This window comes from Pseudomonas sp. B28(2017), assembly GCF_002113025.1.
GTDB lineage: Bacteria > Pseudomonadota > Gammaproteobacteria > Pseudomonadales > Pseudomonadaceae > Aquipseudomonas.
In genome coordinates this window covers 230,685-287,493 of the sequence record NZ_NEJH01000006.1, presented here as the reverse complement: position 1 = coordinate 287,493, position 56,809 = coordinate 230,685, and the positions used below count along the sequence as shown (strand labels likewise).

The 56,809-nt window shown below is 61.4% G+C and carries 56 protein-coding genes and 1 pseudogene (1 of these 57 running past the window's edge); 45 read left to right on the top strand and 12 right to left on the bottom strand.

Features of this window, described 5'->3' with window-relative positions:
• The 12 genes from CAF65_RS18035 to CAF65_RS17980 all read left to right on the top strand — a co-directional run.
• Nucleotides 1-713 carry the end of a protein-disulfide reductase DsbD gene (locus tag CAF65_RS18035; protein WP_085717494.1) on the top strand. Its footprint begins 1,033 nt before the window's first position, so the window shows 713 of its 1,746 coding nt (coding positions 1,034-1,746); the start codon falls outside the window, past its left edge; it ends in the stop codon at nt 711-713.
• A gap of 132 nt (nt 714-845) precedes the next feature.
• Nucleotides 846-1,298 carry a type II 3-dehydroquinate dehydratase gene (gene aroQ, locus CAF65_RS18030; protein WP_085717493.1) on the top strand — a complete coding sequence of 151 codons (453 nt, stop codon included), beginning with the start codon at nt 846-848 and terminating at the stop codon, nt 1,296-1,298.
• Between the two features lie 47 nt (nt 1,299-1,345).
• Nucleotides 1,346-1,813 (top strand): acetyl-CoA carboxylase biotin carboxyl carrier protein, encoded by a 468-nt coding sequence (gene accB / locus CAF65_RS18025; RefSeq protein WP_085717492.1) that lies wholly within the window; start codon nt 1,346-1,348, stop codon nt 1,811-1,813.
• A 17-nt stretch (nt 1,814-1,830) separates the two neighbouring features.
• The gene (gene accC / locus CAF65_RS18020; RefSeq protein ID WP_085717491.1) at nt 1,831-3,189 is read left to right on the top strand and encodes an acetyl-CoA carboxylase biotin carboxylase subunit; all 1,359 of its coding nucleotides are present in this window, start codon (nt 1,831-1,833) and stop codon (nt 3,187-3,189) included.
• A gap of 193 nt (nt 3,190-3,382) precedes the next feature.
• Nucleotides 3,383-4,261: a 50S ribosomal protein L11 methyltransferase gene (gene prmA, locus CAF65_RS18015; RefSeq protein WP_085717490.1), complete on the top strand. Its 879-nt coding sequence runs from the start codon at nt 3,383-3,385 to the stop codon at nt 4,259-4,261.
• Between the two features lie 30 nt (nt 4,262-4,291).
• Nucleotides 4,292-5,545: a DUF3426 domain-containing protein gene (locus tag CAF65_RS18010; protein ID WP_085717489.1), complete on the top strand. Its 1,254-nt coding sequence runs from the start codon at nt 4,292-4,294 to the stop codon at nt 5,543-5,545.
• 184 nt (nt 5,546-5,729) lie between these two features.
• Entirely contained in the window at nt 5,730-6,740 is a 1,011-nt protein-coding gene (gene dusB, locus CAF65_RS18005; RefSeq protein ID WP_085717488.1) for a tRNA dihydrouridine synthase DusB, read from the top strand.
• Nucleotides 6,737-7,057, top strand: coding sequence for a DNA-binding transcriptional regulator Fis (gene fis / locus CAF65_RS18000; protein WP_007907419.1), 321 nt, complete (start codon nt 6,737-6,739; stop codon nt 7,055-7,057). Before dusB ends, fis begins: the two co-directional genes overlap by 4 nt.
• 82 nt (nt 7,058-7,139) lie before the next feature.
• Nucleotides 7,140-8,747 (top strand): bifunctional phosphoribosylaminoimidazolecarboxamide formyltransferase/IMP cyclohydrolase, encoded by a 1,608-nt coding sequence (gene purH, locus CAF65_RS17995; RefSeq protein ID WP_085717487.1) that lies wholly within the window; start codon nt 7,140-7,142, stop codon nt 8,745-8,747.
• Nucleotides 8,748-8,902: 155 nt separating this feature from the next.
• Complete coding sequence (gene purD / locus CAF65_RS17990) at nt 8,903-10,198, top strand: phosphoribosylamine--glycine ligase (RefSeq protein ID WP_085717486.1); 1,296 nt, start codon at nt 8,903-8,905, stop codon at nt 10,196-10,198.
• 100 nt (nt 10,199-10,298) lie between these two features.
• Entirely contained in the window at nt 10,299-13,085 is a 2,787-nt protein-coding gene (locus CAF65_RS17985; RefSeq protein WP_085717485.1) for a hybrid sensor histidine kinase/response regulator, read from the top strand.
• A gap of 65 nt (nt 13,086-13,150) precedes the next feature.
• Nucleotides 13,151-13,747: a MarC family protein gene (locus CAF65_RS17980; protein WP_008016797.1), complete on the top strand. Its 597-nt coding sequence runs from the start codon at nt 13,151-13,153 to the stop codon at nt 13,745-13,747.
• Nucleotides 13,748-13,798: 51 nt separating this feature from the next.
• On the opposite strand, the gene cobJ is transcribed toward CAF65_RS17980, so the two are convergent.
• The 4 genes from cobJ to cobG are packed head-to-tail and all read right to left on the bottom strand — an operon-like array spanning nt 13,799 to nt 18,174.
• Nucleotides 13,799-15,502, bottom strand: coding sequence for a precorrin-3B C(17)-methyltransferase (gene cobJ, locus CAF65_RS17975; RefSeq protein ID WP_085717484.1), 1,704 nt, complete (start codon nt 15,500-15,502; stop codon nt 13,799-13,801).
• Nucleotides 15,502-16,233, bottom strand: a complete 732-nt coding sequence (locus tag CAF65_RS17970) for a precorrin-2 C(20)-methyltransferase (protein ID WP_043302239.1) — start codon at nt 16,231-16,233, stop codon at nt 15,502-15,504. Before CAF65_RS17970 ends, cobJ begins: the two co-directional genes overlap by 1 nt.
• The gene (locus tag CAF65_RS17965) at nt 16,233-16,859 is read right to left on the bottom strand and encodes a precorrin-8X methylmutase (protein ID WP_085717483.1); all 627 of its coding nucleotides are present in this window, start codon (nt 16,857-16,859) and stop codon (nt 16,233-16,235) included. Before CAF65_RS17965 ends, CAF65_RS17970 begins: the two co-directional genes overlap by 1 nt.
• The gene (gene cobG, locus CAF65_RS17960) at nt 16,852-18,174 is read right to left on the bottom strand and encodes a precorrin-3B synthase (RefSeq protein ID WP_085717482.1); all 1,323 of its coding nucleotides are present in this window, start codon (nt 18,172-18,174) and stop codon (nt 16,852-16,854) included. Before cobG ends, CAF65_RS17965 begins: the two co-directional genes overlap by 8 nt.
• Before the next feature lie 168 nt (nt 18,175-18,342).
• Here cobG and cbiE point away from each other — a divergent pair, with 168 nt between their 5' ends.
• The 24 genes and pseudogenes from cbiE (at nt 18,343) to ureC (ending at nt 40,991) form a co-directional block, all read left to right on the top strand.
• Nucleotides 18,343-19,554 carry a precorrin-6y C5,15-methyltransferase (decarboxylating) subunit CbiE gene (gene cbiE / locus CAF65_RS17955; protein ID WP_085717481.1) on the top strand — a complete coding sequence of 404 codons (1,212 nt, stop codon included), beginning with the start codon at nt 18,343-18,345 and terminating at the stop codon, nt 19,552-19,554.
• Nucleotides 19,547-20,644 carry a cobalt-precorrin-5B (C(1))-methyltransferase gene (locus CAF65_RS17950; RefSeq protein ID WP_085717480.1) on the top strand — a complete coding sequence of 366 codons (1,098 nt, stop codon included), beginning with the start codon at nt 19,547-19,549 and terminating at the stop codon, nt 20,642-20,644. Before cbiE ends, CAF65_RS17950 begins: the two co-directional genes overlap by 8 nt.
• A complete protein-coding gene (locus CAF65_RS17945) occupies nt 20,641-21,366 on the top strand; it encodes a cobalt-precorrin-6A reductase (protein ID WP_085717479.1) in 726 nt (241 codons plus the stop codon). The genes CAF65_RS17950 and CAF65_RS17945 overlap by 4 nt, the downstream gene beginning before the upstream one ends.
• A gap of 56 nt (nt 21,367-21,422) precedes the next feature.
• A pseudogene (locus tag CAF65_RS28780) lies at nt 21,423-21,757 on the top strand (type II toxin-antitoxin system RelE/ParE family toxin).
• Between the two features lie 4 nt (nt 21,758-21,761).
• On the top strand, nt 21,762-22,085 hold the full coding sequence (locus CAF65_RS17935; protein WP_008016808.1) for a DNA-binding protein: 324 nt from the start codon (nt 21,762-21,764) through the stop codon (nt 22,083-22,085).
• 109 nt (nt 22,086-22,194) lie between these two features.
• A complete protein-coding gene (locus CAF65_RS17930) occupies nt 22,195-22,593 on the top strand; it encodes a DUF2946 domain-containing protein (protein WP_085717478.1) in 399 nt (132 codons plus the stop codon).
• Between the two features lie 47 nt (nt 22,594-22,640).
• Entirely contained in the window at nt 22,641-23,120 is a 480-nt protein-coding gene (locus CAF65_RS17925; RefSeq protein WP_085717477.1) for a copper chaperone PCu(A)C, read from the top strand.
• A gap of 21 nt (nt 23,121-23,141) precedes the next feature.
• A complete protein-coding gene (locus tag CAF65_RS17920; protein WP_085717476.1) occupies nt 23,142-23,585 on the top strand; it encodes a DUF2946 domain-containing protein in 444 nt (147 codons plus the stop codon).
• A 191-nt stretch (nt 23,586-23,776) separates the two neighbouring features.
• A complete protein-coding gene (locus tag CAF65_RS17915) occupies nt 23,777-25,894 on the top strand; it encodes a TonB-dependent copper receptor (protein WP_085717475.1) in 2,118 nt (705 codons plus the stop codon).
• Between the two features lie 111 nt (nt 25,895-26,005).
• Nucleotides 26,006-27,385, top strand: coding sequence for a PepSY domain-containing protein (locus tag CAF65_RS17910; RefSeq protein ID WP_085717474.1), 1,380 nt, complete (start codon nt 26,006-26,008; stop codon nt 27,383-27,385).
• 180 nt (nt 27,386-27,565) lie between these two features.
• Nucleotides 27,566-28,339 (top strand): ABC transporter ATP-binding protein, encoded by a 774-nt coding sequence (locus CAF65_RS17905; protein WP_085717473.1) that lies wholly within the window; start codon nt 27,566-27,568, stop codon nt 28,337-28,339.
• Nucleotides 28,340-28,350: 11 nt separating this feature from the next.
• Nucleotides 28,351-29,310 carry an ABC transporter substrate-binding protein gene (locus CAF65_RS17900; RefSeq protein WP_085717472.1) on the top strand — a complete coding sequence of 320 codons (960 nt, stop codon included), beginning with the start codon at nt 28,351-28,353 and terminating at the stop codon, nt 29,308-29,310.
• Complete coding sequence (locus CAF65_RS17895; RefSeq protein WP_085717471.1) at nt 29,307-30,317, top strand: iron ABC transporter permease; 1,011 nt, start codon at nt 29,307-29,309, stop codon at nt 30,315-30,317. Before CAF65_RS17900 ends, CAF65_RS17895 begins: the two co-directional genes overlap by 4 nt.
• 313 nt (nt 30,318-30,630) lie before the next feature.
• Entirely contained in the window at nt 30,631-31,896 is a 1,266-nt protein-coding gene (urtA, locus tag CAF65_RS17890; protein ID WP_085717470.1) for an urea ABC transporter substrate-binding protein, read from the top strand.
• Nucleotides 31,897-32,054: 158 nt separating this feature from the next.
• Nucleotides 32,055-33,557: an urea ABC transporter permease subunit UrtB gene (gene urtB / locus CAF65_RS17885; protein WP_085717469.1), complete on the top strand. Its 1,503-nt coding sequence runs from the start codon at nt 32,055-32,057 to the stop codon at nt 33,555-33,557.
• Nucleotides 33,557-34,636 (top strand): urea ABC transporter permease subunit UrtC, encoded by a 1,080-nt coding sequence (urtC, locus tag CAF65_RS17880; protein WP_085717468.1) that lies wholly within the window; start codon nt 33,557-33,559, stop codon nt 34,634-34,636. The genes urtB and urtC overlap by 1 nt, the downstream gene beginning before the upstream one ends.
• Entirely contained in the window at nt 34,633-35,502 is an 870-nt protein-coding gene (gene urtD, locus CAF65_RS17875) for an urea ABC transporter ATP-binding protein UrtD (RefSeq protein ID WP_085717467.1), read from the top strand. Before urtC ends, urtD begins: the two co-directional genes overlap by 4 nt.
• 129 nt (nt 35,503-35,631) lie before the next feature.
• Nucleotides 35,632-36,330: an urea ABC transporter ATP-binding subunit UrtE gene (gene urtE, locus CAF65_RS17870; protein ID WP_085717466.1), complete on the top strand. Its 699-nt coding sequence runs from the start codon at nt 35,632-35,634 to the stop codon at nt 36,328-36,330.
• 198 nt (nt 36,331-36,528) lie between these two features.
• Nucleotides 36,529-37,368, top strand: a complete 840-nt coding sequence (locus CAF65_RS17865) for an urease accessory protein UreD (RefSeq protein WP_085717465.1) — start codon at nt 36,529-36,531, stop codon at nt 37,366-37,368.
• 92 nt (nt 37,369-37,460) lie between these two features.
• A complete protein-coding gene (gene ureA / locus CAF65_RS17860; RefSeq protein ID WP_085717464.1) occupies nt 37,461-37,763 on the top strand; it encodes an urease subunit gamma in 303 nt (100 codons plus the stop codon).
• 9 nt (nt 37,764-37,772) lie between these two features.
• A complete protein-coding gene (locus CAF65_RS17855) occupies nt 37,773-38,306 on the top strand; it encodes a GNAT family N-acetyltransferase (RefSeq protein ID WP_085717463.1) in 534 nt (177 codons plus the stop codon).
• A 6-nt stretch (nt 38,307-38,312) separates the two neighbouring features.
• Nucleotides 38,313-38,846, top strand: coding sequence for a GNAT family N-acetyltransferase (locus CAF65_RS17850; RefSeq protein ID WP_085717462.1), 534 nt, complete (start codon nt 38,313-38,315; stop codon nt 38,844-38,846).
• Entirely contained in the window at nt 38,846-39,151 is a 306-nt protein-coding gene (locus CAF65_RS17845) for an urease subunit beta (protein ID WP_085717461.1), read from the top strand. Before CAF65_RS17850 ends, CAF65_RS17845 begins: the two co-directional genes overlap by 1 nt.
• 139 nt (nt 39,152-39,290) lie before the next feature.
• A complete protein-coding gene (ureC, locus tag CAF65_RS17840) occupies nt 39,291-40,991 on the top strand; it encodes an urease subunit alpha (protein WP_085717460.1) in 1,701 nt (566 codons plus the stop codon).
• A 257-nt stretch (nt 40,992-41,248) separates the two neighbouring features.
• Here the strand turns inward: ureC and CAF65_RS17835 are convergent, their stop codons facing one another.
• Nucleotides 41,249-42,190, bottom strand: a complete 942-nt coding sequence (locus CAF65_RS17835) for a DnaJ C-terminal domain-containing protein (RefSeq protein ID WP_085717497.1) — start codon at nt 42,188-42,190, stop codon at nt 41,249-41,251.
• 298 nt (nt 42,191-42,488) lie between these two features.
• On the opposite strand from CAF65_RS17835, the gene CAF65_RS17830 reads away from it, so the two are divergent.
• Nucleotides 42,489-43,763, top strand: coding sequence for an Hsp70 family protein (locus tag CAF65_RS17830; protein ID WP_085717459.1), 1,275 nt, complete (start codon nt 42,489-42,491; stop codon nt 43,761-43,763).
• 123 nt (nt 43,764-43,886) lie between these two features.
• Here the strand turns inward: CAF65_RS17830 and CAF65_RS17825 are convergent, their stop codons facing one another.
• The 3 genes from CAF65_RS17825 to CAF65_RS17815 form a co-directional block, all read right to left on the bottom strand.
• Entirely contained in the window at nt 43,887-44,900 is a 1,014-nt protein-coding gene (locus CAF65_RS17825) for an AI-2E family transporter (RefSeq protein ID WP_008016836.1), read from the bottom strand.
• Nucleotides 44,901-45,070: 170 nt separating this feature from the next.
• The gene (locus CAF65_RS17820) at nt 45,071-45,379 is read right to left on the bottom strand and encodes a PsiF family protein (protein WP_085717458.1); all 309 of its coding nucleotides are present in this window, start codon (nt 45,377-45,379) and stop codon (nt 45,071-45,073) included.
• Between the two features lie 64 nt (nt 45,380-45,443).
• Complete coding sequence (locus CAF65_RS17815; RefSeq protein ID WP_085717457.1) at nt 45,444-46,238, bottom strand: helix-turn-helix transcriptional regulator; 795 nt, start codon at nt 46,236-46,238, stop codon at nt 45,444-45,446.
• A 97-nt stretch (nt 46,239-46,335) separates the two neighbouring features.
• On the opposite strand from CAF65_RS17815, the gene CAF65_RS17810 reads away from it, so the two are divergent.
• Nucleotides 46,336-47,223 (top strand): DMT family transporter, encoded by an 888-nt coding sequence (locus CAF65_RS17810; RefSeq protein WP_085717456.1) that lies wholly within the window; start codon nt 46,336-46,338, stop codon nt 47,221-47,223.
• A 34-nt stretch (nt 47,224-47,257) separates the two neighbouring features.
• On the opposite strand, the gene CAF65_RS17805 is transcribed toward CAF65_RS17810, so the two are convergent.
• The 3 genes from CAF65_RS17805 to CAF65_RS17795 all read right to left on the bottom strand — a co-directional run bounded on the left by CAF65_RS17805 (nt 47,258) and on the right by CAF65_RS17795 (nt 49,200).
• Entirely contained in the window at nt 47,258-48,148 is an 891-nt protein-coding gene (locus tag CAF65_RS17805; RefSeq protein WP_085717455.1) for a triacylglycerol lipase, read from the bottom strand.
• Between the two features lie 107 nt (nt 48,149-48,255).
• The gene (locus tag CAF65_RS17800; RefSeq protein ID WP_085717454.1) at nt 48,256-48,561 is read right to left on the bottom strand and encodes a multidrug efflux SMR transporter; all 306 of its coding nucleotides are present in this window, start codon (nt 48,559-48,561) and stop codon (nt 48,256-48,258) included.
• Entirely contained in the window at nt 48,562-49,200 is a 639-nt protein-coding gene (locus tag CAF65_RS17795) for an FMN-dependent NADH-azoreductase (protein ID WP_085717453.1), read from the bottom strand. It abuts the gene before it with no gap.
• 122 nt (nt 49,201-49,322) lie between these two features.
• Between CAF65_RS17795 and CAF65_RS17790 the strand changes: the two genes are divergently transcribed.
• The gene (locus CAF65_RS17790; RefSeq protein ID WP_085717452.1) at nt 49,323-50,243 is read left to right on the top strand and encodes a LysR substrate-binding domain-containing protein; all 921 of its coding nucleotides are present in this window, start codon (nt 49,323-49,325) and stop codon (nt 50,241-50,243) included.
• Here the strand turns inward: CAF65_RS17790 and CAF65_RS17785 are convergent.
• Nucleotides 50,233-52,302, bottom strand: coding sequence for an AsmA family protein (locus tag CAF65_RS17785; protein WP_085717451.1), 2,070 nt, complete (start codon nt 52,300-52,302; stop codon nt 50,233-50,235). The genes CAF65_RS17790 and CAF65_RS17785 overlap by 11 nt on opposite strands.
• Before the next feature lie 380 nt (nt 52,303-52,682).
• Here CAF65_RS17785 and CAF65_RS17780 point away from each other — a divergent pair, with 380 nt between their 5' ends.
• The 6 genes from CAF65_RS17780 to CAF65_RS17755 all read left to right on the top strand — a co-directional run bounded on the left by CAF65_RS17780 (nt 52,683) and on the right by CAF65_RS17755 (nt 56,697).
• Entirely contained in the window at nt 52,683-53,195 is a 513-nt protein-coding gene (locus tag CAF65_RS17780) for a hypothetical protein (protein ID WP_085717450.1), read from the top strand.
• Between the two features lie 172 nt (nt 53,196-53,367).
• A complete protein-coding gene (locus tag CAF65_RS17775; RefSeq protein ID WP_008016847.1) occupies nt 53,368-54,000 on the top strand; it encodes a TetR family transcriptional regulator in 633 nt (210 codons plus the stop codon).
• A gap of 299 nt (nt 54,001-54,299) precedes the next feature.
• Nucleotides 54,300-54,800: an urease accessory protein UreE gene (gene ureE, locus CAF65_RS17770; RefSeq protein WP_085717449.1), complete on the top strand. Its 501-nt coding sequence runs from the start codon at nt 54,300-54,302 to the stop codon at nt 54,798-54,800.
• Nucleotides 54,797-55,471 carry an urease accessory protein UreF gene (locus tag CAF65_RS17765; RefSeq protein WP_085717448.1) on the top strand — a complete coding sequence of 225 codons (675 nt, stop codon included), beginning with the start codon at nt 54,797-54,799 and terminating at the stop codon, nt 55,469-55,471. Before ureE ends, CAF65_RS17765 begins: the two co-directional genes overlap by 4 nt.
• A 9-nt stretch (nt 55,472-55,480) precedes the next feature.
• Nucleotides 55,481-56,095 carry an urease accessory protein UreG gene (gene ureG, locus CAF65_RS17760; RefSeq protein WP_046039876.1) on the top strand — a complete coding sequence of 205 codons (615 nt, stop codon included), beginning with the start codon at nt 55,481-55,483 and terminating at the stop codon, nt 56,093-56,095.
• A gap of 29 nt (nt 56,096-56,124) precedes the next feature.
• Nucleotides 56,125-56,697, top strand: coding sequence for a HupE/UreJ family protein (locus CAF65_RS17755; RefSeq protein ID WP_085717447.1), 573 nt, complete (start codon nt 56,125-56,127; stop codon nt 56,695-56,697).
• Nucleotides 56,698-56,809 lie beyond the last annotated feature (112 nt).

Here is a 56,809-nt window from a genome sequence, read left to right as displayed (position 1 = left end):
GCGGCGCAGCCTGGTTGCCGAAAAGCGGCCCGTGGCTGGTCTACGTGAAAAACGCAATTGGTGTGTTGTTGCTCGGGTTGGCCGTCGGCCTGCTCAGCCGCGTCCTGCCGGGTCAGGTCACCTTGTTGCTGATCGGTTTGCTGGCGGGCGGCGTCGGCCTGTTCATGGGCGCGCTGGAGTTCGTCTATAAACCACCACGCAAACGCCTGGGCCAATTGCTCGGCATGTTCCTGCTATTTTACGCATTGGCCTGCTGGTATGGCGCCTTCAGCGGCCAGACCGACCCGCTCAACCCGATTGGCCAGCCCCGTATCGCTGACAGCAACGGACCTGTACAAAACACCAGCAGCTGGCAAACCGTCAGCACACCGGCCGATCTGGATCGCGCACTCGCCGACGCACGGTCATCCGGCACACCGCTGCTGCTCGACTGGTACGCCGACTGGTGCATCAGCTGCAAAGTCATCGAACATGAGGTGCTGAACGACCCGATCGTCGTCGAACGCCTCAAGGGTTACCGGCTGATCCGCTTCGACATCACCGCCAGCAACGCCGAACAACGCGCCCTGCTCGACCGTTACCAGTTGTTCGGTCCACCGGCCCTGATGTTTTTCGGCAAGGACGGCGTCGAACGCGCCGATGTGCGGGTGATTGGCGAGATCAGCGCCAAAGACTTCGCCGAACGTGTTACCAGGGCCAATGACCAAATTTAATCAAGCAGTCATATATTTCGCGCAAACATCGGTCATCGTGCTGGCTATTGCAGAGAACTGGACAGTCACAAAGGCTTTGCGGCATAGTCGCCGGGTTCTGACAATTGCTCACGGATAACAAAGGAACCGCCGATGGCGACACTACTCGTATTGCACGGACCCAACCTGAACCTGCTCGGCACTCGCGAACCGGGTACCTACGGCGCCACGACGCTGGCGCAGATCAACCAGGACCTGGAACGCCGTGCCCGCGAAGCCGGTCACCATTTGCTGCACCTGCAAAGCAATGCCGAGTACGAATTGATCGACCGTATTCACGCTGCCCGCAGCGAAGGCGTGGACTTCATTTTGATCAATCCGGCAGCTTTTACACATACAAGTGTCGCATTACGTGACGCGCTGCTGGCGGTGAGCATCCCATTCATCGAAGTGCATTTGTCTAACGTGCACAAACGCGAACCTTTCCGCCATCACTCTTACTTCTCCGACGTAGCGGTGGGAGTGATCTGCGGCCTTGGCGCCAGCGGTTATCGACTGGCCCTGGAGGCCGCCCTAGAGCAGCTTGAAAGACAGGCAACAGCTTGAACAACAAGCTTAAACGCCCCTGACCGACCCTTGGGAGTTGATGATTCATGGATATCCGTAAAGTTAAGAAACTGATCGAACTGCTGGAAGAGTCCGGCATCGACGAGCTCGAGATCAAGGAAGGCGAAGAGTCCGTACGCATCAGCCGTCATAGCAAGACCCCGGCCCAGCAGTACTACGCGCCGGCTCCAATGCCTGCTCCGGCTGCCGCACCTGCCGCTGCCGCCGCTCCGGCTGTCGCTGCCGCTGCTGCACCTGCTGCTGCCGCCCCGGCACTGAACGGTGCCGTTGCCCGTTCGCCGATGGTCGGTACTTTCTATCGCAAGTCTTCGCCAACCTCGCCGTCCTTCGTGGAAGTCGGCCAGACTGTGAAGAAAGGCGACACCCTGTGCATCGTTGAAGCCATGAAGATGATGAACCACATCGAAGCTGAAACCAGCGGTGTGATCGAGTCCATCCTCGTCGAAGACGGCCAGCCGGTTGAGTACGACCAACCGCTGTTCACCATCGTTTGAACCGCGGAGAGCCTTTGATGACTGCGAAGTTGGAAAAAGTTCTGATCGCCAACCGCGGTGAGATCGCCCTGCGGATCCTGCGCGCCTGCAAAGAGATGGGCATCAAGACCGTCGCCGTTTACTCCAAGGCTGACAAGGAACTGATGCACCTGGGCCTGGCAGACGAATCCGTCTGCATCGGTCCGGCATCGGCCGCCCACTCCTACCTGCACATTCCGGCAATCATTGCTGCAGCCGAAGTGACTGGCGCCACCGCCATTCACCCGGGCTACGGTTTCCTTGCGGAAAACGCCGATTTCGCCGAGCAGGTCGAGAAATCCGGCTTCGCGTTCATTGGCCCGAAAGCCGAAACCATTCGCCTGATGGGCGACAAGGTATCGGCCAAGCACGCCATGATCGCCGCTGGCGTACCGACTGTTCCGGGCTCTGACGGCCCGCTGCCGGAAGACGAAGAAACCGCTCTGCGCATCGGTCGCGAAGTCGGTTACCCGGTGATCATCAAGGCCGCTGGCGGCGGTGGTGGTCGCGGCATGCGCGTTGTGCACAAAGAAGAAGACCTGATTGCCTCGGCCAAACTGACCCGCTCCGAAGCCGGCGCGGCGTTCGGCAACCCGATGGTCTATCTGGAAAAGTTCCTGACCAACCCACGCCACGTGGAAGTCCAGGTTCTTTCCGATGGCCAGGGTCATGCTATCCATCTGGGCGACCGCGACTGCTCGTTGCAACGTCGTCACCAGAAAGTTCTCGAAGAAGCGCCGGCACCGGGCATCGACGAGAACGCGCGCGAGGAAGTCCTGGCTCGCTGCGTCCAGGCGTGCATCGACATCGGTTACCGTGGCGCAGGCACTTTCGAGTTCCTGTACGAGAACGGTCGTTTCTACTTCATCGAGATGAACACTCGTGTTCAGGTAGAGCACCCGGTATCGGAAATGGTCACCGGCATCGACATCGTCAAGGAGATGCTCAGCATCGCCGCCGGCAACAAGCTGTCGTTCACCCAGGATGACGTCGTCATCCGCGGTCACGCACTGGAATGCCGGATCAACGCCGAAGACCCGAAAACCTTCATGCCGAGCCCAGGCACGGTCAAGCATTTCCACGCTCCAGGCGGCAACGGCGTTCGCGTCGATTCGCACCTGTACAGCGGCTATGCCGTTCCGCCGAACTACGATTCGTTGATCGGCAAGCTGATCACCTACGGCGCAACCCGTGACGAAGCCATGGCGCGCATGCGCAATGCGCTGGACGAAATCGTGGTCGACGGGATCAAGACCAACATCCCGCTGCACCGCGACCTGACTCGTGACGAAGGCTTCTGCAAAGGGGGCGTGAACATTCACTACCTCGAGCACAAGCTGGCTGGCGAGAAGCACTAAGCTTCGACCCCATCGACAAAGCCGCCCTTGGGCGGCTTTGTTGTTTCTGGACGTATCATCTACCCCTTGTGGGAGCGAGCCTGCTCGCTCCCACAAGTACAGTGGACTCCCACAAAAGCCCCGCGCTCGCGTAAACTTGCGCGCTTCTCGCAGCCCGCTAGGCTGCAATCAACATTTTTCAAAGGTGCCCGCCATGCCTTGGCTGCAAGTACGCCTCGCCATCAGCCCAGAACAAGCCGAAACCTATGAAGACGCTTTCCTTGAAGTGGGCGCCGTGTCGGTGACCTTCATGGACGCCGAAGATCAGCCGATCTTCGAGCCGGAACTCAACACCACGCCGCTGTGGTCGCATACGCACCTGCTGGCCCTGTTCGAAGGCGGTACCGAGCCCGGCCCGGTACTCGCCCATCTGGAGCTATTGACCGGCAGCCCGCTGCCTGAACACCACAGCGAAGTGATCGAAGACCAGGACTGGGAACGCAGCTGGATGGACAATTTCCAGCCAATGCGTTTCGGCCAGCGCCTGTGGATCGTGCCGAGCTGGCACGCCGCGCCGGAGCCTGATGCAGTGAATCTGCTGCTGGACCCGGGTCTGGCATTCGGCACCGGCACCCACCCGACCACCGCACTGTGCCTGGAATGGCTCGACGGTCAGGATCTGAAGGACTGCAACGTGCTGGACTTCGGCTGCGGCTCAGGGATTCTGGCGATTGCCGCCCTGCTGCTGGGCGCCAAACAGGCCGTCGGCACCGATATCGATGTTCAGGCTCTCGAAGCCTCCCGCGACAACGCCGGACGCAACAATATTGCCGAAGAGCTGTTTCCACTGTACCTGCCGCAAGACCTTCCGCAGGTCCAAGCCGACGTACTGGTGGCCAACATTCTCGCTGGCCCACTGGTTTCCCTGGCACCGCAGTTGTCCGGCCTGGTCAAGCCGGGTGGTCGCCTGGCACTGTCGGGCATCCTCGCTGAACAAGGCGACGAAGTCGCTGCCGCCTACGCCAGGGACTTCGATCTGGACCCGATCGCCAATCGCGATGGCTGGGTGCGCATCACTGGCCGTCGGCGCTAGAATGACCGCCTGCATAATCCGGATCGCCGCATGACCGATAGCTTCGTCACCCAGTGCCCGCATTGCCAAACCAGCTTCCGCGTCAGCCATGCCCAGTTGAGCGTGGCGCGTGGCGTGGTTCGTTGCGGCGCCTGCCTGCAGGTGTTCAATGCCGCCAAACAGTTGCTTGAACAGGCCGGCAAGGAACCACCGGTAGCGACACCGATCCCGCCTGTGCAGCCTGCGGAGCCCCTCGAACCATCGCCGCCGCGCGCCATCAGCCAAAAGCAATGGAGCGCGACCGAACTGGATCTGGACAGTCTCGACCTCGACGAAGAGCTTGCCCGGCTCGAACAGCGGGAGATCCAGCCGGCCACCGAACTCGGTCGCCATCGCGACGACTCGCTGAGCGCCCGTCGCGACAGCACCGGGCAGGATGACGATCAGCCGTGGTCCGACAGCCTGTTCAGTGACTCGGCCGCCGATCGTGCGCAAGTCGACGAACCGCTCGGCAGCCTTGAAACGCCAGAGCCCACGGCCGAACCGGGCAAAGCCTCACGTACCGAACCTTCACTGTCCCTGGAACCGGTTGATCTGGACGACGAGCCGCAGCCACCCCAACTGCGATTGCACGACCCTCTCGATGCGCCGCTGAACCACGAACACCTATCGGCCACCGACGAAAAAGAAATCGACGACAACCTGCCCTCGATCGAACCGCTGCGCAAACGACGCGAACGCAGTGAGCCGGGCGTGCGCGCCGAAGTGCTGCAAGACCTGACCGACGATCCGCTGCAACTGGATTGGCAAAAACGCCGCTCGCCCTGGGGCCGACGGCTGTTGTGGTCGCTGCTGGTGCTGATTGCCGCTGGCGCCCTCGCCGGCCAGTACATCGCCTATCATTTCGACGAACTGGCACGACAGGATCAATATCGTCCATGGTTCCAGCAACTCTGCCCGCAAGTCGGCTGCACCGTGCCCTCCAAAGTCGACATCGCGAAAATCAAAAGCAGCAACCTGGTGGTACGTAGCCATCCCGAGTTCAATGGCGCCCTGGTGGTCGATGCGATCATCTATAACCGCGCGCCCTTCTCACAGCCCTTCCCGCTGCTGGAACTGCGCTTCGCCGACCTCAATGGCCACCTGATCGCCAGCCGCCGCTTCAAACCCGGTGAGTACCTCAATGGCGATCTTGAAGGCATGGCGGAAATGCCACCGCAAACGCCGATCCACATCGCCCTGGACATTCTCGACCCCGGCGCCAAAGCCGTGAACTACAGTTTGAGCTTTCACTCCCCAGAGTGAAACGCCTCATCGACCCCGGATTGATGTCGGCTTTTTGACTCCACCCGGCAAACCAAACCACGGGTAATAACAGAATAACTGTTCAGATTTTGTTCAATTCAGCCTTTATCCAGTCATCGAGAGCGGGTATCATGCCAACCCTTTTTCGAACTCTCATGATCCGGCCCCACAACAGGGAAGTCCTATGTCGGCGGTACGCATCGGCCCATACACATTACATAACAGCTTGATTCTCGCCCCCATGGCGGGCGTCACCGACCAGCCCTTTCGTCAGCTGTGCAAACGCTTGGGCGCGGGACTGGTTGTCTCGGAAATGGTCACCAGCGACATGAGTTTGTGGAACACCCGCAAGTCGCGCATGCGCATGATCCACGAAGGTGATCCCGAGCCACGCTCGGTACAGATCGCCGGTGGGGACGCGCAGATGCTGGCGGACGCCGCCCGTGCCAACGTTGAAATGGGCGCGCAGATTATTGATATCAACATGGGCTGTCCGGCAAAAAAAGTCTGCAACAAGGCTGCCGGTTCCGCCCTGTTGAAGGATGAACCCCTGGTAACCGAGATCCTGCAGGCTGTCGTGGCCGCGGTCGATGTGCCGGTCACCCTGAAGATCCGGACCGGTTGGGACCGGGACAACAAGAACGGCCTGACGGTGGCGAAAATCGCCGAACAGGCAGGCATTACGGCGCTGGCAGTGCATGGCCGCACCCGTGCCGACCTGTACACCGGTGAAGCCGAGTACGACACCATTGCCGCGATCAAGCAGGCAGTGTCGATTCCGGTCTTCGCCAACGGCGATATCGACTCGCCGGAAAAAGCCCGGTACGTGCTCGACGCGACCGGAGCCGATGGCCTGCTGATTGGCCGGGCCGCCCAAGGGCGGCCGTGGATTTTTCGCGAGATCGACCATTTCCTGCGTACCGGCGAGAAACTCCCGGCGCTGGAACTGATCGAGGTGGAACGCATTCTGCTAGAGCATCTGGCCGCCCTGCACGTCTTCTATGGCGATGTCATGGGAGTGCGCATTGCTCGAAAGCATGTGGGCTGGTATCTCGCAACCCTGCCGGGCGCCAGGGAGTTTCGCGCCCACTTCAATCGTTTGGATGGTACGGATACACAATGCGCCAACGTTCAGGCGTTTTTCGCCGAACGTTACAAGAGCCTGACAGGGGACGGAGAGTGGGTGGCCGCATGACGATGATGACCGAGACTTTAGTGAGTGGAACAACACCCGTGAGCGACAACGTGAATTTGAAACAGCACCTCAATACACCGAGCGAAGAGGGCCAGACCCTTCGCGGGAGTGTCGAGAAGGCGCTGCACAATTATTTCGCCCACCTTGAGGGCGCTGCCGTCACGGATGTGTATAACCTGGTGCTCTCCGAAGTCGAGGCTCCCCTGCTCGAGTGCGTGATGAACTACGTCAAGGGCAACCAGACCAAGGCCAGCGAGCTGCTCGGGCTGAACCGGGGCACGCTGCGCAAGAAACTCAAGCAGTACGATTTGCTGTAAGCATTCAATCAAACCAGAAAGGCGCCCGCGTAAAACCGGCCGCCTTTTTTGCTGACTTCCTTTGCTTTTGATGGACATTGAGATGACCGACCAGACTACCCGCCTGCCGATCCGCCGCGCCCTGATCAGCGTTTCCGACAAGACCGGGATCCTCGAATTCGCCAAGGAGCTTGAAGCCCTGGGCGTCGAGATCCTCTCCACCGGCGGAACGTTCAAGCTACTGCAGGACAACGGCGTTGCTGCAGTGGAAGTCGCTGATTACACCGGTTTTGCCGAGATGATGGACGGCCGGGTGAAGACCCTGCACCCGAAAATCCACGGCGGGATCCTCGGTCGTCGCGGTATCGACGACGCCATCATGAACGAGCACGGCATCAAGCCGATCGACCTGGTAGCGGTCAACCTGTACCCGTTCGAAGCCACCATCAACAAGCCTGGCTGCGACCTGCCGACCGCCATCGAGAACATCGACATCGGCGGCCCGACCATGGTCCGTTCCGCGGCCAAGAACCACAAGGACGTAGCCATCGTGGTCAACGCCAGCGATTACGCCAGCGTCCTGGAAAACCTCAAGGCCGGCGGCCTGACCTACGCTCAACGTTTTGACCTGATGCTCAAGGCCTTCGAGCACACCGCCGCCTACGACGGCATGATCGCCAACTACATGGGCACCGTGAACCAGGCTGCTGACACTCTCAGTACAGAAGGTCGCAGCGAGTTCCCGCGCACCTTCAACAGCCAGTTCATCAAGGCCCAGGAAATGCGCTACGGCGAGAACCCGCACCAGAGCGCGGCGTTCTATGTTGAAGCCAAGCCTGCCGAAGTCGGCATCGCCACCGCGACCCAACTGCAAGGCAAGGAGCTGTCGTACAACAACGTCGCCGACACCGACGCCGCGCTGGAATGCGTGAAGAGCTTCGTCAAGCCGGCTTGCGTGATCGTCAAGCACGCCAACCCGTGCGGCGTGGCTGTCAGCCCTGATGCCGAAGGCGGCATCCGCAAGGCCTACGACCTGGCCTACGCCACCGACACCGAATCCGCCTTCGGCGGCATCATCGCCTTCAACCGTGAACTGGACGCCGAGACCGCCAAGGCTATCGTCGAGCGTCAGTTCGTCGAAGTGATCATCGCCCCGAGCGTCAGCGCAGAAGCCCGCGCCATCGTGGCGGCCAAGGCCAACGTGCGCCTGCTGGCCTGCGGCGAGTGGTCGGCCGACCGTGCGGCGGCCTGGGACTACAAGCGCGTCAACGGCGGCCTGCTGGTACAGAGCCGTGACATCGGCATGATCGGCGCCGATGATCTCAAGGTCGTGACCAAACGCGCACCGACCGAACAGGAAGTCCACGACCTGATCTTCGCCTGGAAAGTCGCCAAGTACGTAAAGTCCAACGCCATTGTCTACGCCAAGAACCGCCAGACCATCGGTGTCGGCGCCGGCCAGATGAGCCGCGTGAACTCCGCGCGTATCGCTGCAATCAAGGCAGAACATGCTGGCCTTCAGGTACAAGGTGCGGTCATGGCGTCCGACGCATTCTTCCCGTTCCGCGACGGCATCGACAATGCAGCCAAGGCTGGTATCACAGCGGTAATCCAGCCAGGCGGCTCGATGCGTGACAATGAAGTAATTGCAGCCGCAGACGAAGCTGGCATTGCGATGGTATTTACCGGCATGCGCCACTTCCGTCACTGATACACCGACTCCCTGTGGGAGCGAGCCTGCTCGCGAATGCAATCTGTCAGTAACAACCAAGGTGACTGACACACCGCCTTCGCGAGCAGGCTCGCTCCCACAGAAAAGCAGCTTTAGTGCTGCCTCCAGAATTAGCGTCATCCGAGGTTTTTGAAATGAATGTTTTGATCATTGGCAGCGGTGGCCGTGAACACGCCCTGGCCTGGAAAGTGGCTCAGGATCCGCGCGTGCAGAAGGTGTTCGTGGCTCCGGGCAACGCCGGTACCGCCATCGAAGCCAAGTGCGAGAACGTCGCCATCGACGTACTGGCGCTTGAGCAACTGGCAGACTTTGCCGAGAAAAACGTTTCCCTGACCATCGTCGGCCCTGAAGTGCCGCTGGTTGCCGGTGTCGTGGATCTGTTCCGCAGCCGTGGCCTCGACTGCTTCGGCCCGACGGCTGGCGCTGCGCAGCTGGAAGGTTCGAAAGCCTTCACCAAGGATTTCCTGGCTCGCCACAAGATCCCGACAGCCGACTACCAGAACTTCACCGAAATCGAGCCTGCCCTCGCTTACCTGCGTGAAAAAGGCGCTCCGATCGTGATCAAGGCCGACGGCCTGGCCGCCGGTAAAGGCGTGATCGTCGCCATGACCCTGGCCGAAGCCGAAGACGCCGTGCGCGACATGCTGGCGGGCAATGCCTTTGGCGATGCAGGTTCGCGCGTGGTCATCGAAGAGTTCCTGGACGGCGAAGAAGCCAGCTTCATCGTCATGGTCGACGGCAAGAACGTACTGCCGATGGCCACCAGCCAGGACCACAAACGCGTCGGCGACGGCGACACCGGTCCAAACACTGGCGGCATGGGGGCCTACTCCCCGGCGCCAGTGGTCACCGCCGACGTGCACAAGCGCGTCATGGACCTGGTGATCTGGCCGACCGTGCGTGGCATGGCCGAGGAAGGCAACGTCTATACTGGCTTCCTGTACGCCGGTCTGATGATCGACAAGGCTGGCAACCCAAAAGTCATCGAATTCAACTGCCGTTTCGGCGACCCTGAGACCCAGCCGGTGATGCTGCGCCTGCAGTCGAGCCTGGTGCTGCTGGTCGAGGCCGCCCTGGCCCAGGCACTGGATAAAGTTGAAGCGCAATGGGATCCACGCCCGAGCGTCGGCATCGTCCTGGCCGCTGGCGGCTATCCTGGTGACTATGCCAAAGGCGCTGCCATCAAGGGGCTGGATGCAGCCTCCGCACTGGAAGGCAAGGTTTTCCACGCCGGCACTGCGCTCAAGGATGGTCAGGTAGTGACGGCCGGTGGTCGTGTGTTGTGCGCCACTGCCATGGGTGCCAGCGTCGACGCCGCACAGCAGCAGGCCTACAAGCTGGCGGCAACGATTGACTGGGAAGGCTGTTTCTATCGCAAGGACATTGGCTACCGCGCCATTGCCCGCGAGCGTGGCGAAAGCCAGGAATAAGGTAAACACCGCGCCAGGCAATGAACACGGTTTATTGCCTGGCTATTCCGGCGCCGCGCATCGTTATATTCTGGCATCAACCTAACGAAGGGATTTCGCCGTGCGCTGGCTCAGGATTGCCATAAGCTTGACCGTCACTTTGCTGACCTTGCTCTGCATGCTACCGGCCCAGGCCGCGCAAGGCAGTGGCTGGGCGGTATTGCTCGACGAACAGGGCGACCTGCAACTGAGCGACATCCGTTCCGCACGCTACACCAATCAATTCAGCCCTATCGAACCCGACCGCATAACCGCGGCTGAACCCGATGGCGCGCTATGGTTGCGATTCAGGCTGACACCGGGCAAACACGAACAGTTGCTGCGGGTGTTCGCGCCTGACCTGCACCAGTTCAACATGTACGTACTGGACGGCGACAAGCTGATCGATCAATCCAGCACGGGCAACGAACAGCCCCAATCCGAGCGGCCATTGCCCAGCAGCGACTTCATGCTGGCCCTGCCGCAAAGCGACAACCCCCTCGATGTATACGTGCGACTGGCCTCTGACCACCAGTTACGGCCCTATATCACCCTGCAATCGGCGATCATCGCAGCTGCCGACCAGAACCAGACGCTGATCTATGGCCTGCTGTTCGGTTGCATCGCCATGTTGATCCTGCACAATCTCATCCGCTACGCCTATACCCGCTCGCACAGCGCTCTCTGGCTGGCGGCGTGCGAAGGGCTGTTGATGCTCAGCCTGCTGCTGTTGCTGAACCTCGCCAGCCCCTGGCTACCGGACTGGCATGCGCTGCAAACGCCGGGGGCTTACCTGGCACTGCTACTGACTGCGCCCTGCGGCCTGATGCTTGCCCATCGCTTTTTCTCCCCGCTCGGGCCACACCCGCTGAATCGGTTGCTGCTCGGCGAGGTCCTGCTCATCACCGCCTGCGGCCTGATGCTGCTGTTCGTCAATACCTTGCCGCTGAACTTCATTACCTATGGCCTGGTAGCCCTGGCAGGCCTGAGCATGCTGTTCATCAGCGCCTATCACTGGCAAAAAGGTTATCGCCCGGCTCGCCTCTTCGTTGCCGCCATGCTGGTGTTCAACCTCGGGACACTGGTCATCCTGCCTGCCCTGCTGGGGCTGACCCTGATCGAACCCCATGGCCTGATCACCACGTTGCTGGTGTTCATCTGTATCAGTGGCCTGCTGATGAGCATCGCGCTGAGCGAGCGTCAGCGCCGCATCACCGAAGACCGTTTCAGCATCAGTCGCGACCTGGCGGCCAGCAACGCCGAGATCAACGCCAAGGCCGAGTTCCTGGCGAAGATCAGCCATGAGATCCGCACCCCGATGAACGGCGTCCTCGGCATGACCGAACTACTGCTGGGCACACCGCTTTCGGTCAAGCAACGCGACTATGTGCAGACTATCCACAGCGCCGGCAACGAGCTGCTGACACTGATCAACGAAATTCTCGACATATCCAAACTCGAGTCCGGGCAGATCGAGCTGGACGATGTGCAGTTCGACCTCAACGCACTGATCGAAGACTGCCTGAGCATCTTCCGCGCCAAGGCCGAGCAGCAAAACGTCGAGTTGATCAGCTTCATCCAGCCGCAAGTACCGAGGGTGATCAGCGGTGACCCGACACGCCTGCGCCAGACCCTGTTGAGTCTGCTGGAAAACGCCCTGAAAAAAACCGATGAAGGCGAAATCCTGATCGTCGTGGCGCTCGACGAACGCAGTGAGCGCAGCACCAAACCGCGCCTGCGTATTGCCGTGCAGGACAGCGGCGAGCCCATGGACGCCGAAGAGCGCGACGCCCTGATGCACGCCGAACTGCACAGCCGGCATTTCCTTTCGGCCACCCACCTGGGGGGCAACCTGGGTCTGGTGATTGCCCGGCAGCTGATTCGCTTGATGCAAGGGGAATTCGGAATCAAGAGTGGCAGCAACCAGGGCAGCACCCTGTGGCTGACCTTGCCGCTGGACCCGGATCGCCTCGAACACCCGACCTCAGACCTCGACGGCCCGCTGCAAGGTGCGCGGGTATTGGTGGTGGACGACAACGATACCTGTCGCAAGGTGCTGGTGCAGCAATGCAGCGCCTGGGGCCTGAATGTCAGCGCCGCACCTTCCGGCAAGGAAGCGCTGGCGCTGCTGCGCACCAAGGCTCATTTGCGTGATTACTTCGATGTGGTCCTGCTGGACCAGAACATGCCCGGCATGACCGGCATGCAACTGGCGGCCAAGATCAAGGAAGACCCGAGCCTGAACCATGACATTCTGCTGATCATGCTCACCGGTATCAGCAATGCGCCGAGCAAGATCATTGCGCGCAACTCCGGAATCAAGCGCATCCTCGCCAAACCGGTGGCAGGCTACACCCTCAAGACCACCCTGGCCGACGAACTGACCCAACGCAACAAAGGTCTGGTCGTCTCGCAACCACTGCCGAGCGGCCCCGCCCTGCCGATCAAGGTCCCCTGCGACTTCCGCATTCTGGTGGCTGAAGACAACAGCATCTCGACCAAGGTGATCCGTGGCATGCTGAGCAAGCTCAATCTGCAACCGGATACCGCCTGCAACGGCGAAGAAGCCTTGCAGGCGATGAAAGCCCAGCGTTACGACCTGGTCCTGATGGACTGCGAAATGCCGATCCTCGACGGTTTCTCGGCCACCCAGCAATTGCGTGCCTGGGAGGTCGGCAATCAGCGGGTCCGCACCCCCGTGGTGGCATTGACCGCTCATATCCTGGCCGAACACAAAGAGCGTGCGCGGCAGGCCGGCATGGACGGACACATGGCCAAACCGGTCGAACTGTCGCAGCTGCGCGAACTGATCGAGCACTGGGTCGCCCAGCGTGACCAGCAGAATCGCGCAACGACCCAAACGTCCTGAGCCGACAGACTGCGCAACCCCTGATAGACTCCCCCTCGACTTCCCTCGCCAGTGAGCCCGGCACCATGCTCCATGTGTTGTTCAGCGTTTACCTGAAGATGCTCGTGCTCTACAGCCCATTCTTCGTGTTGTCCTGCTTCATCAGCCTGACCCGTGGTTACTCGCGCAAGGAGCAGCGTCGGCTGGCCTGGAAAGTGGCGGTCGCCACACTGGTCTCCAGCGTGTTGCTGTACTTGTTCGGCCGAGTGATTTTCAGTGTTTTCGGCATTACCGTGGATGCATTCCGCATCGGCGCAGGCAGCGTTCTGTTCATTTCGGCACTCGGGATGGCACAAGGTAAATCCGCGGTGCAGACCGACAACGTGCAGCAGGATGTGACCATCGTCCCCCTGACCATTCCGCTGACCGTCGGTCCCGGCACCATCGGTGCCTTGCTGGTGATGGGCGTGAGTCAGCCGCACTGGGACGACAAGCTCACCGCCATTGTCAGTATTGCCCTGGCCAGCTTCACAGTGGGGGTGGTGCTTTATCTGTCGAGCCGTATCGAACGTATTCTTGGCGATCAGGGGCTGCAGATTGTCAGCCGCTTGATGGGGTTGTTTGTTTGCGCGCTTGCGGCACAGATCATCTTTACCGGCGTGAAAGGCTATCTGGCGCCCTGACACTTGATCGCGGTGGAGCACGGCTGAAAAGCCCATACTCCACCTGAAAAATCAGGTCAATGGTTTCTCGCCGTACCAGCGTGGTGTGTAGACCCATTCCCCTCCTTCAGCACGTGGAAAAACGCAGGTCAGGGATGAACCGATCAACACCATGGTGCGCATGTCGACCTGATCCGGGGTCAATTGGCCAAGGGTGGTGATCCGTAGTGTTTGCCCTGGACGCCCGATGTCCCGGCCCAACACCACGGGAGTCTCAGGCACACGGTGCCGGGCGACGATTTCCAGCGCCTGGCCCAGTTGCCATGGCCGCGAACGCGAGATCGGGTTGTAGAACGCCAGGGCCAGATCGGCTTGAGCGGCCAGGTCCAGCCGTTTCTCGATGATTGCCCATGGCTTGAGGTTATCCGACAGCGACAGCACACAGAAGTCATGGCCCAGTGGTGCACCGGCCTGGGCGGCTGTCGCCAGTGAGGCGGAAACCCCCGGCAGAATCTCGAGATCAACGTTATGCCAATGGGCGTCGTCGGACTCATGCAGCGCTTCCAGCACCGCAGCAGCCATGGCAAAAACCCCCGGATCCCCTGAAGAAACCACAACTACCGAACGCCCATGGGCGGCCAGTTCGAAAGCGTGACGGGCGCGTTGCATCTCTTCGCGGTTGTCGGTGCAATGTAGCACCTGATCGGCGCGAAACGGCCCGGCCATGCGCACGTAGGTTTCGTAACCCAGTACGTCAGTTGCGCGGGCCAGTTCCGCCTTCACGGCCGGCACCATCAGTTCCGCGGCACCCGGCCCCAAACCGATCACGGCCAGGCGTCCACGAGGCCGGCCAACCTGCAACGGATCCAGCGGTTGAACGGCAACCGCGATGGTCAGCGTATCGTCGCCATGGAGGCTGACAGGTTCACCAATCGCCAAGCGCAGGCACTCGCCGAGATCACCCCTGGCACTGGCGAAACGCAGCGGCACGCCCAATTCAAGCGCCGCTTCGCGCAACCCGGGACTGGCCATTTCGGTGTCGGCGGCCAACAGGCAAGCCAACGACTGCACGGCGATTCTGGCCCGATGCAATGCCTCGCGCACAGCCCCCGCGACGTTCACCAGGCCAGCATCCACCGCGACCACCACATTGCGCGGATAGATCAACAGCTCATTGGCCGCGGGTGTCCGTTCGGCATGACTGACATGCACAGCCAATCGGGCCTGGGCATCTTCGGGCAACTGCGCCTGCGCCAGCCACGGGGCCTCACCCTCAATGCGCACCGTTTCGCCGGCTAACAAATCGGAAACGAAACGCTTGCCCAGCTCCAGATCGCCAAGGGCATAACCGCTGGGCGGGTTGAGCAGGCACGTGCCGAAACGCAACTCGCCGCTGGTGGTGATCGCCGCAGCGACTTCAAGCCTGGCGGCAATCTCACGTGCCATCACGTTCACCCCACCGAGACCTCCCAGCAGTGGAACCACGGCGCTGCCGTCTTCGGCCACCGCCAATACCGGTGGCTCGGCGCCCTTTTCCAGCAACAGGGGCGCCAGCGTGCGGATCACGATCCCGGCCGCGCACAGGGCAATGACCGGTGTGCCCTGTTGATAGAGCTCGCGCAGGGTCGCGCCAAATTCGTGATAGACCCGATCCGCGCCGTCAACCCGTTCGGCCAGGCCGTGGATCAGAGCTTCGGGGTACACCTGCTGAATGCTGCGCGCGGTAGCGAGGCTGCCATTGCCAAGAATGACAATCGCCGGAACTGGACGGGTCATCAGCCTTGCCACCTTTCACCGGGAACGATGATCAACGAGAAATACGGCGAGGACATCGGCTCGACCTGATCCAGCGGCACGATCTTCTGGTTGGCCATGGTCGCGCGTTCGACGTACAGCGCACGCTCGGCCAGGCCGAGTTCTTCCAATACCTGGCGGACCTTGGGAAAGTTGCGTCCCAGTTTCATGATCACCGCCGCATCGGCATCGGCCAGGCGACGCTTGAGTTCGTCGTGCGGCAACACACCGGACAACACCGACAGGCTCTGATTGCGATACACCAGTGGTGCACCGAGCACCGAGGCACCGCCGAGCATCGAGCACACACCGGGCACGACTTCAGCCTGATAACGTTGCGCGAGCCGGTCGTGCAAGTACATATAGGAGCCGTAGAAGAACGGATCACCCTCGCAGATCACCGCCACGTCACGGCCCGCGTCGAGATGCGTAGCCAGTTCTGCGGCAGCGTCATCGTAGAAGTCACTGATCACTTGCTCGTAGGACAACGGAGCCGGCAAGGCTTCGGTGGTCACCGGGTACACCAGTGGCAACAGGTTCTGCGCATCTTGCAGGTGCGCTTCGATGATGCCGAAAGCATTGCCCTTCTTGCCCTTCGCGACGAAGTACGCCACTACCGGCGACTCGCGCAGCAAACGCAGAGCCTTGACGGTAATCAGTTCCGGATCACCGGGACCGACGCCGAGGCCGATCAAACGTCCAGGTTGCTGCATCATTCGATCTCCGTGGCGAGGGCATTGACGGCGGCGGCGGCCATGGCACTACCGCCCAGGCGACCCTGCATGATGACAAAAGGCACGCCACGGCTGTCGGCCGCCAGCGCTGCCTTGGATTCGGCTGCGCCGACAAAGCCCACTGGAAAACCGAGGATCAGCGCCGGTTTCGGCGCACCGGCGTCGAGCATTTCCAACAAGTAAAACAGTGCCGTCGGAGCGTTGCCGATGACCACCACGCTGCCTTCGAGGTGCGGACGCCACAATTCCAGCGCAGCGGCTGAACGGGTATTGCCCAATTCACGGGCCAGTTCCGGAACGCTCTCATCGCGCAAGGTGCAGATCACCGGATTGTTCGCCGGCAACCGCGCGCGGGTCACGCCCTCGGAGACCATCCGCGCATCGCACAAGATCGGCGCGCCGGCTGCCAGTGCATCACGCCCGGCCTTGCCCGCCCCTTCGGAAAACTGCAAACCGTCGATGGCCTCGACCATGCCGCAGGCGTGAATCACACGGACCGCGAGTTTCTCCAGATCGGTCGGGATTCGGTCGAGGTTGGCCTCGGCGCGAATGATCGCGAAGGAATTGCGATAGATCTCCTGACCGTCGCGGATGTAATCAAGCATCAAGGGGGCTCCGTGAGCGGGCGTCGAGCAGGGCCGCGACCGCTTCAATAGTAAGATTGCGTGCGTGCAGTGCGCCAAAACCCGGCTGCGCTGCATCACGGAAATAGAGATCGTAGTGACCGGGGGCGACGGCCAGCAAGGTGACGGGTGCCGTATGTGCGGCGGCGCAGGAGCGCGCGCACCCGCTCAAATGCACGCTCGGCGCTTGACCGTGACGCTGCAGCGATGTGGCCAGTTGCAGGGCATCGCCCTTGGTCTCGGCCAGGCCTTTACCACAGCCGTTTGAACCGGTGCAGGCGATCAACCGGGACAAGGACTGATCGGCTTCGCACTGCAAGCCCAGACATTGCAATTGCCGAATGACCTCAGCGGCGTTTTCCGCGCGGACATTGGGTAGCAACAGGCTTTGCCAGGGTGTGAAGCGCAGACTGGAATCACCGAATTCCCGTGCCAGTCGTGCCACGCCCCGCAGCATCGTCGGATCGAGCCGCCCCAATGGCGGGACAGCCCCAACATAGACATCACCGAGCTCGGCCTGGGGATGGGCGCCGATGTGCAAATTACTGGCGCCCGAAACCCGCTGCCAGTCGACAACGGCTTGTATCGGTACTCGCTCAGCCAGCCGGAGCAGTAAGGCCTCGACCGAATTCTCGGTCAGCAAATGGCGCATCCGCGTCTGCTCAGGGCGTGCCAGTTCCAGGAACAACTCAAGGACCGCGACCACCAGCGCGTGCCCGTCATCGAGTGCAACCGAACCGGCAGGGCTGTCCGTCGGACATCCCGCCAGACCGAACGCCAGCCGTTGCTCACCGTCTCGCACAAACGCCGAGAGCCACAAGTCATGGGGATGTTCGAGCATCGCCAGGTCTTCACCGCCATCAAGCAGCACGGCGAACTTGGCACTGAGGTCGTGAAAAACCTCGTGGCTTTGCTGTGTGGCAAGGATCTGCCCGGCCAGCGGGCGAGTGTCGAACAGCATATGCCGGTCGATCCCGGCACCGGGGCTGAGCATCAGGTTGCGCACATCGTCGCCAGCCGCCGTGCGCGGCCCCAGGTCAGCGGCCAGCAGGCTGTCGATCAACGCCTTTTGCTCGTTGCCAATTCCGCGTATCTGCAGGTTGGCCCGGTTGGTCGCCTCGATCGCTCCGCTGGCGTAACGCTCGGCTGCAGCCGCCACGGCCTCGGCCTGGAGGCTGCTGATCGAGCCGCCGTTCAACTTGATCCGGCAGATGCCGCCATCCAGCGCGGGCACGATACGCAGCAACCCCGGGCAAGCCGAGGGGCGTAAGGCAGTGGACAGCGGACGTTCGTTCAAGGCGGATCCATTCAGGTGGAGAGGCGATTCATGGCAAAAGTGCGCGGTATTATGCCTGCTTTACTTCGCTGCATGAAAAGACTCCGGTCGGGAAGAGAAGGCAGTCAGCTCAAGGAACCCGCGCTATCATGCCGCCCAACAACGTTGAACGCGTGATTGAGGAACAGCATGACACCCTGGCTGACGGTAGTAGGCATCGGCGAAGACGGTTTCAAGGGCCTGGGCAAGAACGCCCGGCACGCGCTGTTGCGCGCCTCGAAAATCTTCGGCGGCCAGCGGCACCTGGATTTGCTCCCGCCGTGCATACGCGGCGAGCGTCAGCCGTGGCCGAGCCCCTTCAGCCTTGGACCGGTGCTGGCGCACCGTGGCGACCCTGTTTGCGTCCTGGCCAGTGGCGATCCGATGTTCTTTGGCGTCGGCGCCAGCCTTGCCCGGCAACTTCCCGCAGCCGAGATGCTGACGCTGCCTGCGCCTTCCTCCTGCTCACTGGCCGCAGCACGAATGGGGTGGCCGCTGCAGGAGGTGGTGACTCTTTCGGTAGTGGCCCGGCCTGTTGCCGCACTCAACGCCCACCTGTCCAGCGGCGTGCGCTTGCTGGTATTGAGCAACGACGGCCGCAGCCCCGCCGCCATCGCTGCACTGTTGCGCGAACGCGGCTTCGGCCCAAGCCGTCTCACCGTGCTCGAACATCTGGGCGGCGACGCCGAACGACGCATCGACGGTATCGCCAGCGACTGGAACGATTTGCCGATCGCCGACCTGAACCTGATCGCCATCGAGTGCATCGCCGAGCCGAACACGTTGCGGCTATCGCGACTGGCCGGCCTGCCGGACTCGGCGTTCCGGCACGACGGCCAACTGACCAAACGCGATGTGCGCGCCATCACCCTCGCGCGCCTGGCTCCAACTCCAGGCGATCTGTTGTGGGACGTCGGCGCCGGCAGCGGCTCGATCGGCATCGAATGGATGCGCGCTCACCCCAGCTGCCGCGCGCTGGCCATCGAGGCAGATGCGGGCCGACAAACGTTGATCGAACACAACCGCGATGCCCTCGGCGTTCCCGGCCTGCAGCTGGTTCGCGGCAGCGCGCCCCAGGCCTTGGCCGGGCTCGAGCGACCCGATGCGATTTTCATCGGCGGCGGTGTCACCCGCGAAGGCGTGCTTGATACCTGCTGGGCCGGACTCAAACCCGGGGGCCGGCTGATTGCCAACGCGGTAACCCTGCAAAGTGAAATGACCCTGATGGCCTGGCGCGAGCAGCACGGCGGTGAACTGACCCGCATTCATATCGCACAAGCACAACCGCTGGGCGACTTCGACACCTGGCGCCAGGCCTTGCCGATAACCTTGCTGGACGTGACGAAACCCTTCGATGCGTGATGAAACCGCCGAACAACCCGCCCCCCTGCGCAGCGGCCTGACCACCGGCAGTTGCGCCACGGCTACCAGCCTCGCCGCCGCGCGTCTGCTGCTGGATGGCACATCGACCGATGCGGTGGAAATCGTGTTGCCCAAGGGCAAACAGGTACAGATGCGCCTGGAGTTCTGTCGCCTCACCGAGGACGGTGCCGAAGCGGGAACCCTCAAGGATGCCGGTGACGATCCAGACGTGACCCATGGAGCCCTGCTCTACTCTCAGGTGCGCCTGAGCGCTGAACCGGGGACTCGTTTCAAGGCCGGCCGTGGCGTCGGCACCGTGACCCGGCCCGGGCTGGTACTGGGTGTCGGCGAGCCCGCGATCAATCCGGTGCCACGCAAAATGATCAGCGAGCACTTGGCCCGACTGGCCGACGAACTCGGCTACAGCGGTGGTTTCGACGTTACGGTCAATGTCGAGAACGGCGAGGCACTGGCACTGAAAACCATGAACCCGCGCCTGGGCATTCTTGGCGGTCTGTCGATACTCGGTACCAGTGGCATCGTCCGGCCGTTTTCCTGCGCGGCCTACATCGCCTCGATCCACCAGGGCATCGACGTCGCGAAAACCAACGGTTACCTGCACATCGCCGCCTGCACCGGCAACGCCAGCGAAGACACCATGCGCCGGGTCTACAACCTGCCGGAAATTGCCCTGATCGAAATGGGCGACTTCGTTGGCGCCGTGCTCAAGCACTTGCGCAAAGTGCCTGTGGATAAACTCAGCCTGTGCGGTGGTTTCGGCAAGATCAGCAAACTGGCGGCCGGGCATATGGACCTGCACAGTCGCCATTCGAGCATTGACCTGCCGCAACTGGCGTCATGGGCGGCGCAGGTCGGCGCCGATGCGGCCTTGCAACAGAGCATCCGCGAGGCCAACACCAGCCAGCAGGCACTGGCCATGGCCGCCGCAGCCGGGGTCGCCCTGGGTGATGCAGTCTGTCAGCACGCCCTGGATTTTGCCCGCAGCGTGGTGCCGGCGCAGGTTCAGGTGGAAGTCTTTGCCATCGATCGCCAGGGCGGGATTGTTGGCCATGCGGGAGCCTTTCAATGAAACGCATCCTGTTGCTCGGCGGCGTGACCGAAGCCATGGCCATTGCTCGCACACTGGGACCGCAGCACATCTACAGCCTGGCCGGAGTCGGTCGGATACCGACGGATCTGCAATGCCGGGTTCGCGTAGGTGGCTACGGCGGTGCCGAGGGGCTGGCGCAATTCATTCGCGATGAAGGTATCGATCTGCTGCTCGATGCCACTCACCCCTACGCCGCCCAAATCAGCCAGAACGCCGCGACCGCCGCGCGCTCGAACGGCATTCCCTGCTGGGCGCTGCGGCGTCCCGCCTGGCAAGCCCAGGCGGGTGATGACTGGCGGGAAGTCGGCGATTGGGCCGAACTGATCGAAGCCCTCAAGCCCTTCCGTCGCCCCTTGTTCACCCTCGGTCGCGAGCCCCTGCAACACCTCGATGAAATTCCTGTGCAGCAATTCTGGACCCTGCGCGCACTGGACCGGTATCCGGGCAATGAACGCTGCGAAGTGATCGGCGCCCGTGGGCCATTCCTGATCGACGATGAACGTGAGTTGTTCGAGCGGCGAAACATCGACGTGCTGATCAGCAAGAACAGCGGCAGCACGGCGACCGAGCCGAAACTGGAAGTCGCGCGTGAGCGGGGGGTGCCGGTGATTGTCTTGAAGCGGCCGGTGTTGCCGGGGGTTGATCGAGAGTTCCTGACGCCTGAGGAAACACTTGGCGCGCTGTCGGTCTTCGCTCATTAGGTCAGGATCATTGGCTTGCATGATAAGTAACCTATTAGTTACCATCAGGGCCGCCTGTGATCACACTCGAAGAATACATACAGGACAACGAAACCAGCCCTTTTGGTCGCTGGTTTTCCAACTTGAATGCGCAGGCAGCGCTTAAGGTATCAACCGCGCTGCTGCGCCTTGAGTTAGGAAACACATCAAACATCAAGTGGTTCGACGGGCTCGGCGAGTACCGGATAAATTGGGCCCGGGCTATAGAATCTATCTCGTTCAAGAAGGGAAACACCTGATCATTCTTTTTGGTGGCGGTGACAAGTCCACACAAAAAACTGACATCAAACAAGCGAAAGTACTGATAGCCGAGTTTCGATCCCGAAAAAAGACTGAACGGCACCGGAGATAACGTCATGGCGCTCACCCGAAGCTACAAACACACCATTGCCGAGCGTGCCCAACGTGATCCCGAGTTCGCCCAGGCACTGCTGGATGAGGCTGCTACTCTGTTTCTTAACGGCGAACCTGAAATGGCCCGGATTATCCTGCGCGACCTCATCAACGCCACCGTTGGTTTTGAAGAGTTGGCAAAGGAAACGGCAAAGCCCAGCAAAAGCCTCCATCGAATGTTGTCCGCCAAAGGCAACCCAAGCATGGACAACCTGGCTGCAATATTCGCCGTAATTCGCGCTACGCTTGGAGTGGAAATACAGGTACATGCAGTACGTGCGCACTGAGCTAATGTCTTTTTGCTGCGACACCACACCGCACGCCGCCTTTTTACTTATCGGCCCTGATCAGGCTAAATAGCCCGCGCCTGATCGCCCACCCAAACGGATTTGTCCCATGTCCCGACAACGGCTCGCAATTGCCTGGATAGCCTGCTTCGCAGTGCTGTTCAACATGCTCGCCATGCCGATGTCCGGAGCGATGGCGCAAACGGTGAAGTCGCCGGCCGAACAGTTGTTGTGGGGCAGTTTCTGCAGCTCCAGCGGCACCAGGATGGTGGCGATTGCCATCGGTGACCTGGAACAGAAAGCCCCGCAAGGCGACAATCATTCCAACATGCAGCATTGCTGGTGCTGCTCGGGTTCTGCGCCGTTGGTGGCATTGCCGGGGCACACGCCACAGCTGTATTTCGCGCACTTCGAGTCCAACCGAAGCCTGCCTGCGACCTCTCTCGAAAGCCCGTCACCGCGCCAGCAATGGCCGAGTCTCAACCCCCGCGCATCCCCTCTGGTGTGATTTTTTTCGCAATTGACCTGCGTCTCAAATCGTTCCGGAGAACTGCCATGTTGAACAAACTCATCGTTCTGGCCGCGTTGCTGCTGCCAGCCTGCTTTGCCAATGCCCACGAATACAAGGTCGGCGAACTGGAAATCGCTCATCCGTGGTCCCAGGAGTTGCCGCCCAATGCGCCCACCGTTGCGGCGTATTTCGTGATCAACAATGAAGGCAAGAGCGCCGACCGACTGCTCAGCGTCGACACGCCCATTGCGGGCGAAGCGCAATTGCACGAACACGTGATGCAAGGCGACGTGATGAAAATGCAGCACGTACCGAGCGTGGAAGTGCCCGCCGGCGGCGAGGTCACTTTCGCACCGATGGCCTATCACGTGATGTTGCTGGGCCTCAAGGACCGCAGCCTGCTGGTTGACGGCAAGCGCTTCCCCATGACGCTGCACTTCGAGAAGTCCGGTGACGTGACGGTCGAAGTTGCGGTACAGAAACAGGCGCCGGACAGCCTGCAGGCGCACGTGCACACGCCGTAATCGCCTGAGCTGAAAACGCCCATGCGCTCGCTTAGCGCCAGGTCATCCAGGTCGCAAAATCAGGCTATGAACCTGACACGCGGCAGCTGGATCAGCCTGTTCGCCATGCTAATGATCTTTATCGGTCCGCTGATTTCTCAGTCGATGCCGATGGATTCGCGCGCCATGTCGATGAGCATGCCTGCGGGTATGAGCATGGACATGTCGGCGATGGAGCACGCCGACCATGGCGCGCAAGCCACCGCCGAGCACTGCCCGCCTGCCTCGGGGCACCATGTGCTGTGGGAAAAGTGCGGCTATTGCAGCCTGCTGTTCAATTGCCCGGCGCTGACCGGTGGCGTGTCCTTCGCCAACTTCGTCATTCCCCCCGTCAACACCTTCACTACACCCTCTGCGCGCCAGGGCCATGCCCGGCAAACCTACTTTCCCGGCGCCCGCACCCGCGCCCCGCCCGTCGTCACGTAAACACTCACTTCTGATTTCACACGGTCCGCAAGACAGCCAAAGCAACCTGTGGGAGCGAGCCTGCTCGCGAAGAGGGAGTGTCAGTCAACGAGATGTCGTCTGGCACACCGCTTTCGCGAGCAGGCTCGTTCCCACAGGGACAGCTTCAGGCTGCCGGCCGTGTCGTTTACGACTGTTCGATGGAAATTTTCATGTCCAGGTTTTCTGCTGTCCCGTGCTTGAGCCCTGCCCAAGCCTCTTTTGCCGTGAACGAATCCGCCGTTCGTTTCAGGCACGCCACCGCCATCCTGTGCGGTGCTTTGCTGGCACCTTCTGCGCTGGCCGATGAGCATGCCGGTCAAAGTGAAGAACTGAGCCCGACGGTGATTACCGCCGTGGCGCCCAGTTCACCATTGACCATCGTCACCAACCCCAAGGACCCGCGCCAACCGGTGCCGGCCAGCGACGGCGCCGACTACCTGAAAACCATCCCGGGCTTCGCCCTGGTGCGCAATGGCGGTACCAATGGCGACCCGGTGCTGCGTGGCATGTTCGGTTCGCGGCTGAACATTCTCACCAACGGCAGCATGATGCTCGGAGCTTGCCCGGGCCGGATGGACGCTCCGACCTCCTACATCTCGCCGGAAACCTACGACAAACTCACCGTAATCAAAGGCCCGCAAACCGTGCTATGGGGTCCGGGTTCTTCGGCCGGCACTATCCTGTTCGACCGCGAACCGGAGCACTTCGGCGAACTCGGCACACGGGTCAATGCCAGTGTGCTGGCCGGCTCCTACGGCCGCTTCGACAAACTGGTGGACGCCGCAGCCGGTGGTCAGTCGGGTTACGTGCGGGTCATCGGCAACACCGCACACTCCGACGACTACCAGGACGGCAACAACGACACAGTGGCGTCGCGCTATGAAAAATGGAACGGTGATGTGGCGCTAGGCTGGACGCCGACCGCCGACACCCTGCTGGAACTGACCGCCGGCCGTGGTGATGGTGAAGCCCGATACGCCGGGCGCGGCATGGACGGTTCGCAGTTCCTGCGCGAAAGCCTCGGCCTGCGTTTTGAGCAGTCCAATATCGGCGAGGTGCTGGATAAGGTCGAAGCGCAGGTCTACTACAACTACGCCGACCACGTGATGGACAACTACACCCTGCGCACGCCATCCGGCACCGGGATGATGGCCGGCCCCATGGCCTCCAACGTCGACCGTCGCACCCTCGGCGCACGGCTCAAGGCCACCTGGAGCTGGGCCGATGTACAACTGATCAGCGGCATCGACGCGCAGACCAACGAGCATCGCCAGCGCAGCGCCATGGGCGTCGACACCTACAAAGACCTGCCGTACACCAAGGATGCCGACTTCCACAACTACGGCGTTTTCGGCGAACTGACCTGGTACGCCGCCGACCGTGACCGCCTGATCAGCGGCGCACGCCTGGACCGTGCTTCGGCCAAGGACTATCGGCAGACCATCGGATCGGGAATGATGACTCGCCCGAATCCGACCGCCGACGACACCCGCGCCGATACCCTGCCGAGCGGTTTCATCCGCTATGAGCACGACCTGGCCGACAGCCCGACCACCGTGTATGCCGGCCTCGGTCACACCCAGCGGTTCCCGGATTATTGGGAGCTGTTTTCACCCAAGTTCGGCCCCGCCGGTTCGGTAAATGCCTTCGACTCGATCAAACCGGAAAAAACCACCCAGCTCGATTTCGGCCTGCAGTACAAGACCGAAGTACTTGAGGCCTGGGCCTCCGGCTACGTCGGGCAGGTGCGCGACTACATCCTGTTCAACTACACGCCCGGGATGATGGGCATGACCTCGCAAGCCGAGAACATCGACGCGCGAATCATGGGCGGCGAACTGGGTGCCGCTTACAACTTCACCGAAAACTGGAAAGCCGACGCGACCCTGGCCTACGCCTGGGGCAAGAACAGCAGCGATGACACTGCGTTGCCGCAAATGCCGCCGCTGGATGCCCGTTTCGGCCTGACCTACAGCGAAGACAACTGGAGCGCCGGGGCACTCTGGAGAGTGGTTGCCGCGCAAAACCGCATCGACCTGAACAAAGGCAACGTGGTCGGCAAGGACTTCGACAAGACGCCAGGGTTCGGCGTGTTTTCCCTCAACGGTGCCTATCGGATCAACAGCAACTGGAAAGTCAGTAGCGGCGTCGACAACCTGTTCGGCAAGGCTTACGCCGAGCACTTGAACCTGGCCGGCAACGCCGGTTTCGGCTTCCCCGCCAATGACCCGCAAGCCATCAAGGAACCAGGGCGCACGCTCTGGACCAAGGTGGACATGAGCTTTTAAGAGCATCGCGGGCAAGCCCGCTCCTCTGCAGGAGCGAGCTTGCTCGCGATCGGTTGCGCAGCAACCGCAAACAAACAACCAAAAAGATCCAAGCCAAGCGGAGCACACGTGATGAAACAGCCCAAAGTGAATTTCTACAACCTGGCCTGGCGCTGGCATTTCTATGCCGGATTGTTCGTGGCGCCCTTCATGGTGATGCTGGCCCTGACCGGCACCATTTACCTGTTCAAACCGCAACTCGACTCGCTGATGTACAGCAGCTGGCTCAACGTCCCCGCCGGTCATCACACCCTGGCGGCCGACGACCTGCTCAACCGGGTGAAGGACGCTTATCCACAAGGCACGATCAAGCAATACCTGCCACCGGTGAATGCCGAACGCAGCGCTCAGTTTGTCGTGATCGACAGCGGCAAGGAGCTGAATGTATTCGTCGACCCGTACCACGGCGACATCCTTGGTGAGCAAGACGCCAAGAAGAACCTGCAAGCCATCGCGCGGGCGATTCACGGCGAATTGATGATCGGCACCGTTGGCGATCGGCTGATCGAACTGGCCGCCGGTTGGGGCGTGGTACTGGTGGTGTCCGGCATTTTCCTGTGGTGGCCGCGCGGTCAGGCGGCGGGCATTTTGTGGCCGCGCCTGAACAGCCGTGGTCGCGTATTGTGGCGTGACCTGCACGCGGTCACCGGGTTCTGGGGCGCGTCCCTGCTGTTGGTGATGCTGCTCAGCGGCATGACCTGGACCGGGTTCTGGGGCGAAAAATTTGCAGGTGTGTGGAACGTGTTCCCTGCCGCGATGTGGGATGACGTGCCGAAGTCCGACGTCGAGGCACGCAGCCTCAACAGCGTCACGCGCCAGACCGTGCCATGGGCCATGGAAAACACGCCGATGCCGATGTCCGGCGACCACGCCGAACACATGGCCCACGACGGTGCACACGCCGGTCCGGCGGCGCCGACCATCAGCCTGCAAGACGTACAAGACATCGCCACGCAGAGCAAGGTCGAGCCGGGTTACAGCATCACCTTGCCGAAATCCACAACCGGCGTGTTCACCATCTCGGTGTTCGCCGATGACCCGCGCAACGACGCCACCCTGCATGTCGATCAGTACAGCGGCAAGGTCCTGGCTGATGTTCGTTTCGAGCACTACGGCACTGTCGCCCGCGCCACGGAAATCGGCGTGATGCTGCACGAAGGCAAGATGTTCGGCGTGTTCAATCAGATCATCGTGCTGCTGATCTGCCTGATGATTTTTCTCAGTGCCGTCAGCGGTGTGGTGATCTGGTGGAAACGTCGCCCACAAGGAAAACTCGGCGTTCCGCCGCTGCGTCACGATCTGCCGAAATGGAAAACCGCGATGGTGATCATGTTCGCCCTGGCGGCGGCCTTCCCGTTGGTGGGTGCTTCGCTGGTGGCTGTGTGGGTGCTGGATCGCCTGCTGCTGTCGCGTTTTACCCGACCGACTGAAAGCGCCTCATCTTCATCATGAAACAGGCGAGATGCGTGGGGCTCAATGGGCTGTAAACTCCCCCGCGCGTCTCCCTCTCGCATTCAGGGTGTCCTTTCGGGCCCCTTCGCGGGCAAGCCCACTCACACAGGATTTGCGCAATTGCTGTGGGAGCGGGCAAGCCCGCGAAGGGGCCATCAGCATCACCTCAAGAGTTACTGCATGACCTCGCTGAATCTGACAAACCTCACCTGGTCCCCACTGGGTCACAGCCATTGCCATCACCAATTCCAGCTGCGTGATGCCTCTCTGCACGTGGCCGCCGGTGAGTTCGTCGGGCTGATCGGCCCTAACGGCAGCGGCAAGACCAGCCTGTTGCGTTGTGCCTGGCGCTTCAGCAAACCGGAGCACGGCGAGGTCAGGCTCGATCACCAGAATGTCTGGAAGCAATCCTCGCGTTGGTGCGCGCAACGCATCGCCGTGGTGTTGCAGGAGTTCCCTGATGCCTTCGGCCTGACCGCCCTGGAGGTGGTTGCCATGGGCCGCACGCCGCACAAAGGCTTGTTCGATGGCGACACGCTTGAAGACTCGAACCTCATCAACCAGGCCTTGGTGTCGGTCGGTCTCAAAGGCTTCGAAGACCACAGGTTCGCCTCCCTCTCCGGTGGCGAAAAACAGCGGGTCATCCTCGCTCGCGCCCTGGCCCAGCAACCACAGTTGCTGATCCTCGACGAGCCGACCAACCACCTCGACCCGCGATATCAGCTTGAGCTTTTGCAGTTGGTCAAGCGCTTGAACATCGGCACCCTGGCGAGCATTCACGACCTCAACCTGGCTGCGGCTTTCTGTGATCGGCTGTACGTGATCAACCATGGTCGTATCGTTGCCAGCGGCACGCCGAAAGAAGTCCTGACGGCAGCGCTGCTACGCAATGTGTTTGGCGTCGAAGCGCTGATCGATGAACATCCGCTGCACGGCTACCCACGAATCACCTAGATAACCCAACCATGACTTTGCGTCCCCTGCTGCGCTCCGGCCTCTCTCTCGCAATGCTGCTGGGCAGCGTCCAGGCATTGGCCGAAGCCACCCATTACCCGCTGACGATCAAAAGCTGCAACCGCGAAGTGACCTTCAAGCAGGCCCCGCAACACGCCCTTAGCCACGACATCAACATGACCCAGATGATGCTCGCCCTCGACCTCAAGCCACGGATGGCCGGTTACAGCGGCATCAGTGGCTGGAAGGCCGTGACGCCCCAAATGCAGACCATTCTCGAAGGCCTGCCGGAGCTGGCGGCCAAGTACCCGTCGGTGGAAACCCTGCTCGATGCCAACGTCGATTTCCTCTTCGCCGGTTGGGACTACGGCATGCGCGTCGGTGGCGATCTCACGCCGCAAACCCTGCAACCGCTGGGCATCAATGTGTATGAACTGACCGAGTCCTGCGCCTTCGTGATGAAGCGCCCTGCCGCGACCCTGGAAGACACTTACAACGACCTGCGCAACCTCGGCAAAATCTTCGACGTGCAGGATCGCGCCAACGCGCTCATCACCGACATGCAGAATCAGGTCGCTGAGATCGGCAAAGACCTGCCGGCGGAAAAACCCCGGGTTTTCCTCTACGACAGCGGCGAAGACCGCGCCATGACGTCCGGTCGCCTCGGCATGCCGCAAGCGCTGATCGACGCCGCTGGCGGGCGCAACATCCTCGATGACGTCGACGCGAGCTGGACCCGGGTCAATTGGGAGACCGTGGTCGAGCGCAATCCGCAGGTGATCGTGATCGTCGACTACAGCGAAATCACCGCCGAACAGAAGATCCGGTTCCTGCTGAAAAACAGGGCGCTGCAATCGGTGGACGCGATCAGGAACCAGCGCTTCATCGTCATCCCTTACGTGCAGGCCACGCCGGGTATCGACAATGTGCTGGCCGTGGCAACCCTCGCCAAAGGTTTCCACGGCGAATGATCAATCGTCGTTTTACGCTGCTGCTGATCGCCCTGGGCGCCGTGCTGCTGGTGTCGTGCGTGGTGTCGCTGGGCTTCGGCCCGGCCCGGGTCCCGGTGGACGTGGTCTGGCGGATCCTGTTGCACAAACTGTTCGGCATCGGCGTGCAGGACTGGAGCGCCGGCCAGGAACACATCGTCTGGCTGATCCGCGTGCCGCGCATGTTGCTCGGCGCGCTGGTGGGCGCCGGGCTGGCACTGATCGGCGCGGTGCTGCAAGCGGTGACACGCAACCCGTTGGCGGATCCGCACCTGCTCGGCGTCACCTCCGGCGCCACCCTCGGTGCGGTGATTGTGGTGTTGCATGTCGGCGAAATCGTCGGCCTGCTGACGTTGCCGATTGCCGCGTTCATCGGTGCGTTGCTGAGCATGCTGGTGGTGCTGATGATCGCCAGCCGCCACGGTCGCCTGGACAGTGACCGGTTGCTGCTGTGCGGCGTGGCGGTCTCGTTCGTGATGATGGCGATCGCCAATCTGCTGCTGTTCATGGGCGACCATCGCGCCAGTTCCGCCGTGATGTTCTGGATGCTCGGCGGGCTCGGCCTGGCGCGCTGGGAGCTGCTCGCGGTGCCGGCACTGAGTGTGTTGCTCGGCCTGGTTCTGTTGCTTGGCATGGCACGACAGCTGAACGCATTGATGGCCGGTGAACAGACCGCCGTCACCCTGGGCCTGAATGCCCGTGCGGTGCGCCTGCGCGTATTCGTGATCGCTTCGCTGATGACCGGAGTGCTGGTGTCGATCAGCGGCTCCATCGGGTTTGTCGGGCTGATGGTGCCGCACATTGCACGCCGTCTGGTCGGGGCCGAACACCGGCGATTGCTGCCGGTGTGCGTATTGCTCGGCAGCGTATTCCTGGTCTGGGTCGATGTCGCCGCCCGAACGATGATCGCGCCTGAAGACTTGCCCATCGGCGTCGCCACCGCAGCCATCGGCGGCCTGTTCTTCGTCGGCCTGATGCGCCGTCGCTGATTCATACAAATCAAAACGGTGGGAGCGAGCCTGCTTGCGAAGATGGTCTGTCGGACGACATGGATGGCGGCTGACACGCATTCTTCGCGAGCCGGCTCGCTCCCACAGGTGATCACTATTACTCGCCCCAATGTGACGCACCTCAGCGCACCAGACCACTGACATTGTCCTTTCATGGTGCGTTGAAGAGCCACGCAACCGCTCTAAATCGACATTCCCCGCCTTTTCAAAACCGGGCACAGCCCTTGCTAAAGACCCTTCAGTCGTCCGCATCTGCCAACCATAAAAACTCAATGTTCATGGAGATCGCACAATGAAGCGTCGCAGTTTGATCAAGGCTTTCACACTCTCGGCATCCATTGCCGCAATGGGCATGACCTGGACTGTCCAGGCCGCCGAGACCATCAAGGTCGGTATTCTGCATTCGTTGTCCGGGACCATGGCGATTTCCGAAACGTCGTTGAAAGACATGGCGTTGATGACCATCGACGAGATCAATGCCAAGGGCGGCGTGAACGGCAAGATGCTCGAGCCTGTAGTGGTCGACCCGGCGTCGAACTGGCCACTGTTCGCCGAGAAGGGGCGTCAGTTGCTGACCCAGGACAAGGTTGCCGTGGTGTTTGGCTGCTGGACCTCGGTGTCACGCAAATCGGTATTGCCGGTGTTCGAAGAACTCAACGGCCTGTTGTTCTACCCGGTGCAATACGAAGGCGAAGAGATGTCGCCGAATGTCTTTTACACCGGCGCCGCGCCGAACCAGCAAGCGATCCCCGCCGTTGAATACCTGATGAGCGAAGAAGGTGGCAGCGCCAAGCGCTATTTCCTGCTCGGCACCGACTACGTCTACCCGCGCACCACCAACAAGATCCTGCGTTCGTTCCTGCACGCCAAAGGCGTGGCCGACAAGGACATCGAAGAGGTCTACACCCCGTTCGGTCACAGCGACTACCAGACCATCGTCGCCAACATCAAAAAGTTCTCGGCGGGCGGCAAGACGGCCGTTATCTCCACCGTCAACGGCGACTCCAACGTGCCGTTCTACAAAGAACTGGCGAACCAGGGCCTGAAAGCCACCGACGTTCCGGTCGTGGCGTTCTCGGTCGGCGAAGAAGAACTGCGCGGCATCGACACCAAGCCACTGGTGGGCAACCTCGCGGCGTGGAACTACTTCGAATCGGTGGAGAACCCGGTGAACAAGAAGTTCGTCGATGACTGGAAGGCCTACGCGAAGAAACACAACCTGCCGGGCGCCGACAAGGCCGTGACCAACGACCCGATGGAAGCCACTTACGTCGGCATCCACATGTGGGCGCAAGCGGCGGAAAAAGCCAAGTCCACCGACGTCGACAAAGTCCGTGAAGCCCTGGCCGGCCAGACCTTTGCCGCGCCGTCCGGGTACACCCTGACCATGGACAAGACCAATCACCACCTGCACAAGCCGGTGATGATTGGCGAGATCCAGTCTGATGGTCAGTTCAACGTGGTGTGGCAGACCGAAGGGCCAATCCGCGCCCAGCCGTGGAGCCCGTTCATCCCGGGTAACGACAAGAAGCCGGAGTATGCGGTGAAGAGCAACTGAGCCATTGGATGTCGGGCCAAGGCATTCGGGCCCGACACAAATCCCTGTAGGAGCGAGCCTGCTCGCGATGACGGCGGCACATTCAACACTTCTGTGACTGAACAACCGCTATCGCGAGCAGGCTCGCTCCTACAATGTCCGCGTCAAGGCGACTATCTATGCCCACCGCCCTTTATCGTCTCATCTTGGCCATCGCATTTTTACTGCCGATGGCCACTCACGCTGGCGATGCCGAAGACTTCGTCGCCGCCAATCCCGTGCAGCAAGCCAGGCTGCTGGAAACCTGGGCTGCGCAGCCTGATCCGGCCCGTATCGAGTTGATCAACGCCCTGCAACAAGGCGAGTTGACCGTCGACGGGCAGCCGAAAACCCTGCGCCTGAATAACCGCCTGCGGGGTCTGATCGACACCGCCCTGGCCAGCCACCAATTGCTCGCCGCCGATGTCAGAATCCGTCTGGCCGCCGCGCAGCAATTGCAGAAAAGCGCCAAACCCGCGCAACTTGCATTCCTCGACCGGCAACTGACGGGCGAGAAGGACGAGAGCGTTCACGCCGCCCTCAGCCTGGCCCTGGCCAATCTGCAACTGGTCGACGCCGATCCGGCCGTGCGCCTCGCCGCCGTGCGTCTGCTCGGCGAAACCGGTGATCCATTGGCCCGCACCCGCCTCGAAGGCCTGCTCGATCCCGGCGTCGAGACTGACGCCAACGTGCGCACCGCCGCCGAGACCAGCCTCGCCCAGGTCAAACGCAAACTGCTGGTCGGCGAGATGCTCGGCCAGGCATTCAGCGGTATGTCGCTGGGCTCGATATTGCTGCTCGCCGCCCTCGGTCTGGCGATCACCTTCGGCCTGCTCGGCGTGATCAACATGGCCCACGGCGAGATGCTGATGCTCGGCGCCTACTCAACCTACGTGGTGCAACTGATGTTCCAGCGCTTAGCCCCGCAGGCCATCGAGTTCTATCCGCTGATCGCGCTGCCCGTGGCGTTTGTCGTCACCGCGGCCATCGGCATGGCGCTGGAGCGCACGGTGATTCGCCACCTCTATGGCCGTCCACTGGAAACCCTGCTCGCCACCTGGGGCATCAGCCTCATGCTGATCCAGCTGGTGCGCCTGGTGTTCGGGGCACAGAACGTCGAAGTCGCCAACCCCGCGTGGCTGTCGGGCGGGATTCAGGTGCTGCCCAATCTCGTGCTGCCGTACAACCGCATCGTCATCATTGTCTTTGCGCTGTCCGTGGTGGTGCTCACATGGCTGCTATTGAACAAGACACGCCTGGGTCTCAACGTGCGCGCCGTTACCCAGAACCGCAACATGGCCGCCTGTTGTGGCGTGCCCACCGGGCGCGTGGACATGCTCGCCTTCGGCCTCGGCTCGGGTATCGCCGGCCTCGGCGGCGTAGCCCTGAGCCAGATCGGCAACGTCGGCCCGGACCTCGGCCAGAGCTACATCATCGACTCGTTCCTGGTGGTGGTGCTCGGCGGTGTCGGCCAGTTGGCCGGCAGCGTGCTGGCCGCCTTCGGCTTGGGGGTAGCCAACAAGATTCTCGAACCGCAGATCGGTGCCGTGCTCGGCAAGATCCTCATCCTCGCGCTGATCATTCTGTTCATCCAGAAACGTCCGCAAGGCCTCTTCGCACTCAAAGGACGGGTGATCGACTGATGAACCAGCCCCTGATGCTCAAGGCCACACAAAAGGCCGGCCCGAAAATCACGATTGCCGTCGGCGCGGTGATCCTCGTTCTGCTGCTGGCGTTACCGCTGCTGTCGCTGTTATCGCCGGACAACACGCTGCACGTTTCCGCTTACACGCTGACACTGGTGGGCAAGATTCTTTGCTACGCCATCGTCGCACTGGCACTCGATCTGGTGTGGGGTTACGCCGGCCTGTTGTCCCTCGGTCACGGCCTGTTCTTCGCCCTCGGCGGCTATGCCATGGGCATGTACCTGATGCGCCAGGCCTCGGGCGATGGTTTGCCGGCGTTCATGACGTTCCTGTCGTGGACCGAAATGCCGTGGTTCTGGGCCGGCACCAGCAGTTTCCTCTGGACCTTGTGCCTGGTGGTGCTGGCACCGGGGTTGCTGGCGTTGGTGTTCGGTTTCTTCGCCTTCCGTTCGCGGATCAAGGGCGTTTACTTCTCGATCATGACCCAGGCCCTGACCTTCGCCGGCATGTTGTTGTTCTTCCGCAATGAAACCGGTTTTGGCGGCAACAACGGCTTCACCAACTTCCGTACGATTCTTGGTTTCGGCATCACCGAACCGGGCACCCGCGCGGTGCTGTTTTTCGCCACGGTGCTGTTGCTGGTGGCGAGCCTGTACATCGGCTGGCGCCTGGCACAGAGCAAGTTCGGCCGGGTGCTGACCGCGCTGCGCGATGCGGAGAACCGCCTGATGTTCTGTGGCTATGATCCGCGCGGATTCAAGTTGTTCGTCTGGGTGTTGAGCGCAGTGTTGTGTGGCCTGGCCGGGGCACTGTACGTGCCGCAAGTGGGGATCATCAACCCGAGTGAAATGTCGCCGACCAACTCCATCGAAGCCGCGGTGTGGGTGGCTCTGGGCGGGCGCGGCACGTTGATCGGTCCGTTGCTCGGCGCCGGTGTGGTCAACGGCATGAAGAGCTGGTTCACCGTGGCATTCCCCGAGTACTGGCTGTTCTTTCTTGGCGCACTGTTCATCGTCGTGACCCTGTACCTGCCCAAGGGTGTGATCGGTCTGGTGAAAAAAAGAGGTGAATCATGAGAGTCACTGCAACGGCTGAATTCATGCTTGAGCCAGCCTTTTTCCCCGTGGAGCCCAACAAGGACGCCGGCACCAGCCGCGATACGATCGGTCTCGGCCAACGCGCCGGCAAAGGCCTGAATACGCGCCACGGCACCCTCCTGACCCTGGAAGACATCAGCGTCAGCTTCGATGGCTTCAAGGCGTTGAACAGTCTGAATCTGTACATCGGCGTTGGTGAGCTGCGCTGCATCATTGGTCCCAACGGCGCAGGCAAGACAACGCTGATGGACGTGATCACCGGCAAGACCCGCCCCAGTCACGGCAAGGCCTGGTTCGGCGAAACCCTGGACCTTGCTTCGATGAGCGAAGTGCAGATCGCCCAGGCCGGTATCGGCCGCAAGTTCCAGAAGCCGACGGTGTTCGAAGCCTTGAGCGTGTTTGAAAACCTTGAACTGGCGCAGAACACCGACAAGTCGGTGTGGGCCAGCCTGCGGGCGCATTTGAGCGGCGAGCAGAAAGACCGCATCGCCGACGTGCTGGAGACCATTCGCCTGACCAGCTCGGTCAATCGCCCGGCCGGCTTGTTGTCCCACGGCCAGAAGCAGTTTCTGGAGATCGGCATGCTGCTGATGCAGGACCCGCAATTGCTGCTGCTCGACGAACCGGTCGCGGGCATGACCGACGCCGAAACCGAATTCACCGCCGAGCTGTTCAAAAGCCTGGCCGGCAAGCACTCGCTGATGGTGGTGGAACATGACATGGGCTTCGTCGGCTCGATCGCCGACCACGTCACTGTCCTGCACCAAGGCAGCGTGCTGGCCGAAGGGTCGCTGGAGCAGGTACAGGACAACGAGCGGGTGATCGAGGTCTATCTTGGACGCTGATTGCTCTTTGTAGGAGCGAGCTTGCTCGCGATGGAGGTTGACGATGACGCGGGCTGACTGAATGAACGCGTCATTCTCCGGCTCTTCGCGAGCAGGCTCGCTCCTACAGGGAATGAGGAGAGTTTGAACATGCTGCAAGTCGACAAACTGCACCAGTACTACGGCGGGAGCCACATCCTGCGCGGCCTGACGTTTGACGTGAAGATCGGCGAGGTCACCTGTCTGCTTGGCCGTAACGGCGTGGGCAAGACCACCCTGCTCAAATGCCTGATGGGCCTGCTGCCGGCCAGGGAAGGCGCAGTGAACTGGGAAGGCAGACCAATCACCACGTTCAAGCCGCACCAGCGGGTGCATGCCGGCATCGCCTACGTGCCGCAGGGTCGGGAGATCTTCGGCCGCCTCACCGTGGAAGAAAACCTGCTGATGGGGCTGTCACGGTTTCCCGGCAGCCAAGCCAGGGAAGTCCCGGCGTTTATCTACGAGCTATTCCCGGTGCTGCTGCAAATGAAGCAACGGCGCGGTGGCGACCTGTCCGGTGGCCAGCAACAGCAACTGGCCATTGGCCGTGCCCTGGCCAGCCGCCCCCGCCTGCTGATCCTCGACGAGCCCACCGAAGGCATCCAGCCGTCGGTGATCAAGGAGATCGGTGCCGTGATCAAAAAACTCGCCGCCCGGGGTGACATGGCGATTTTGCTGGTGGAGCAGTTCTACGATTTCGCCGCTGAACTGGCCGATCAATACCTGGTGATGTCCCGGGGCGAAATCGTGCAACAGGGGCGCGGAGAAGATATGGAAGCAGAAGGCGTACGCGGCCTCGTCACCATCTGAGCCGTTACGCTGCGCACTCACCGAACCGGAAACTTCCGAAGCGGACCGCGTCGGGAGGCAAGGCACCAATTTGTCGCGCCAAACCTCCGGTCGCGCACACCATTGGTGCATCGCACCATTCAACAGTCGCCTCCTGCCTGCAATAACTTGCGGCACAGCCTTTGCAACATCCTGATGACCTCACGATAAGCACTGACCATGACTCTTCCCGCTTCCGGTGCCTTGTTCACCCCCAGTTGGCACGCCGAACTGGAACTGGGCTACGCCCGGTTCGACAACACCACTCGCCCGGTCCGGCGCCGACACGAAGGTCCGTTGCGGGTGCAAAAACACCTGTATGCCGAAGGGCCGGAAGTCTGCCAGCACATCATCGTCCACCCCCCCGGCGGAATTGCTGGCGGTGATCGGCTGGACATCTCGGCCAGCGTCGAGGGTGATGCCTGGGCACAAATCACCAGCCCCGGCGCGGCCAAGTGGTATCGCGCCGCCGGTCCCGCTTATCAGCAGCTGAAGTTGCAGGTGGCAGCCGGTGCGACACTGGAATGGCTGCCCCAGGAGACGATCATTTTCAGCGCTGCCCAGGCTGAACTCCGCACCTCCATCGACCTTCAAGGCAATGCGCGGCTGTTTTACTGGGACGTCGTGGCCCTCGGTCGCCCGGCCAGTGGCGAGCGCTTCGACCTCGGGCACTTCCAGGCACATCTGGATATCCGCCGCGACGGCCAGTTGCTCTGGCATGAACGCCAGCGCATTGTCGGGGCGGACGGTTTGATGGATTCGCCCATCGGGCTGGATGGGCAACCGGTGTTCGCGACGTTGCTGGTGACGGGTGAGATCGATAGCGAGCTGCTGGAGAAGTGCCGTTCGCTGGCCAACGACGTGCGCGGGGATTTGACCCAATTGCCGGGGTTGCTGGTGGCTCGATGCCTGGCCAGCGAGGCGCTGTTGGCGCGAGGATGGCTGCTTGAGTTGTGGCGTTTGTTGCGTCCGGTGTTGCTCGGCCGTGAAGCCGTCCCACCACGAATATGGAACACATGAATAATGCTTTTCTGTGGGAACGAGCCTGCTCCCACAGAGGATCTGCATAAGCAGACCCAACTCTTTTTTATCTGCCCGGATGGATGTCTACGATGGACCTGACCCCACGCGAAAAAGACAAGCTGCTGATCTTCACCGCCGGCCTGGTGGCCGAGCGGCGCTTGGCTCGCGGTGTGAAGCTCAATTACCCGGAGGCCATGGCCTACATTAGCGCCGCGCTGCTTGAAGGCGCCCGTGACGGCCAGACCGTGGCCGAGCTGATGCACTTGGGCACCACCCTGTTGACCCGCGAACAAGTGATGGAAGGCATCCCGGAAATGATCCCGGAAATCCAGGTCGAGGCCACTTTCCCCGACGGCACCAAACTGGTCACCGTCCACCAACCCATTGCCTGAGGCCGCGCCATGACTTACCACATCCGCGATGCGGTGCATGCCGATCTGCCGGCGATCCGCGACATCTACAACGACGCGGTGCTCAACACCACGGCGATCTGGAACGAGCAGGCGGTCGACCTCGGCAACCGCCAGGCCTGGTTCAGCGCCCGGCAATCCCAGGCTTATCCGGTTCTGGTGATTGTCGATGCCGACAACACCGTGCTCGGGTATGCCTCGTTCGGTGACTGGCGGCCATTCGACGGTTTCCGCCATACCGTCGAGCACTCGGTCTACGTGCGCAGCGACCAGCGCGGTAACGGCCTCGGCCCGCAATTGATGGAAGCGCTGATCGAACGCGCCAAAGGCTGCGGCAAGCACGTGATGGTCGCGGCCATCGAAAGCGGTAACGCGGCCTCCATTCGCTTGCATGAGCGCAGCGGCTTTATCACCACCGGGCAAATGCCTCAGGTCGGCACCAAGTTCGGCCGCTGGCTGGACCTGACTTTCATGCAACTGACCCTCAACCCCGGCGCACAGCCGCCAGGCATCGACCAGGAGTAATGCCCGATGAACGCCGCCCAACTGCGACGCGTCAACGTTGAAAGCTTTGCGCATTATCGCCAGGGCCTGATCGACCTGCTGCTCGATGCCGTCGGCCATGGCGCCAGTGTAGGTTTCATGGCTGACCTTGATGCGACCCAGGCCCACGCCTGGTTCGATGAGGTCCAGGACAACCTGAACAAGGGCAGTGTGCTGCTGTGGGTGGTGGTCAAGGACGAGCAGGTGCAGGCCAGCGTACAGCTGAGTCTGTGCCAGAAAGCCAATGGCCTGAACCGTGCCGAAGTGCAGAAGTTGCTGGTACGCGAACATGCGCGGCGCCGCGGACTGGGCCAGCAATTGATGAGCGCTCTGGAGGCGGCCGCCCTGCAGCACAAGCGCGGCTTGCTTTACCTCGACACTGAGGCCGGCTCGCCCGCCGAAGACTTCTACCAGTCGCTGGGCTATACCCGTGCCGGTGAGATTCCCGATTACGCGTGCGACCCGAGCGGTCGCTACAAGCCGACCGCCCTCTACTACAAGATTCTCCAAGGAGCCCATTGATGATTCCCGGTGAATACCAGATTCAGCCCGGCGAGATCGAGCTCAACGCCGGCCGGCGTACCCTCAGCCTGAAGGTGGCCAATAGCGGTGACCGGCCGATCCAGGTTGGCTCGCATTACCACTTTTTCGAAACCAACGACGCCCTGACTTTCGACCGCACCGCCAGTCGCGGCATGCGCCTGAACATCCCGGCCGGCACGGCGGTACGTTTCGAACCGGGACAGAGCCGCGAAGTCGAGTTGGTGGACCTTGCCGGGCATCGTCGGGTGTTCGGGTTTGCCGGGCGGATTATGGGTGACCTGTAAATAATTCGGTGTCCACACTGGCGCCTTCGCGAGCAGGCTCGCTCCCACAGGGGAAGGCAGTCAACTGTGGGAGCGAGCCTGCTCGCGATAGTGAGCGCAGCGAACGATTTCAAATTCAATTGAATCTCAAGGCGAACGAATGAAGATTTCCCGTCAAGCCTACGCCGACATGTTCGGTCCCACCGTCGGTGACAAGGTGCGCCTGGCCGATACCGGGTTGTGGATCGAAGTGGAAAAGGACTTCACCACCTACGGCGAAGAAGTGAAATTCGGTGGCGGTAAAGTCATCCGTGACGGCCAGGGTCAGAGCCAGTTGCTGGCCGCCGAGGTGGTCGACACACTGATCACCAACGCGCTGATCATCGATCACTGGGGCATCGTCAAGGCCGACGTCGGTCTCAAGGACGGGCGCATCGCGGCGATCGGCAAGGCCGGCAACCCGGACATCCAGCCCAACGTCAACATCGCCATTGGCGCCAGCACCGAAGTCATCGCTGGCGAAGGCATGATCCTCACCGCCGGTGGCATCGACACCCACATCCACTTCATCTGCCCGCAACAGATCGAAGAGGCATTGATGAGCGGCGTCACCACCATGATCGGTGGCGGCACCGGACCGGCCACCGGCACCAATGCGACCACCTGCACTTCCGGGCCGTGGCACTTGGCGCGCATGCTCCAGGCCGCCGATGCGTTCCCGATGAACATCGGCCTTACCGGCAAGGGCAATGCCAGCCTGCCGGAGCCGTTGATCGAACAGGTCAAGGCCGGCGCCATCGGCCTCAAGTTGCATGAGGACTGGGGCACCACGCCTGCGAGTATCGACAACTGCCTGAGCGTGGCCGACCGGTTCGACGTGCAGGTGGCGATCCACACCGATACCCTCAACGAATCCGGTTTCGTCGAGGCCACCATTGCCGCCTTCAAGGGCCGCACCATTCACACCTATCACACCGAAGGTGCCGGTGGCGGTCACGCGCCAGACATCATCAAGGCCTGCGGGCTTGCCAATGTGCTGCCGAGTTCCACCAACCCGACCCGGCCGTTCACCCGCAACACCATTGATGAGCACCTCGACATGCTGATGGTCTGCCATCACCTCGACCCGAGCATTGCCGAAGATGTGGCCTTCGCCGAAAGCCGCATTCGCCGCGAGACGATTGCCGCCGAAGATATCCTCCACGACCTCGGCGCCTTCTCGATGATCAGTTCCGACAGCCAGGCCATGGGCCGCGTCGGCGAAGTCATCACGCGCACCTGGCAGACCGCCGACAAGATGAAAAAACAGCGCGGGCCGCTACCCGGCGATGGTGAAGGCAACGACAACTTCCGCGCCAAACGCTACATCGCCAAGTACACCATCAACCCGGCGATCACCCACGGTATCAGCCACGAAGTGGGTTCGGTCGAAGTGGGAAAATGGGCCGACCTGGTGCTCTGGCGCCCGGCGTTTTTCGGCGTGAAACCGACGCTGATACTCAAGGGCGGTGCCATCGCGGCCAGCCTGATGGGCGACGCCAATGCCTCGATCCCGACACCACAACCGGTGCATTACCGCCCGATGTTCGCCAGCTTCGGTGGTTCGCTGCACGCCACCAGCCTGACCTTCATCAGCCAGGCGGCGCTGGATGCAGGCTTGCCTGAGGCACTGGGTTTGAAGAAGAAAATCGCTGTGGCCAAAGGTTGCCGCGACGTGCAGAAAACCGACCTGATCCACAACGACTACCTGCCGAACATCGATGTTGATCCGCAGACCTACCAGGTCAAGGCCGATGGCGTGTTGCTGTGGTGCGAACCGGCGCAAACGCTACCAATGGCGCAACGCTACTTCCTGTTCTGACTCGGTAAAAAAACCCGAATGCCGCTCCGTGCGACATTCGGGTCTCGGTTGAGCCAGCGCGCATCGTCACGCGGGTGAAATATGATCAACAGTGGGAGCGAGCCTGCTCGCGAAAGGGCCATGCCAGATGACCTGAAAACATCATTCCACCACCAACCGCCCCAGCCGCTGCTTGAGAATTTCGTTCTCGGCCGCAAAGCCGCACTTCTTCGAGCAGGTCCAGCGCCGAGGTGACGCCTTCCCTTGGTTCCAATGGATCAAAAATGCTCTCGCGGGTCGAACGCTGCTTTTTTCGCCAGCTCCCGCCACAGGGCCTTGATGTCATCGTCGGACTTCTTCGGCATCACGACCTTCAGTTGCACGAACAGGAAACCGCGCTCACCGGCCTTGTTCATCAGGCCATGGCCCTTGGCGCGCATGCGCTGGCCGTTCTGGCTGCCGGCCGGCACCTTGAGGTTGATCTTGCCGGTCAGGGTCGGCACGGCGACTTCGGTGCCCAGCGCCAGCTCCCACGGCGCCAGTGGCAAGGTGATGATCAGGTTCTCGCCTTCGACGTCGAATTTCGGGTGCGGCGCAAAACGGATCGTCAGGTACAGGTCGCCATTGGCCCCGCCACCCACACCCGGCGCGCCCTGCCCCTTGAGGCGAATACGTTCGCCGTCACTCACACCGGCGGGGATCTTCACGTTCAGGCTTTTGCTGGTGTTGCTCACATGCTGGCCGGCCGCGTTGTACTGCGGTACCTGGAAGGTGACCTTCTTCGACTCGGTCGACAGCGTTTCTTCGAGAAAAACCCCAAGCTCCATTTCCACGTCCTGCCCTCGACGTCCGGTGCTGCGACGTGACTGTCCACCACCAAAGCCTGGCCCACGGTTGCCGAATATCGAACTGAAAAAGTCCGAGAAGTCGCCCGTGTCCTGGCCACCACCGAAACCGCCACGGCTCTGCCAGCCCGGTGGCCCCTGGAACGGCTGGCCGTGCTGGCCGTAGCGGCGCAAATCATCGTATTCGGCGCGTTTGTCGGCGCTTTTCAGTGCTTCATAGGCTTCCGAAGCGTCCTTGAACTTGGCCTCGGCATCCTTTTCCTTGCTGACGTCGGGGTGGTATTTGCGCGCCAGCTTGCGATAGGCGGCCTTGATCGCCTTATCGTCTGCGGTCGGCTCCACACCGAGAATCTTGTAATAGTCTTTGAAGTCCATCGCGGGAATCACCATCCGTTATCAAAATCGCGCCACGGGCCACAGCATGCGCTTGTTTGCAGCCATTGGTCTGACCGATCTCGAGTTTGTGACCGGGTGGCGCAGCAGAAGTTTATCGGCAGCAGGCGGGGCTTCTTGCGAGCACTCCCGTGGCTGTCCGGTTGATGCAGGGTAGTTTGGGGGGGATGCCCCATCTTTCAAGGCATTGTTTGCGAAGAATTAGCAGATAACCGGCCTTCGAATCTGGCGCGCCCTGACATACACTGCGCGGCCGTTTTTTAACCGGAACCTGAAAGACATGAACAACGCATCTCCAGCCCGTGCCGTAGGTATCGACTTTGGCACGTCCAACTCCACCGTCGGTTGGCTGCGCCCCGGCATGGAAACGCTGATCGCGCTGGAGGACGACAAGATCACCCTGCCGTCAGTGGTCTTTTTCAATATCGAAGAACGCCGCCCGGTGTACGGCCGGCTGGCGCTGCACGAGTACCTGGAAGGCTACGAAGGCCGCCTGATGCGCTCGCTCAAGAGTCTGTTGGGTTCCAAGCTGATCAAGCACGACACCAGCGTCCTGGGTACGGCGATGCCGTTCAAGGACCTGCTCGGACTGTTCATCGGCCAGCTCAAGAGCCGTGCCGAAGCGGCCGCCGGTCGCGAGTTCGAAGCAGTGGTGTTGGGTCGGCCGGTGTTTTTTGTCGATGACGACCCGATGGCCGACAAGGAAGCCGAAGACACCCTGGTCGAAGTGGCGCGCAAGATCGGTTTCAAGGAAGTCTCGTTCCAGTTCGAGCCGATTGCCGCGGCATTCGACTACGAGTCGACCATCGAGAAAGAAGAGCTGGTGCTGATCGTCGACATCGGCGGTGGTACGTCCGACTTCTCCCTGGTGCGTCTGTCGCCGGAGCGTCGCGCCGTGGATAACCGACAGGACGACATCCTCGCCACCGGCGGCGTGCACATCGGCGGAACCGACTTCGACAAGCAACTTTCGCTGGCCGGCCTGATGCCCCTGTTCGGCTACGGCAGCCGGATGAAGAGCGGCGCCTACATGCCCACCAGCCACCACATGAACCTGGCGACCTGGCACACCATCAACTCGGTGTACTCGCAGAAATCCCAGTTGGCCCTGGGCAGCATGCGCTATGACATAGAGGACACCGGCGGCATCGATCGCCTGTTCAAGCTGATCGAGCAGCGCGCCGGGCACTGGCTGGCAATGGAAGTGGAAGAAACCAAGATCCAGCTGACCCACGCCGACAGCCGCCACGTGCCGCTGGACCGCATTGAAGCAGGCCTGAGCGTGGACTTGAGCCGTGCACTGTTCGAGTCGGCCATTGACAGCCTGCTGGAGCGGGTGCGCAACAGCGTCACCCAACTGTTGGCAAACGCCGACGTACGGGTCGACCAGGTCGATACGGTGTTCTTCACCGGTGGTTCGAGTGGTATCCCGGCGCTGCGCAACAGCGTTTCGGCGATGCTGCCGAAGGCGCGGCATGTGGAAGGGAATATCTTTGGCAGTATCGGTAGCGGTCTGGCGATCGAGGCTGCAAAGCGTTACGGCTCGATGGACTGATCCAAGCCCCGGGGGTGCCCTTCGCGAGCAGGCTCGCTCCCACATTGACCTGCGAATACAGGACTATTGTGGGAGCGAGCCTGCTCGCGAAGGGGCCCTGTCAGGCAACAGATGTCTACCTGATCAAACCATCCCCACCTGTTTCAACTCACTCTTGAGATACGCGTAGTAAATCGGCCCCGCCACCACCCCTGGCAGGCCGAACGCGGCCTCGAACACCAGCATCGCCAGCAGCAACTCCCACGACTTGGCACTGATCTGCCCGCCGACGATGCGCGCGTTGAGGAAGTATTCGAGCTTGTGGATAAAAATCAGATAACCCAGCGCCGCCACGGCGACCCAGATCGACAGCGATAGACCGACGATGGTGATCAGGGTGTTCGACATCAGGTTGCCGATCACCGGCAGCAGGCCGAGCAGGAACGTCAGCACGATCAGGGTTTTGGTCAGCGGCAGCTTGATGCCGAACAGCGGCAGGATCACCGCCAGGAAAATCCCGGTGAAGAAGGTGTTGAGCAGGGAAATCTTGATCTGGGCGAACACAATGTTGCGAAACGCCTGGACCAGCAGGTGCAGGCGATCGAACAGCGCCGCAGCCAGCGGCTTGCGTTTGGTCAGGTCCGGCACACGCTGCAAGGCAATGATCGCACCCAGCACCATGCCGATCAGCAAGGTCACGAACATGTGCGCTGCGTCCTTGCCCACCAGTTGCAAATCGCTGAGGTGCTTGCTGACCCATTCGCCAATCGCCACGCGAAACTCGGCGGCACTGGCCGGCAGATAGGCGTCGATGAACGGCGGCAGTTGCCCGCGTGCGCGGTCAACCACCCCCATGAATTTGTCGAGGGAAGCACCGGGGTTTTCCGCTTCGTGCAGCAGAAAACTGATGGCGCCGGCAAAGATCAGCGACAGTACGCTGACAATCAGAGTCCCCAGCAACGCCACTGCCAGCCAACGCGCACGTCGACCTTCAATCAGTCGTTGCAGTTGCGGGGTGAGCATGTTGACCAGTTCGAACACCAGCAACCCGGCGAGCAGGCTGGGCAGCAACCGCAGCGGCAGGACCAGCAGCAGCCCACCAAAAATGATGACCCAGCTGATGACCAGCAAAACTTGACGCTGAGAAAACGTTGGCATACAGCCTCAAAAACGAACGGCATAAAAAGGATTGGCAGTCTGCCAGCGATCCGGTGCGAGCACTAGGGATTGTGTGGGGCGACCTTGGTCGGGGGGCTGGGCAAACTCTGAAATTCCCCAGTCAGCCGATACAAGCCCGCTCCCACACTCGATGAGTTGATCCCAGTGAATTATTTTTTCTTCAGGCAATCACTCATGAACGCCTTGCGCTCATCACCCTTGAGGGCCTTGGTAGCGGCGTCGGCATTGCAGGTCTTCATTTTTTCTTGCTGCGGGGTCAAGACTTTACCGGCATCGTTTGCCGCCGGCGCGGCCTTCAGGCAGGTGCTCATGAAGGCTTTGCGCTCGTCGCCCTTGAGGCTTTTGGCCGTGGCGTCGGCATTGCAGGTGGTCATCTTTTCCTGTTGGGCTGTGGCGGCGAAGCCTTGGGAACAGAGCAGCAAACCGATCATCAACAAAGGGGCACGCAACATCTTCATGGAGTTTTCTCCTGGCTGCCACACCGAGGGGCGCGGCTTTGTACTGGAGTGTAGACAACCCCTGTTACACCTTCCTGCTCTCCAGATGGCTGCGTCGATACTGCTCCGGCGTACACCCGGCCTGGCGCTGGAACATCGCGATAAACGCCGAGCCAGTGCTGTAGCCCATGTCGAAGGCGATCTCTTGAATGCTTCGCGGGCTTTCCAGCGCCTCAATCGCCGCCAGAAAGCGCAGGCGCTGACGCCACTCGCCGAAACTCATGCCCAGTTCCCGCATGAACTGTCTTGCCAGTGTGCGCTCGCTGACATGGATGCGTGCGGCCCATTCCGATAAAGGCCGGTTATCCCCAGGCTCGGCCTGCAACGCTTCCAGAATCCCCAGCAGTCCAGGGCTGCTGGCGTAGGGCAGATAGCACTCGTGCACCGGAGCCTGTTGCAGCTGGTCCACCAATACTTGGGCCAGACGCTGATCGGAAGCCTGTTCGGGAATTTTCACGTCCCGGGCAGCGAAGTCCTTGAGGATCGCCTTGAGGATGTCGCTGATGGCCAGGGTGCAGGCTCGCGACGGCAGATCGGCGCACACCTTGGGTGCCAGGCATACGGCGCGGTAGTTGACCGGCTGGCGGCTATAGAAACTGTGCTCGATCTGCGGCGGCACCCACACCGCGTATTGCGGTGGCGACATGAAGCGGCTGCCCTCGACGTCCATGTGCAGCACGCCGTGGGCTGCATATTCCAGCGTCCCCCACGGATGTCGATGGGGTGCGGCGTATTCGTGGGCGTCGAAATCGGCATAGCGGAAGTACACCGCCGAAGGCAGTTCGCTGAAATCCAGCAGGTCGATGTGTTTACTGCTCATGCTGTCCGTCATCAGGGGCGGGTTGTCTGGTTCGAAGTATAGGCTTGCATCCAGACAAGCGGATAATTGCCCCTCATCAACGTTCTGGTTTTTCCCGATGCAATACGCTTATCCCCTGCTGGCCATTTTTATCTGGGCCGGCAACACCGTGATCACCAAAATGTCGGCCGGGGCGATCTTCCCCGCCGAGATCGGTTTCTACCGCTGGCTGCTGGCCGGGTTGCTGTTCACGCCTTTCATGCTCAAGCCGGTGCTCGCCCATTGGCCGCTGATCCGCCCGAACCTGTACAAGATCCTTGTCCTCGGTGTTCTCGGCATGGCGGTCTATCAAAGCCTGGCGTACTTCGCCGCGAGCCTGACCTCGGCGACCAACATGGGCATCATCCTGTCTCTGATGCCGCTGATGTCACTCGCCATGGCAATCATCAGCCTCGGCCAGCGCCTGACCATGGGAGCCTTGGCCGGTGCGGTGCTGTCATTCACCGGTGTCCTGGTGGTGGTGTCGTCCGGCAGCCTTGAGGTATTGCTGGAGCACGGGGTCAACCTGGGTGACGCGATGATGCTGATCGCCACCCTGGCCTACGCGGTCTACAGCACCCTGTTGAAAAAATGGCAGCTGAAACTGCCGCCACTGGTGCTCCTGTATTTGCAGGTGCTGGTGGCCGTGATGGTGCTGTTTCCGCTGTTTCTCGCTTCACCGAAAGTCGGCCCGACCCTGCAGAATATTCCGCTGGTGTTGTATGCCTGCCTGCTGGCTTCGATGGTCGCGCCGCTGGCATGGATGCAGGCCGTGGTACGTTTGGGTCCGAGCCGGACCACGCAGTTTTTCAACTTGCTGCCGTTGATTACCGCATTGATTGCGGCAGTGGTACTGCATGAACAACTGGCGATGTATCACTTGGTGGGCGGGGTGTTGACCTTGGGCGGGGTGATTGTTTCCGAGCGCTGGACGACGGTATTGGGTCGTAAGGCCTGCATTGCCTGATCCGGCGCCTGCTCGCGAAGAACGATAACGCGGTCTACAGCCCTGCCGCGTTGAGCCGCGCCGCATGCTCGACAAACAATCGGATTGGCTCGGCCCCCTTGCCCACCAGCCCCAGCGACTGGTTGACGATATCGAAGTGATCCAGCGGATATTCATCGCCAATCACCGTCCCCAGGTGCGAGCTGTAGCGCCCGACCATGCCGTCGCAATGCCCGGCTTCGCGGACGAAGGTTTTGGCGAACAGCCGGCAACTGCGGTTGGTGCCGTCCAGCAGATTGCGCCCGCGATCGGTAATGCCCGGTTGCAAGGTGCCGGACCAGGAGTAATAACGCACGCCGTTGACCTCTTCCGGCCCTTGACCGCCCCAGATATCGGGCAGTCCCTGTGGATAACGCTGGTTGAACAGCATGACGCCAGCGGTGGTGAGGGAGTGGTGGGAGGCATGGATATCCACCGGCAGCTTCGGCCCGCAGTAACCGGTATCCAGCCACCCCATCAGTAGGCTGATCATCCGTAGCAAAAAGCACAACAGTCGGCCACGTACGCTGTCATGGGGATAATGCTCGTGCAGGTAATCGGCGAGTTCCGAACCGTGATTCGGCCCCGCCACCGAGGTCACCGACGCGATCAAGTCCGGACGTTTGGCCGCCGCATAACGGGCGGTCAGCGAGCCCTGGCTATGACCGATCAGGTTGACCTTGTCGGCCCCGGTTTCCCGCAGGATTTCGTCGATGCGTGCCAGCAGTTGCTCGCCGCGCACTTCGTTCGAATTAAGCGGCGAGACCTGCACGGCGAACACCACCGCACCGCCGCGGCGCAGCGCCTCAACGATCCCGTACCAGTACGGATAAAGCACCAACCGGATGAACCCGAGCATTCCGGGTACCAACACCAGCGGGTAGCGCGGGGCAGAACCTTGCGACATGGGTGGACATCCTTGTGGTCGTGGGGTGACGCAAGGCGGGGGGCAGGACATCCGCCAAGCATCACCAGCGAAGATGACAACTCAACGACAAGTCTATGTCATCCGCCCTACCTCAACCCCGCCACGCCCGCCACGATCAGCCCGACCGAGACCAGTTTGATCGCGGTCAGGCTTTCTCCCAGCAGCGCGAAACCGAGAAACACCGTGCCCAGCGAACCGATGGCGGTCCAGATCGGGTATGCAATGCTCACCGGCAACTCGCGCATGGCCAGGGTCAGGAAGTAGATCCCGCCCACAGCGGCCACCACGGTGATCAGCGAAGGCCAGAGCCGGGTGAAGCCCTCGGCGTACTTCATGCCCATGGCGAAGGTCACTTCGAACCCGGCGGCGACCAGCAGAAACAGCCAGGCCATCTAGAACTCCCCGGCCAGCGCCAACAAGTGCCGCTCAGCCTCGGCGGCGGAGATTTCAAAGGTGCGCTCAACGGATTCTTCACCCTCGGCGGCCACCACGGTGACGTCCGTGATGCCGATGAATCCAAGCACCGTGCGCAGTAGTTTGTCGGCATGGTTCATGGCTTCCAGCTCGCCTCCCGGGCCAAAACCGAAGCCGCCACGGCTGGTGACGATCAGGGCTTTTTTGCCTTGCACCAACGGTTGGTACTGGGCCACGCCATTGTCCAGGGTGTGATCGAAGGTCACCCCGACGCGCACGATCTGATCGATCCAGGCCTTGAGGCCGCTGGGCACGCTGAAGTTGTGCATCGGCGTGGAAATCAGCAACACATCGTGGCCAAGCAGTTCGCCGACCAGCTCGTCGCTGAACGCCAGGTCGGCCTGCATCGACAGTGGTCGGGCGTCGGGCTCGGGGTAAAACGCGGCGGCCACGAATGCCTCGTTGACCGGCGGTATCAGCGCCCGCCCGACTTCGCGCCGGGTCAACTGCGAGTGTGGATGACAGGCCTGCCAGGCCGTCAGAAACACTTCGGCCAAACGACGGGAGTGAGAGCGATCACCACGGGGACTGGCATGGACTGCAAGAATTTTACTCATCTGAATCTCCTCAAGGACTAAACTCAAACGGCTTGTGGCTTACAGCTTGAGGCCCTCAGCTGCGCCTCTTCAAATGAGCAAAAATCAGTCAGGATGAATCTATTTCACCCGAGGAGTTTTCAATGTTCGCCTCGCTGCCCTTGACCGCCCTTCGCGCCTTCGAATCCGCCTCACGCTTGTTGAGCTTCAAGGCCGCCGCCGAAGAACTGTCGGTCACCCCGACGGCGGTGTCCCATCAGATCCGCTCCCTGGAGAGTTGGCTCGGCGTGCCGTTGTTCGAGCGCTTGCCACGCCAGGTTCGCCTGACCGAGTGCGGCGAACGGCTGTTCCAGAGCCTGCACGGGGCTTTCCTCGAAGTGGCGCAAAGTGTCGATACCCTGCGCCCGCAACGCAGCGGCGCCAACCTGACGGTCTCCACCACCGCTGCCTTCGCCGCGCTGTGGCTGGTTCCACGGCTGGGACGCTTCTACGCCCGGCACCCGAACATCAACGTGCGCCTCGATACCCATTGCGAAGTCATCGATTTGCATCAGGACGCCAGCGTCGATCTGGTGCTGCGCTACAGCCTCGACGATTACCCCAACCTGTACGGCCAATGCCTGTTCGATGAGTCCTTTGGTGTCTACGGCTCCCCCGAACAAGTGGCACTGGCGTTGAGTCGTGCCCCGACACTGATCAGCGTGCGCTGGCACAACTCGAAGCTGTATGCCCACGGCTGGGAGGCCTGGTGCGCTCGCTCCGGCGAAACCTGGCTGAACGGCCGGCCTGCGGTACGCGAATACGACGAAGAGCATTACGCCCTGCAAGCGGCGATTGCCGGGCAAGGTCTGGTGTTGGCAAGTAATATCCTGGTGTCGGAAAGCGTGGCCAGTGGCCTGTTATTGCCGTACCGGGACGAAATCCAGGTCGATGGTGCTGGCTACAGCGCTCTGTGCGTGCCGGGACGCGAACGTCATCCACCGGTTCGGGCGTTTTTTGCGTGGTTGCGTGAAGAAGCATTGTTGTCCGGGCATGCAGTGCGCGGATCAGCGATCAGTTTTTGACGGTCTTGGGCACCTTGCCCGCCTTCATCTGCTCCAGCAACGGCGCGCATTGATTCAGCTCGCCCCCACTCGGCGCCACCAGCGCCAGCAACCCCGCCGCCGGTGCGGCGATCACGCCCAGCGCCACCATCCCGGCTCCACGCAGCATCAACGGCACGGCCTTGACCCCGGCATCGGGCTTGATGAACTTGCCGCGCACATACAGCGGCGAGCGCAATGAAAGCAGGCGCCAGCCCTTGGATTCCGGGGTGATGGTCAGGTCCAGTTGTTCGGTCGCCATGTTAGCGGTGCCGTCGATGTAGATGATGGCGTTCTCGGTGTCGAACACAAACAAGCGGGTACTCGCCAGGCCGGACTGGATACCAAAGTCGGCGGCCGCGCAGTTGATCTTCACTTCCTTGTCGCCAAAGATCTTGCCAACCACGTAGTTGCCGACGTTCAGGCCCGCCAGCTCCATCAGTTCGCGACTGATGGCGCCATCATTGATCAGCATTTTCAAATTGCCATTGGCGCTGCCCAGCAGCTTGGCCACCGAATTGCCGCGCCCACTGATATCAGCATCGCCGTTGAGTTCGCCAAAACTGGTTTTCATCGGCTCAAGGCCGGGGAACAACTGCTTGAGCTTGAAGCCCCGCGCCGTAAGCCTGGCCTGGCCTTCCAGGGGATCGGTGTGGCCGTTCAGGCGAATCTGTGCATCCAGCTTGCCGCCGGCCACGCCGAAGCGCAGCGGTTCAAGGCTGAGCACTCCGTCGGCGAGTACCAGATGGGTATAAAGGTCGTTGAATGGCAGTTTCTCGCTGTGCACGATGCGCTTGCCGGTGAACTCGACATCGGCGTCCATATCGCGCCAGCGATCGGTCTTGAACTCTTCGACCGGCAAAACCTTGTCCGCCGGTTGTTTGCTGTCACCGCCACGGGCCTTCTGCTCGGCGTTGGAGTCGGCACCAATCAGCGGCGCCAGATCGGCGAACAGCAATTGATTGGATAACAATGAACCGCTGAGCTTTGGCCGTGGCTGGCTGGCCACGTAAGTCAGGTTGCCGTGGATGTCGCTCTCGCCGATCTTGCCGTTGAATTCTTCATAGCGGAACACCGCGCCACCGGCCTCGTGCAACCTGGCAATCAGGTGGCCGTCGGTGGCATAGGGTGGCGTGTCCGGCAGGATTACCCCGGTCAGCGGGTAGAGGTTGCCCAGGCTGGTACCGGCCAGTTTCAGACGCAGGTCCAGGGCGCCGAGATTCATCGGATCGGTCAGGGTGCCGGCCAGCTCAACGCCGGAATCGGCGATCTTCACCTGTGCCTGAAGCGGAAACGGTCGCGCCGCGTCCTGTAACGCCAACAACCCGCCAATCTTGCCTTGGCCCGCGAGTTTCTGGCCTTGGTACTGGCCGTTGACCTTGAGGGCGAATGCATAATCCTGAGGGGACGAGCCCTTTTCCTGCGCGGCTTTCGCTGCTTTGTTGCCGACGATGTCGCTGAATGGAACCGGTTTGCCCAATGGATCGATCAACACGTCGAGTTCGGTCTTCAGACTCTGGTCGTCGAGGATGATGTGCCCCTTGTCGAAGCCGATCGCGCCGATATCCACCCCCCAGCTGGAAGGCTCGGCGCTCGGGTCTCTCGGGTCGAATTTGAAAGTCCAGTTGGCACGCCCGTCAGCCAGGCGTTGCAGGTGGGCATTCGGCTCGGTGAGATCGATACGCGGGATCACCACCCGCTGCGCCAGCAATGCCAGGGGTGAAATACGCAGTTCTATCCGCTTGAGGGTGACCATCTGCGGTTGCTTTGACCAGTCAGGATTGCCCAGGCTGAGGTCCTCGGCCACCACGTGGGGCCACGGCACCCAGGCGCGCCAGCCGCTTTCATCGGGTTCGGGCCGCCAGACCACAGACAGATTGCCGTTGATGGCAAAAGTGCGGTGCAGTTCTTCGGAAACTTTGGCGTTGAGTGGCGGTTTGATCCGGTTCCAATCGAAGAACCCGATGATCAGCACCAGTACCGCCAACAAGGCAAGGAGAGTGGAAAGGGTCCAGACAAACGTCTTTTGAGTGCGCGTCATTGCACAGGGCTCCTGATACGACCGGGCGCCCCGACTGCGACGCACATGTGAAACGGTGAACCGGAAACGGCTCGCCATGAAGTCTACGACTGATAAAAATCCGCCAGGTTTAATCGATAGACAGATTTCGCAAAGTCATACAGTGACCAGCTGGTCACCCCGCGTTACCGACCCCGCACTTTTGCATGTCACAGGTGAGTCGAAAATACCCACACCGGTGCAAGTCAACTCGCCGGAAACACCCGGCCTAGAGCCCCTGCAGCAAACAATCAATTCCGTTGATTATTACCATTGCGTTTATGAACTTTTATATCGACTTATCGAGAGTAGCATTGCTCTCGTACCCACTTTTCCGCCCCCCCCCAAGGAGCACAACAATCATGAAACGCCAATTACTGCTTAGCCTTTCACTCTCGTTGCTGGCCAGCACCGCTTTTGCCCTGCCAGCCGCTGACCAGGCTACGCCACAAGTGAAACAGAACCACTCGGTGTTCAGCCAGACCGTCGCCGCCGATGGCTCCGACCGCACTCCACAAGGCCAGACCCTTGCCGAAGGCGGCAATGATCGCCTGAAAGAAAAAGGCCTGATCACCCAGGATGGCTCGGACCGTACTCCACAAGGCCAAACCCTGGCTGCCGATGGTTCCGATCGCACCCCACAAGGCCAGACCCTTGCCGCTGACGGCTCGGATCGCACCCCACAAGGCCAAACCCTGGCTGCCGACGGTTCCGACCGTACTCCACAAGGCCAGACCCTCGCCGCTGACGGCTCGGATCGCACCCCACAAGGTCAAACCCTGGCTGCCGACGGTTCGGACCGCACTCCACAAGGTCAAACCCTCGCTGAAGGCGGTGGTGACCGTGTGATCGAACGCAACAGCGCCCTGAGCTAAGCCCCATGGCCGCCCTGAAAAGAAGCCCAATCCCCGGATTGGGCTTTTGACTTTTCAGCGGTCCGCTTGATAGATGCCGTACGCCCCCGCTCGATCCCCCCACAGTCGTTCGACGCCGACAAAGCCGATTTGCTAGAGTGCGCCGCGTCCCTGTCCAGAAAACGCCCTTGCGATGCTGCCCCGCGCCGAACAGAAGCAACAGACCCGTAACGCCCTGATGGACGCTGCCCGGCGCTTGATGGACGGCGGCCGAGGATTCGGCAGCCTGAGCCTGCGCGAAGTCGCGAAAACCGCCGGCATCGTACCGACCGGTTTTTACCGCCATTTTGCCGATATGGATGAACTGGGCCTGGTGCTGGTCAGCGAAGTCGGCCAGACATTCCGCGAAACCATTCGCCTGGTACGACACAACGAATTCGTGATGGGCGGCATCATCGATGCCTCGGTGCGGATCTTTCTCGACGTGGTCAGCGCCAACCGTTCGCAGTTCCTGTTTCTCGCCCGCGAGCAATACGGCGGTTCGCTGCCGGTGCGCAAGGCCATCGGCCGTTTGCGTGAAGACATCAGTTCGGACCTGGCGGCGGATTTGTCGCTGATGCCGAAACTGCAGCATCTGGACATCGCCGACCTGAGCGTCATGGCGGATCTGATCGTCAAAAGCGTGTTCGCCACCTTGCCGGACATCATCGATCCGCCAACCGAAGCCTTGCCCGAGCACCTGACGCCCCAGGCGAAAATCACCCAGCAACTGCGCTTTATCTTTATCGGCCTCAAGCATTGGCAAGGACTCGGTAGCACCGAGTAACTTTCTGTGGATGAAAACCCTGTGGGAGCGAGCTTGCTCGCGATGAGGGCATGACATCCACCATCTATGTGACAGTTCCACCGCCATCGTCGGAACGCCGCCCGGAACAAGCTCGCTCCCACACTGAAACGCGTCGCGTCATCTTGGTGCGCAAATCAGAAGCAGTGCACCAACTTCACCCGAACTCCTCATCCCGCGCAAGCGCGCCACACAGTTCCGACAGCCATTTCCTACGCCTTCCCCCAATTGGCAAGCCCCTTGCTCTAGCCTGAGCATTGTTCATTGCTGGAAGCCTTCCGATGCTGGTGATTCACCGCAGAATCGACCCTCAACCCGTTTGGGCCGCCGAACTGCACCTGACGTTCGAAGCCCGCAGCAAAAGCCGTTTACGCTGTTTCAGTGCCGAGGGCGAAGACGTCGGGTTGTTTTTGCAGCGCGGCCAGCCGCCATTGCATGACGGCGAATGCCTGCAAGCCGAAGACGGACGAATCGTGCGTGTCTGCGCTCGCCCCGAACAATTGCTGCACGTTACCTGCGCCAATGCCTTCGAACTGACCCGCGCGGCCTATCACCTGGGCAACCGCCATGTCGCCCTGCAGGTCGGCGATGGCTGGTTGCGCCTGCTCGACGATTACGTGCTCAAAGCCATGCTCGAACAACTCGGCGCCGTTGCCTCGAACATCGAGGCGCCGTTCCAGCCGGAACACGGTGCCTATGGCAGTGGCCACCATCATTCGCGTCACGGTGATGAAGACTTCAACTACGCGCCGAAACTGCACCAGTTCGGCGTACGCCCATGAACCCGGCCTGGGCGCTATTGCGCCTGGCCAGTCCGCAATTGCCGATTGGCGGCTACAGCTACTCCCAGGGCCTGGAAATGGCGGTGGATAACGGCCGTGTTCACGATTCCGACAGCGCCCGACGCTGGATCAGCGATCAGTTGTTGCTGAACCTGGCCCGCTTCGAAGCACCGTTGCTGCTCGCCCATTGCATGGCCGCCAATGAGGACAACTGGGGCCAATTGCTGCAACGCTGCGAGGAACACCGCGCCAGTCGCGAAACCCGCGAGCTGCATCAGGAGAGCCGGCAGATGGGCTACTCGTTGCAGCAACTGCTCAACGGCTTGCCGGAACTCGACACTGCCGCCCGCGCCTTCCTCGAACAACGCACCGAGCCACATCTGGCTCTGGGTTGGGCGTTGGCCGCACGTGCCTGGCAGATCGACCCGCAGGACGCCCTGGCCGCGTGGCTGTGGAGCTGGCTGGAGAACCAGTTGGCGGTGCTGATGAAGACCTTGCCATTGGGTCAGCAAGCCGCCCAACGCCTGACCAGCGAACTGTTACCGCTACTTCAACAGGCTCAACAGAACGCCACTCGAATCGATCCCGATCATTACGGCAGCGCCGCTTTCGGCCTGTCCCTGGCGTGCATGGCCCATGAGCGCCAATACAGCCGCCTGTTCCGTTCCTAGGAGAACCACATGAACACACAACCCCTGCGTGTCGGCATCGGCGGCCCGGTCGGCTCCGGTAAAACCGCCCTGACCCTGGCCCTGTGCCTGGCCCTGCGCGAGCGCTACAACCTGGCCGTCGTGACCAACGACATCTACACCCGCGAAGACGCCGACTTTCTGGTGCGCAACGAAGCCCTGGCGCCGGAACGCATCATCGGTGTGGAAACCGGCGGCTGCCCGCACACGGCCATCCGCGAAGACGCCTCGATCAACCTCGAAGCCGTTGATCAACTCAATCGCCGTTTTCCGGGGCTGGACCTGATTCTCGTGGAGTCCGGTGGCGACAACCTCTCCGCAACCTTCAGCCCGGAACTGTCCGACCTGACCATCTACGTGATCGACGTGTCCGCCGGCGACAAGCTGCCGCGCAAGGGCGGACCGGGGATCTGCAAATCCGACCTGCTGGTGATCAACAAGATCGACCTGGCGCCGCTGGTCGGCGCCTCGCTGGAGATGATGAACAGCGACACCCAGCGCATGCGCAACGGCAAGCCATTCGTGTTCAGCAATCAGAAAACCGGCCTGGGCCTGGAAGAAATCATCGCCTTCATCGAACGCCAGGGTTTGCTGACCGCGGCCTGATTACGACTTATCAACAAGGAAGCTTATCCATGACACTGAAACGCATTCTGTCTGCCCTGGCCCTGCTGCTGACGCCGGCCCTCGCCTTCGCCCATCCGGGGCACGACGACAATGGCTTGATCGCCGGTATCAGCCATCCGCTTGGCGGTCTCGATCACCTGCTGGCGATGCTCGCGGTGGGGTTGTGGGCGGCGCAGCAGAAAGGTGCTGCGCGCTGGGCGCTGCCGTGCACATTCGTGGGCACCATGCTGATCGGCGGCTTGCTGGGTTTTGAAGGGCTGAACCTGCCGGCGCTGGAAAACGGGATTGCGGCATCGGTATTGGCGCTGGGCTTGGCGGTGGCGTTGGCGGTGCGCCCACCACTGGGCATGGCGGTGGCTGTGACGGCGTTATTTGCTCTGCTCCATGGCGTGGCCCATGGCCTGGAGCTGCCGGAGATGTCGAGTCCATGGACCTACGCCACAGGCTTCGTCTCGGCAACGGCGGTGTTGCACGCGGCAGGTTATGCGCTGGTACGGGCATTGCCGCAGGCGGCGGCACCCTTGGTTCGACTGGCGGGTGCGGCTTCGGCGGCGACCGGGGTGTGGTTGTTGGCGGGTTGATTCCTCAGCGCCAGACCTGACCTCTTCGCGGACTTGCTCCGGGCGACGTTCCGACGAAGGCAGCCTGAAAGACACCGCGTCTCTCGGGTGTGCCTCTCTGCTAACATGTCGC

Bases quoted from the DNA above. Each gene is read 5' to 3' on its own strand.
- CAF65_RS17765 (WP_085717448.1), top strand. From the start codon at position 54,797: ATGAACCCGGCCTGGGCGCTATTGCGCCTGGCCAGTCCGCAATTGCCG.
- CAF65_RS17855 (WP_085717463.1), top strand. From the start codon at position 37,773: ATGACTTACCACATCCGCGATGCGGTGCATGCCGATCTGCCGGCGATC.
- ureG (WP_046039876.1), top strand. From the start codon at position 55,481: ATGAACACACAACCCCTGCGTGTCGGCATCGGCGGCCCGGTCGGCTCC.
- CAF65_RS17895 (WP_085717471.1), top strand. From the start codon at position 29,307: ATGATCAATCGTCGTTTTACGCTGCTGCTGATCGCCCTGGGCGCCGTG.
- CAF65_RS17785 (WP_085717451.1), bottom strand. From the start codon at position 52,302: ATGACGCGCACTCAAAAGACGTTTGTCTGGACCCTTTCCACTCTCCTT.
- CAF65_RS17865 (WP_085717465.1), top strand. From the start codon at position 36,529: ATGACTCTTCCCGCTTCCGGTGCCTTGTTCACCCCCAGTTGGCACGCC.
- CAF65_RS17905 (WP_085717473.1), top strand. From the start codon at position 27,566: ATGACCTCGCTGAATCTGACAAACCTCACCTGGTCCCCACTGGGTCAC.
- urtB (WP_085717469.1), top strand. From the start codon at position 32,055: ATGCCCACCGCCCTTTATCGTCTCATCTTGGCCATCGCATTTTTACTG.
- CAF65_RS17850 (WP_085717462.1), top strand. From the start codon at position 38,313: ATGAACGCCGCCCAACTGCGACGCGTCAACGTTGAAAGCTTTGCGCAT.
- urtD (WP_085717467.1), top strand. From the start codon at position 34,633: ATGAGAGTCACTGCAACGGCTGAATTCATGCTTGAGCCAGCCTTTTTC.
- CAF65_RS17920 (WP_085717476.1), top strand. From the start codon at position 23,142: ATGCGCTCGCTTAGCGCCAGGTCATCCAGGTCGCAAAATCAGGCTATG.
- CAF65_RS17780 (WP_085717450.1), top strand. From the start codon at position 52,683: ATGAAACGCCAATTACTGCTTAGCCTTTCACTCTCGTTGCTGGCCAGC.
- purH (WP_085717487.1), top strand. From the start codon at position 7,140: ATGACCGACCAGACTACCCGCCTGCCGATCCGCCGCGCCCTGATCAGC.
- CAF65_RS17950 (WP_085717480.1), top strand. From the start codon at position 19,547: ATGCGTGATGAAACCGCCGAACAACCCGCCCCCCTGCGCAGCGGCCTG.
- prmA (WP_085717490.1), top strand. From the start codon at position 3,383: ATGCCTTGGCTGCAAGTACGCCTCGCCATCAGCCCAGAACAAGCCGAA.
- CAF65_RS17910 (WP_085717474.1), top strand. From the start codon at position 26,006: ATGAAACAGCCCAAAGTGAATTTCTACAACCTGGCCTGGCGCTGGCAT.
- CAF65_RS17830 (WP_085717459.1), top strand. From the start codon at position 42,489: ATGAACAACGCATCTCCAGCCCGTGCCGTAGGTATCGACTTTGGCACG.
- CAF65_RS17795 (WP_085717453.1), bottom strand. From the start codon at position 49,200: ATGAGTAAAATTCTTGCAGTCCATGCCAGTCCCCGTGGTGATCGCTCT.
- CAF65_RS17800 (WP_085717454.1), bottom strand. From the start codon at position 48,561: ATGGCCTGGCTGTTTCTGCTGGTCGCCGCCGGGTTCGAAGTGACCTTC.
- aroQ (WP_085717493.1), top strand. From the start codon at position 846: ATGGCGACACTACTCGTATTGCACGGACCCAACCTGAACCTGCTCGGC.
- CAF65_RS17915 (WP_085717475.1), top strand. From the start codon at position 23,777: ATGTCCAGGTTTTCTGCTGTCCCGTGCTTGAGCCCTGCCCAAGCCTCT.
- CAF65_RS17815 (WP_085717457.1), bottom strand. From the start codon at position 46,238: ATGAGCAGTAAACACATCGACCTGCTGGATTTCAGCGAACTGCCTTCG.
- cobJ (WP_085717484.1), bottom strand. From the start codon at position 15,502: ATGACCCGTCCAGTTCCGGCGATTGTCATTCTTGGCAATGGCAGCCTC.
- ureE (WP_085717449.1), top strand. From the start codon at position 54,300: ATGCTGGTGATTCACCGCAGAATCGACCCTCAACCCGTTTGGGCCGCC.
- CAF65_RS17835 (WP_085717497.1), bottom strand. From the start codon at position 42,190: ATGGACTTCAAAGACTATTACAAGATTCTCGGTGTGGAGCCGACCGCA.
- urtE (WP_085717466.1), top strand. From the start codon at position 35,632: ATGCTGCAAGTCGACAAACTGCACCAGTACTACGGCGGGAGCCACATC.
- accB (WP_085717492.1), top strand. From the start codon at position 1,346: ATGGATATCCGTAAAGTTAAGAAACTGATCGAACTGCTGGAAGAGTCC.
- urtC (WP_085717468.1), top strand. From the start codon at position 33,557: ATGAACCAGCCCCTGATGCTCAAGGCCACACAAAAGGCCGGCCCGAAA.
- fis (WP_007907419.1), top strand. From the start codon at position 6,737: ATGACGATGATGACCGAGACTTTAGTGAGTGGAACAACACCCGTGAGC.
- cbiE (WP_085717481.1), top strand. From the start codon at position 18,343: ATGACACCCTGGCTGACGGTAGTAGGCATCGGCGAAGACGGTTTCAAG.
- purD (WP_085717486.1), top strand. From the start codon at position 8,903: ATGAATGTTTTGATCATTGGCAGCGGTGGCCGTGAACACGCCCTGGCC.
- CAF65_RS17810 (WP_085717456.1), top strand. From the start codon at position 46,336: ATGCAATACGCTTATCCCCTGCTGGCCATTTTTATCTGGGCCGGCAAC.
- urtA (WP_085717470.1), top strand. From the start codon at position 30,631: ATGAAGCGTCGCAGTTTGATCAAGGCTTTCACACTCTCGGCATCCATT.
- CAF65_RS17790 (WP_085717452.1), top strand. From the start codon at position 49,323: ATGTTCGCCTCGCTGCCCTTGACCGCCCTTCGCGCCTTCGAATCCGCC.
- CAF65_RS17980 (WP_008016797.1), top strand. From the start codon at position 13,151: ATGCTCCATGTGTTGTTCAGCGTTTACCTGAAGATGCTCGTGCTCTAC.
- accC (WP_085717491.1), top strand. From the start codon at position 1,831: ATGACTGCGAAGTTGGAAAAAGTTCTGATCGCCAACCGCGGTGAGATC.
- CAF65_RS17970 (WP_043302239.1), bottom strand. From the start codon at position 16,233: ATGCAGCAACCTGGACGTTTGATCGGCCTCGGCGTCGGTCCCGGTGAT.
- CAF65_RS17965 (WP_085717483.1), bottom strand. From the start codon at position 16,859: ATGCTTGATTACATCCGCGACGGTCAGGAGATCTATCGCAATTCCTTC.
- ureC (WP_085717460.1), top strand. From the start codon at position 39,291: ATGAAGATTTCCCGTCAAGCCTACGCCGACATGTTCGGTCCCACCGTC.
- CAF65_RS17845 (WP_085717461.1), top strand. From the start codon at position 38,846: ATGATTCCCGGTGAATACCAGATTCAGCCCGGCGAGATCGAGCTCAAC.
- CAF65_RS17805 (WP_085717455.1), bottom strand. From the start codon at position 48,148: ATGTCGCAAGGTTCTGCCCCGCGCTACCCGCTGGTGTTGGTACCCGGA.
- CAF65_RS17825 (WP_008016836.1), bottom strand. From the start codon at position 44,900: ATGCCAACGTTTTCTCAGCGTCAAGTTTTGCTGGTCATCAGCTGGGTC.
- CAF65_RS17935 (WP_008016808.1), top strand. From the start codon at position 21,762: ATGGCGCTCACCCGAAGCTACAAACACACCATTGCCGAGCGTGCCCAA.
- CAF65_RS17775 (WP_008016847.1), top strand. From the start codon at position 53,368: ATGCTGCCCCGCGCCGAACAGAAGCAACAGACCCGTAACGCCCTGATG.
- CAF65_RS17945 (WP_085717479.1), top strand. From the start codon at position 20,641: ATGAAACGCATCCTGTTGCTCGGCGGCGTGACCGAAGCCATGGCCATT.
- CAF65_RS17930 (WP_085717478.1), top strand. From the start codon at position 22,195: ATGTCCCGACAACGGCTCGCAATTGCCTGGATAGCCTGCTTCGCAGTG.
- CAF65_RS17755 (WP_085717447.1), top strand. From the start codon at position 56,125: ATGACACTGAAACGCATTCTGTCTGCCCTGGCCCTGCTGCTGACGCCG.
- CAF65_RS17925 (WP_085717477.1), top strand. From the start codon at position 22,641: ATGTTGAACAAACTCATCGTTCTGGCCGCGTTGCTGCTGCCAGCCTGC.
- CAF65_RS17820 (WP_085717458.1), bottom strand. From the start codon at position 45,379: ATGAAGATGTTGCGTGCCCCTTTGTTGATGATCGGTTTGCTGCTCTGT.
- CAF65_RS17900 (WP_085717472.1), top strand. From the start codon at position 28,351: ATGACTTTGCGTCCCCTGCTGCGCTCCGGCCTCTCTCTCGCAATGCTG.
- CAF65_RS18010 (WP_085717489.1), top strand. From the start codon at position 4,292: ATGACCGATAGCTTCGTCACCCAGTGCCCGCATTGCCAAACCAGCTTC.
- dusB (WP_085717488.1), top strand. From the start codon at position 5,730: ATGTCGGCGGTACGCATCGGCCCATACACATTACATAACAGCTTGATT.
- ureA (WP_085717464.1), top strand. From the start codon at position 37,461: ATGGACCTGACCCCACGCGAAAAAGACAAGCTGCTGATCTTCACCGCC.